Annotated in this window: 45 protein-coding genes and 2 pseudogenes (1 of these 47 running past the window's edge); 22 read left to right on the top strand and 25 right to left on the bottom strand. The window is 72.1% G+C overall.

Going from position 1 to position 57,671, the window contains the following annotated elements; translation table 11 throughout:
• The 3 genes and pseudogenes from ACIHCL_RS23660 to ACIHCL_RS23650 form a co-directional block, all read left to right on the top strand.
• Positions 1–708: the end of an HNH endonuclease gene (locus ACIHCL_RS23660; protein WP_399864534.1), read on the top strand. It extends 777 nt beyond the left edge of the window; 708 of the gene's 1,485 nt are visible here — the last part of the coding sequence; its start codon lies beyond the left edge, outside the window; it ends in the stop codon at positions 706–708.
• 446 nt (positions 709–1,154) lie between these two features.
• Positions 1,155–1,889: pseudogene (locus ACIHCL_RS23655) on the top strand (RimK family alpha-L-glutamate ligase); the annotation flags it as partial.
• 214 nt (positions 1,890–2,103) lie between these two features.
• Complete coding sequence (locus ACIHCL_RS23650; protein ID WP_399864533.1) at positions 2,104–2,955, top strand: RimK family alpha-L-glutamate ligase; 852 nt, start codon at positions 2,104–2,106, stop codon at positions 2,953–2,955.
• On the opposite strand, the pseudogene ACIHCL_RS23645 reads toward ACIHCL_RS23650, so the two are convergent.
• From ACIHCL_RS23645 to ACIHCL_RS23620, 6 genes and pseudogenes are all read right to left on the bottom strand, one after another.
• Positions 2,943–3,125: pseudogene (locus tag ACIHCL_RS23645) on the bottom strand (hypothetical protein); the annotation flags it as partial. The gene ACIHCL_RS23650 and the pseudogene ACIHCL_RS23645 sit on opposite strands and share 13 nt — an antisense overlap.
• A gap of 7 nt (positions 3,126–3,132) precedes the next feature.
• On the bottom strand, positions 3,133–5,082 hold the full coding sequence (locus tag ACIHCL_RS23640; protein ID WP_399864532.1) for a DUF262 domain-containing protein: 1,950 nt from the start codon (positions 5,080–5,082) through the stop codon (positions 3,133–3,135).
• A gap of 167 nt (positions 5,083–5,249) precedes the next feature.
• Complete coding sequence (locus tag ACIHCL_RS23635; RefSeq protein WP_399864531.1) at positions 5,250–5,897, bottom strand: class F sortase; 648 nt, start codon at positions 5,895–5,897, stop codon at positions 5,250–5,252.
• A 238-nt stretch (positions 5,898–6,135) separates the two neighbouring features.
• Positions 6,136–6,516 (bottom strand): sortase-dependent protein, encoded by a 381-nt coding sequence (locus tag ACIHCL_RS23630; RefSeq protein ID WP_399864530.1) that lies wholly within the window; start codon positions 6,514–6,516, stop codon positions 6,136–6,138.
• A 123-nt stretch (positions 6,517–6,639) separates the two neighbouring features.
• Positions 6,640–8,712 carry a sensor histidine kinase gene (locus tag ACIHCL_RS23625; RefSeq protein ID WP_399864529.1) on the bottom strand — a complete coding sequence of 691 codons (2,073 nt, stop codon included), beginning with the start codon at positions 8,710–8,712 and terminating at the stop codon, positions 6,640–6,642.
• Positions 8,699–9,412, bottom strand: coding sequence for a response regulator transcription factor (locus tag ACIHCL_RS23620; RefSeq protein ID WP_399864628.1), 714 nt, complete (start codon positions 9,410–9,412; stop codon positions 8,699–8,701). Before ACIHCL_RS23620 ends, ACIHCL_RS23625 begins: the two co-directional genes overlap by 14 nt.
• Positions 9,413–9,605: 193 nt before the next feature.
• Here ACIHCL_RS23620 and ACIHCL_RS23615 point away from each other — a divergent pair, with 193 nt between their 5' ends.
• Positions 9,606–11,759: a tetratricopeptide repeat protein gene (locus ACIHCL_RS23615; RefSeq protein ID WP_399864528.1), complete on the top strand. Its 2,154-nt coding sequence runs from the start codon at positions 9,606–9,608 to the stop codon at positions 11,757–11,759.
• A gap of 58 nt (positions 11,760–11,817) precedes the next feature.
• Positions 11,818–13,623: a hypothetical protein gene (locus ACIHCL_RS23610; RefSeq protein WP_399864626.1), complete on the top strand. Its 1,806-nt coding sequence runs from the start codon at positions 11,818–11,820 to the stop codon at positions 13,621–13,623.
• Here the strand turns inward: ACIHCL_RS23610 and sph are convergent.
• Positions 13,596–14,576 carry a sphingomyelin phosphodiesterase gene (gene sph, locus ACIHCL_RS23605; RefSeq protein ID WP_399864527.1) on the bottom strand — a complete coding sequence of 327 codons (981 nt, stop codon included), beginning with the start codon at positions 14,574–14,576 and terminating at the stop codon, positions 13,596–13,598. The genes ACIHCL_RS23610 and sph overlap by 28 nt on opposite strands.
• Positions 14,577–14,951: 375 nt before the next feature.
• On the opposite strand from sph, the gene ACIHCL_RS23600 reads away from it, so the two are divergent.
• The 3 genes from ACIHCL_RS23600 (at position 14,952) to ACIHCL_RS23590 (ending at position 18,563) form a co-directional block, all read left to right on the top strand.
• A complete protein-coding gene (locus ACIHCL_RS23600) occupies positions 14,952–15,776 on the top strand; it encodes an SAM-dependent methyltransferase (RefSeq protein WP_399864526.1) in 825 nt (274 codons plus the stop codon).
• Positions 15,777–15,981: 205 nt separating this feature from the next.
• On the top strand, positions 15,982–17,295 hold the full coding sequence (locus ACIHCL_RS23595; protein ID WP_399864525.1) for a cytochrome P450: 1,314 nt from the start codon (positions 15,982–15,984) through the stop codon (positions 17,293–17,295).
• A complete protein-coding gene (locus ACIHCL_RS23590) occupies positions 17,292–18,563 on the top strand; it encodes a cytochrome P450 (protein ID WP_399864524.1) in 1,272 nt (423 codons plus the stop codon). Before ACIHCL_RS23595 ends, ACIHCL_RS23590 begins: the two co-directional genes overlap by 4 nt.
• Before the next feature lie 168 nt (positions 18,564–18,731).
• Here the strand turns inward: ACIHCL_RS23590 and ACIHCL_RS23585 are convergent, their stop codons facing one another.
• The 8 genes from ACIHCL_RS23585 to pcaB form a co-directional block, all read right to left on the bottom strand.
• Positions 18,732–19,277 (bottom strand): DUF4232 domain-containing protein, encoded by a 546-nt coding sequence (locus ACIHCL_RS23585; protein ID WP_399864522.1) that lies wholly within the window; start codon positions 19,275–19,277, stop codon positions 18,732–18,734.
• A 221-nt stretch (positions 19,278–19,498) separates the two neighbouring features.
• Positions 19,499–20,866 carry a cytochrome P450 gene (locus ACIHCL_RS23580; RefSeq protein WP_399864520.1) on the bottom strand — a complete coding sequence of 456 codons (1,368 nt, stop codon included), beginning with the start codon at positions 20,864–20,866 and terminating at the stop codon, positions 19,499–19,501.
• A gap of 315 nt (positions 20,867–21,181) precedes the next feature.
• Positions 21,182–22,030 carry a hypothetical protein gene (locus ACIHCL_RS23575; protein ID WP_399864518.1) on the bottom strand — a complete coding sequence of 283 codons (849 nt, stop codon included), beginning with the start codon at positions 22,028–22,030 and terminating at the stop codon, positions 21,182–21,184.
• Positions 22,030–23,307 carry a VWA domain-containing protein gene (locus ACIHCL_RS23570; RefSeq protein WP_399864517.1) on the bottom strand — a complete coding sequence of 426 codons (1,278 nt, stop codon included), beginning with the start codon at positions 23,305–23,307 and terminating at the stop codon, positions 22,030–22,032. Before ACIHCL_RS23570 ends, ACIHCL_RS23575 begins: the two co-directional genes overlap by 1 nt.
• A gap of 526 nt (positions 23,308–23,833) precedes the next feature.
• Positions 23,834–24,475: a DUF305 domain-containing protein gene (locus tag ACIHCL_RS23565; RefSeq protein WP_399864516.1), complete on the bottom strand. Its 642-nt coding sequence runs from the start codon at positions 24,473–24,475 to the stop codon at positions 23,834–23,836.
• Positions 24,472–25,122, bottom strand: a complete 651-nt coding sequence (locus ACIHCL_RS23560) for a DUF3105 domain-containing protein (protein WP_399864514.1) — start codon at positions 25,120–25,122, stop codon at positions 24,472–24,474. The genes ACIHCL_RS23565 and ACIHCL_RS23560 overlap by 4 nt, the downstream gene beginning before the upstream one ends.
• Positions 25,123–25,219: 97 nt before the next feature.
• Complete coding sequence (locus tag ACIHCL_RS23555; protein WP_399864513.1) at positions 25,220–25,648, bottom strand: hypothetical protein; 429 nt, start codon at positions 25,646–25,648, stop codon at positions 25,220–25,222.
• A 90-nt stretch (positions 25,649–25,738) separates the two neighbouring features.
• Positions 25,739–27,112 (bottom strand): 3-carboxy-cis,cis-muconate cycloisomerase, encoded by a 1,374-nt coding sequence (gene pcaB / locus ACIHCL_RS23550; protein ID WP_399864512.1) that lies wholly within the window; start codon positions 27,110–27,112, stop codon positions 25,739–25,741.
• 687 nt (positions 27,113–27,799) lie between these two features.
• Between pcaB and ACIHCL_RS23545 the strand changes: the two genes are divergently transcribed.
• Positions 27,800–29,467 carry an FUSC family protein gene (locus ACIHCL_RS23545; RefSeq protein ID WP_399864625.1) on the top strand — a complete coding sequence of 556 codons (1,668 nt, stop codon included), beginning with the start codon at positions 27,800–27,802 and terminating at the stop codon, positions 29,465–29,467.
• A complete protein-coding gene (locus ACIHCL_RS23540) occupies positions 29,464–29,970 on the top strand; it encodes a MarR family winged helix-turn-helix transcriptional regulator (protein ID WP_399864510.1) in 507 nt (168 codons plus the stop codon). The genes ACIHCL_RS23545 and ACIHCL_RS23540 overlap by 4 nt, the downstream gene beginning before the upstream one ends.
• 14 nt (positions 29,971–29,984) lie before the next feature.
• Here ACIHCL_RS23540 and ACIHCL_RS23535 read toward each other — a convergent pair whose 3' ends face one another.
• Positions 29,985–30,740 (bottom strand): IclR family transcriptional regulator, encoded by a 756-nt coding sequence (locus ACIHCL_RS23535; RefSeq protein ID WP_399864509.1) that lies wholly within the window; start codon positions 30,738–30,740, stop codon positions 29,985–29,987.
• Between the two features lie 764 nt (positions 30,741–31,504).
• Here ACIHCL_RS23535 and ACIHCL_RS23530 point away from each other — a divergent pair.
• The 6 genes from ACIHCL_RS23530 to ACIHCL_RS23505 all read left to right on the top strand — a co-directional run bounded on the left by ACIHCL_RS23530 (position 31,505) and on the right by ACIHCL_RS23505 (position 37,976).
• Complete coding sequence (locus ACIHCL_RS23530; protein ID WP_399864507.1) at positions 31,505–33,142, top strand: sensor histidine kinase; 1,638 nt, start codon at positions 31,505–31,507, stop codon at positions 33,140–33,142.
• Positions 33,139–33,546, top strand: coding sequence for a roadblock/LC7 domain-containing protein (locus ACIHCL_RS23525; protein WP_399864505.1), 408 nt, complete (start codon positions 33,139–33,141; stop codon positions 33,544–33,546). The genes ACIHCL_RS23530 and ACIHCL_RS23525 overlap by 4 nt, the downstream gene beginning before the upstream one ends.
• Complete coding sequence (locus ACIHCL_RS23520; RefSeq protein ID WP_399864504.1) at positions 33,543–33,914, top strand: DUF742 domain-containing protein; 372 nt, start codon at positions 33,543–33,545, stop codon at positions 33,912–33,914. Before ACIHCL_RS23525 ends, ACIHCL_RS23520 begins: the two co-directional genes overlap by 4 nt.
• Complete coding sequence (locus ACIHCL_RS23515; RefSeq protein ID WP_399864502.1) at positions 33,895–34,509, top strand: GTP-binding protein; 615 nt, start codon at positions 33,895–33,897, stop codon at positions 34,507–34,509. Before ACIHCL_RS23520 ends, ACIHCL_RS23515 begins: the two co-directional genes overlap by 20 nt.
• A gap of 74 nt (positions 34,510–34,583) precedes the next feature.
• Positions 34,584–36,215, top strand: coding sequence for a cytochrome P450 (locus ACIHCL_RS23510; RefSeq protein WP_399864501.1), 1,632 nt, complete (start codon positions 34,584–34,586; stop codon positions 36,213–36,215).
• Positions 36,216–36,629: 414 nt separating this feature from the next.
• Positions 36,630–37,976: a 6-phospho-beta-glucosidase gene (locus tag ACIHCL_RS23505; protein ID WP_399864499.1), complete on the top strand. Its 1,347-nt coding sequence runs from the start codon at positions 36,630–36,632 to the stop codon at positions 37,974–37,976.
• A gap of 180 nt (positions 37,977–38,156) precedes the next feature.
• On the opposite strand, the gene ACIHCL_RS23500 is transcribed toward ACIHCL_RS23505, so the two are convergent.
• From ACIHCL_RS23500 to ACIHCL_RS23470, 7 genes are all read right to left on the bottom strand, one after another.
• On the bottom strand, positions 38,157–40,187 hold the full coding sequence (locus tag ACIHCL_RS23500; protein WP_399864497.1) for a hypothetical protein: 2,031 nt from the start codon (positions 40,185–40,187) through the stop codon (positions 38,157–38,159).
• The gene (locus tag ACIHCL_RS23495) at positions 40,184–41,506 is read right to left on the bottom strand and encodes a VWA domain-containing protein (RefSeq protein WP_399864496.1); all 1,323 of its coding nucleotides are present in this window, start codon (positions 41,504–41,506) and stop codon (positions 40,184–40,186) included. Before ACIHCL_RS23495 ends, ACIHCL_RS23500 begins: the two co-directional genes overlap by 4 nt.
• Positions 41,503–43,935 carry a DUF5682 family protein gene (locus tag ACIHCL_RS23490; RefSeq protein ID WP_399864495.1) on the bottom strand — a complete coding sequence of 811 codons (2,433 nt, stop codon included), beginning with the start codon at positions 43,933–43,935 and terminating at the stop codon, positions 41,503–41,505. The genes ACIHCL_RS23495 and ACIHCL_RS23490 overlap by 4 nt, the downstream gene beginning before the upstream one ends.
• Positions 43,935–45,074, bottom strand: coding sequence for an AAA family ATPase (locus tag ACIHCL_RS23485; RefSeq protein ID WP_399864494.1), 1,140 nt, complete (start codon positions 45,072–45,074; stop codon positions 43,935–43,937). Before ACIHCL_RS23485 ends, ACIHCL_RS23490 begins: the two co-directional genes overlap by 1 nt.
• Positions 45,071–48,676 carry a DUF4132 domain-containing protein gene (locus ACIHCL_RS23480; RefSeq protein WP_399864493.1) on the bottom strand — a complete coding sequence of 1,202 codons (3,606 nt, stop codon included), beginning with the start codon at positions 48,674–48,676 and terminating at the stop codon, positions 45,071–45,073. Before ACIHCL_RS23480 ends, ACIHCL_RS23485 begins: the two co-directional genes overlap by 4 nt.
• A gap of 212 nt (positions 48,677–48,888) precedes the next feature.
• On the bottom strand, positions 48,889–49,329 hold the full coding sequence (locus ACIHCL_RS23475) for a hypothetical protein (RefSeq protein WP_399864492.1): 441 nt from the start codon (positions 49,327–49,329) through the stop codon (positions 48,889–48,891).
• Complete coding sequence (locus ACIHCL_RS23470; RefSeq protein ID WP_399864491.1) at positions 49,323–49,781, bottom strand: ATP-binding protein; 459 nt, start codon at positions 49,779–49,781, stop codon at positions 49,323–49,325. The genes ACIHCL_RS23475 and ACIHCL_RS23470 overlap by 7 nt, the downstream gene beginning before the upstream one ends.
• A gap of 205 nt (positions 49,782–49,986) precedes the next feature.
• On the opposite strand from ACIHCL_RS23470, the gene ACIHCL_RS23465 reads away from it, so the two are divergent.
• The 4 genes from ACIHCL_RS23465 (at position 49,987) to ACIHCL_RS23450 (ending at position 52,609) form a co-directional block, all read left to right on the top strand.
• Entirely contained in the window at positions 49,987–50,847 is an 861-nt protein-coding gene (locus ACIHCL_RS23465; protein WP_399864489.1) for a helix-turn-helix domain-containing protein, read from the top strand.
• The gene (locus ACIHCL_RS23460; protein ID WP_399864488.1) at positions 50,847–51,083 is read left to right on the top strand and encodes a DUF397 domain-containing protein; all 237 of its coding nucleotides are present in this window, start codon (positions 50,847–50,849) and stop codon (positions 51,081–51,083) included. The genes ACIHCL_RS23465 and ACIHCL_RS23460 overlap by 1 nt, the downstream gene beginning before the upstream one ends.
• Positions 51,084–51,206: 123 nt before the next feature.
• Positions 51,207–52,016, top strand: a complete 810-nt coding sequence (locus ACIHCL_RS23455) for an SAM-dependent methyltransferase (protein ID WP_399864487.1) — start codon at positions 51,207–51,209, stop codon at positions 52,014–52,016.
• A gap of 143 nt (positions 52,017–52,159) precedes the next feature.
• On the top strand, positions 52,160–52,609 hold the full coding sequence (locus ACIHCL_RS23450) for a YchJ family protein (protein ID WP_399864486.1): 450 nt from the start codon (positions 52,160–52,162) through the stop codon (positions 52,607–52,609).
• 58 nt (positions 52,610–52,667) lie between these two features.
• On the opposite strand, the gene ACIHCL_RS23445 is transcribed toward ACIHCL_RS23450, so the two are convergent.
• Entirely contained in the window at positions 52,668–52,931 is a 264-nt protein-coding gene (locus tag ACIHCL_RS23445) for a hypothetical protein (protein ID WP_399864485.1), read from the bottom strand.
• A gap of 141 nt (positions 52,932–53,072) precedes the next feature.
• On the bottom strand, positions 53,073–54,368 hold the full coding sequence (locus ACIHCL_RS23440) for a helix-turn-helix domain-containing protein (RefSeq protein ID WP_399864484.1): 1,296 nt from the start codon (positions 54,366–54,368) through the stop codon (positions 53,073–53,075).
• An 876-nt stretch (positions 54,369–55,244) separates the two neighbouring features.
• Between ACIHCL_RS23440 and ACIHCL_RS23435 the strand changes: the two genes are divergently transcribed.
• Both ACIHCL_RS23435 and ACIHCL_RS23430 read left to right on the top strand, forming a co-directional pair.
• Positions 55,245–55,853 carry a hypothetical protein gene (locus ACIHCL_RS23435; protein ID WP_399864482.1) on the top strand — a complete coding sequence of 203 codons (609 nt, stop codon included), beginning with the start codon at positions 55,245–55,247 and terminating at the stop codon, positions 55,851–55,853.
• Positions 55,854–56,064: 211 nt separating this feature from the next.
• Positions 56,065–57,612, top strand: a complete 1,548-nt coding sequence (locus ACIHCL_RS23430; protein WP_399864481.1) for a DUF6801 domain-containing protein — start codon at positions 56,065–56,067, stop codon at positions 57,610–57,612.
• Positions 57,613–57,671 lie beyond the last annotated feature (59 nt).

Below are 57,671 nucleotides of genomic sequence, written 5' to 3'. Positions count from 1 at the left end.
CTCCGCATCGACACGCACGGACCCGTGCGGAAGAGCCTTCACCATTTCGGTCGAGTCCGTGACGAACTCGTGCGTCACTACGGCTGGTGCCCGGAGGACTTCGCCGGCGGCGACCAGTGGGGCGCGCTGATGGAGGAGTTCCACACGGTGATGGATGCAGCGACCAGTACACACTTCAATGTCGCCAAGAAGGCATCCACCGAGGCTTGGGCCTTCGAAGTGGCTCGTAGACGCCTGCGAGATGGGGTGGCGGAGCCTGAGGCCGGCGAGAGCCGGTCATCGGTGTCGAGCCATCCGTCGGTTCAATTGGCCGAGCGGACGGTGCGCAAATCACCTGAGAGCGGTTCTGCGCAGAGCCTTGTCGATGCCGCACGCCGAGCTGACATCGCCACCGAAGCGGCGGTACTTGTGCGCGACATCATCGCCTCGGCGGGGGTTTCCAGCGCCGAGGATGTGCTGCGGGGCATCACAGAAGAGGTCGCAGACCGCACCGTGCAGTTCGAGCGACTGGCTGATGAGTTGATGGGGTACACAGTGTGCCGACACTGCGGCCACGCAATAGCCCGCATCGGGGACGCTCCCTGGCGCCATAGTGCCGCGGCGTCCATGTCCCGTGGCTGCCGGGCCGCCAGCTTCGACCGGGACGGAACTTGGGACGATTCCCTCGACCGAGCGTGGAAGGCAAGCCCACCACGGACACATCGGTGAGCTGGCCGAAGATACTGGTAGGGCCGCGACGGCATGTTGTCGAAACCGTTGGACAATTCGACTCCTACCGAGACGGACGTGCTCCCAGTTCTTTGTTGTCGCCGGCATGATCGGGGGCGTGGTCCTGTTGGGCCTCGTCACGGTGGCATTCTTCCTGATCCCCGAGTCGGTGGCGGCGAAAGACGGATCCTGACGGCTGCGGCTGCGGCTGCCCTGGCACTGTCGATGCCCCGGGCAGTGCGGCGGTCTCGGTCGGTGCAAGGCCGTCCATACCGTGGTCGCGCCCGATAGAGACCTGTTTGGATGAAGTGACGTGCCATCAGTAATGCCCGGTGGCAGTTGCCTTGGGCTGAGCGTGACGTAGCGTTGCCCCCCTGGTGGTGTTCGGAAGAGCACTGCAAGGCATCGTCGTGCCCTCATCTCATGGGGCACCGAGGGGTATTGGGATGAAGCTCTGCTTCCTCGTCGAAGAGCTGTACCGGCATGACAGCATGCCGCTTGACGTGGTCCGACGACTGACGTCGTGGGGACACCAGGTGGACGTGGTGTGCCCCGGCAGCTCACTACTGCGGATCTCGGAAGAGGTGCGGGCGGGGACCCATGACGCCTGGGTGCTCAAGACCGTGTCCGGCGGCCCCGGGCTCCCCCTGCTGGAGGCCGCGGCGGCTGTGGGGCTGACCACAGTGAACGATGCGCGGTCGATCCGCGCAGTGCGCGACAAGGTCCTCACATCGGTCATCGCGCGACAGCACGGGCTACCGGTTCCGGTGACCCATTCGGCACCGAGGGCCACGCTGTTCGCAGCTGTTCCCGACGAGCTCTTCCCACTGGTGGTCAAGCCCGCCGACGGGAGCTCGGGGCGCGGGGTGCGGCTCGTGTCGGCCCCCGGGCGGCTGGCGGAGGCGGAGCAGGCGGGGGAGGGCCAACTCATCGCACAGCCCTATGTGTTCAACTCCGGATCCGACCTGAAGGTCTACTGTCTCGCGGGCGAATTCCACGCGACCTTGCGCCGCTCCCCGCTCCACCCGGACGGGCCGCTCGACGAGGGAGCCGTCCCCCTGCCCGCGGAGGTGGCCGCAGCGGTGGCGAAGGTGGGGGCGGTCTTCGGCCTCGATCTGTACGGCGTGGACGTGGTGCTCGGCCCCGACGGCCCCGTGATCGTCGACATCAACGACTTCCCGAGCTTCCGCCAGGTACCCGACGCCGTATCCCGGTTGGCCGGAGCCGTCCTCGACCTGGCCAGGACGGGCGGCGCTGCCAGGTCGGGCGTGCTCGCCGGCGCTCCGCGCATTCCCGCGCAGCCGCAGATCCCCCACGAACTGCCTCATCCGCATCCGCACCCGGCCCCGGCCCCGGAGCGGACATGCTGGCAGCCGTGCCGGGAGCCGTGCAGATATGAGGGTGTGTCTGCTGACGGACAAGCCGGATCATCCGCTGTTCGCCGCAGCCGCTTCCGCACTGATCGAGGCGGAGCACCGGGTGACGTTCCTGAACCCGGACACCGGAACCGGAACCGGAACCGGAACCCCGTCGGAACTGGTGACCCCGGACGATCTCGCCGACGTCTACCTCCTCAAGGCTCATACCCCCCGGGCACTCGTGCTGGCCCGATTCCTCGAGGCACACGGTGCCCGGGTGGTGAACTCCGCCGCCGCGACGGAACTGTGCCAGGACAGGAGCCGGACCGCCGCGGTGGCGGAAGGCGCCGGCCTGCCGATGCCCAGGACGAGGACCCTGGACGCGCTGCCCGAAGCCCTCCACGGAGCGGAGCGGCCGGAGAGCGGCTATCCGCTCATGGTCAAGAGCCGCCACAGCCGGCGCGCGGACCTGGTCGCCCGCGTGGACGGGCCGGCCGAACTCCGGGATCTTGCCGCCACGTGGCCCGACGAGCCCGTCGTCCTCCAGGAGTTCGTCGCGAACAGCGGCTGGGACCACAAGCTGTGGGTGATCGCGGGAGAGGTGTTCGCGGGGGTGCGCCCCGCACCCGTGGGTGCCCCGCCGGACGGTGCACGGTCCACGCCACTGGTCCGTGACCTGCCGCAGTCCTGGACCCGACTCGCCCTCCACACGGGAGAGGTCTTCGGCCTGGACGTCTACGGCGTCGACGTGCTGGACCGCGAGGGGGCGCCCGTCGCCGTCGACATCAACGCCTTCCCGGGCATCCGCGGGCCGAAGGGTGCCCCTGCGGCGCTGGCAGCCCTGGCACTGCGGCGCTCCCGGCCCGGTCCTCCCGCCTACGAGGCCTGACACACCCCGGCCTCCACCAGGAACTCGCTGGGGGTGCCCGACCACGACACATGCAGCCCGTCCCGGGCCCGCGTGCAAGCGACGAACAGCAGGCAGCGTTCCGCCAGCAGGTCCGACTCGTACTGGAGCCGGTCGATGTCGGCCGGGGTCACCGCACGCGGGTACGGCAGTGTCCGTTCAGACCGCCACCTGTTCCGCGCGCGCGTTGTCGATGAAGCGACGCAGGGCGTCCGTGCTGTGGAACACACGGTAGTCGCCGGCTTCCAGCGCAGCCTGCTCCTGGGACGTGGTGTCAGGGGCGAGGACCACGGGGACGCCGACCTCTCCATGGAGGCCCTGGGGCCAGTAGGCGGCGGCGACGGTGATGGCGGCTCCCGTGCGGGGGTCGCTCACCTCGCTGTCCAGCTCCGGTGCCGCCAGGTCCGCCGCCGCGAGTTCCGACAGCAGAGCGGCCAGGCCCGGGATGTCCTCGTCATCGTCCGAGCCGGCCACCGACACGGCCGTTCGTGTGGTGGAGAGAGCGGTCGGCCCCTGGAGCTCCACCGGCGAGGGGCCGTCGTGGAGGCCCTGGAGGAAATGGTTGGCGGCATCGGCCAGCAGCGCGCGGCGGGCGGCCTGGAAGTCCGGATAGTTCTCGATCCGCCAGAGTGCCCGATCCATGGGGATCCATTGCGTCGCCAGGGCGCCCGGCATGCGGGTCTCGATCTCTTCCAGGTATTCCGCCGGATTCTTCGCCCCGATCCGCAGATTCGTGTCCTGGGTCAGGAAACAGAAGTTGGCCACGGCGTTCACTTCGGCGCGGCTGTATCCGTGCTCGTACAAGCGGGCCTTGGGGAAGATGTGGTGCACCTGGAGAGAGCTGAGGCGGCCCAGCATGCCGTCCCGCAGGGGCACACCGCTGACGAAGTCCTGGGCCCCGTACACCCGCGTCAGCAGGTAGAGAAGGGGATAGAAGCGGGAACCCATGCTGGAGCCGACGAAGTCGTCGGGACGGACCGTGAGCAGACCACCCCGGCTGCGGCGCAGTACGTCGATCAGCCGATCGACGCCACCGTCGTCGAGTGCCTGCAGATCCTGGTTGAGAGTGGTCTCGGTGGCTCCGGTGTGACGGCCCCACAGGAAGCTGTGGATGTACCAGTGGAAGAGACGGTCACGGGTCATGGCATCCGGGAACCGGCCGCCGTGATGATGGAGCAGACGGCTCATGACGGGAAACGCGGCCCGGCCGTTCAGGACCCGTCCGTGATCGAGCCCGAGACGTCCGCCGAGCGCGTTCAGAAGGTACGAGACCGAGTCGACGGTTTCTTTCAGGCCGGTGCGGAACAGCGCCACGTCGACATCCGCGAGCTTCGAGAACTGTGCCTCGCCCGTGAGGACGGCGTTGACATTGCGCAGCAGCCAGTCGAGCTTGAAATCGAAACCGGCGCCTGACCAGTTGTCCAACGCCTCGTTCATGGTGGGCCGCGCGGCCGGCCAGGTGGCGCAGATGGCGGCCAGTGCCAAATCTCCCTTGGAGAGCTTGGTCCCACCCGAGTTCACACGGTTGAAGATGTCCACGACGACGTCGATGGTCTTGTCCGCACCGGTGACCTCGTCCACATGGACGGTGCGATCCTTGATCTGTGTGATCCGGTTGAGCCGCTCGATGAAGGTCCCCTGCAATGCCGCGTCCTGGTCCGCGAGCTGAGTAACGGCGAGCAACTGGCTGCCCAGGCCGCCCTGAAACAGTGCCGAGACATCGACCCAGACAGGGTTGCCCTTCATCTTCCCTGGCGCGTAGAACTCGAAGGACTCCGTCTGTAGATTGAAGTGCAGCCCGGTCAGCGCCGAGGAGTTGCCTTCGAAGAAGCGGGGCGGCCGACCGCGGGTCACGCCGTACAGGGTCGTCACCCGCTGCTGGCCGTCCAGAAGCAGCTGAATGGTGCCGTCCTTGCCGGTTGTTCCGCCGCGTGTGTCGGCCGTCTCGGCCTTGGTGCTCCAGGTGAGGAAGCCGCCGATCGGGTAGCCGCGGTACAACGACTGGAAGAAGCCGCGTACTTGTTCGCGGGTCCACACATAGCCGCGCTGGAACTCCGGCAGAGCGATGTCGCCCGCGTCGACCTTGTCCAGGATCTGGGAGATCTGCATATCCGTAGCCCGCCTTCCGAACCCGGCGGATTCCCCCCACCGAGAACCGCACCTGATCTTCGGTAAAACTAGCAGTCGGTGTGCTTGCGCGGGCCTGCTCCGGGTGTCCTGGGGGACGCCCTGTGCCAATGTGAAGTCATCGCCAGTACGGTCCCTCGACGCCTTCGTCAGCTGCGGGTGGCGTACACGATGAGGTTGTCCACGGGGTGGCCCTCGGCGTCGAAGGCGCCGTCGCAGGTGATGAGGCGCAGCGCGCGTTCGTTGGTGGCGCCGTAGACCTTCTCCGTCGGAAACGCCTGCTTGTCGACCGTCTCGGTTCCGGTGACCCGGAAGTGGAGTTCGGCGCCGCGATCGGTGCGTATCGCGATGTCCGCACCCTTGGCGATCTTCTTCAGGTCGTGGAAGACGGCCTTCCCGAAGCGGGTGTCGTTGTGGCCGATGAGAACGGCGGCGCCGCGCTCGCCGGGAGCGGGGTTGCCGGTGTACCAGCCGACGGTCATGCCCTTCTCCGCGGGCGGTACTTCCACGGTGCCGTCCGGGTTCAGGCCGAGCCGCATCACGGCGCTGTCCACCCCGATCGAGGGGATGCTCAGTCGGATGGGGCGCGCCGCGACGGCCGGCGTTCCGGAGGCTTTCGCTTCTCCGGAGGCCGTGTCGAGGGGGGAGCCGCCCGGCTCGACGGCGGTGTACGGAGCCTCGGCGCCCTGCCGGGCGGCTGACGGGGCGTCCGCGCCGGCCGAGGAGCAGCCGGTGAGGACGAGGCAGACGAGCACCGGAAGCGCGGCGCGCCGGAACGGCGCGGGGAGACGGGACATGAAGGCTCCAGGGCGGTCGACGGGAGGAGACGAGAGGTGGCGGAAGGAGGCTGCGGGCGGCGAGTGGCGGGGGAGAAGGGGATGGCGCCGCCCCGCGAGGGACGGCGCCATCGAACGCGTGGGCCCGGGCGGGCCGCCGGCGCGTCGGCCGTGATGGATGCTCACCCGTCCGATGGGGCGGTGGTCCGTATGGTCGGCCGATGTGCCGTCAGGCGTCGGGGACGGCCCGCCGGGTGGTTCAGTGGCCCGGCTGCGCGGTGGTGCGGCGGCGCAGTACGAGCGTGCCCGCCCCCGCCACCAGAAGGGCGGCCGCGGCCGACCCGGCGAGGACGGCGGTGTTGCCGTCGGAGGCGGCGACCGGCCGCTCACCCGCCGCGACTCCGCCACGGGGGGCGACACCCCGGGGTGCCGTCGAGGACTCCCCGAGCTTGATGTCGCCGATGGGCTTGGAGGCGTCCTTGATGAGGACGGGATTCTCCGGCGTGCCCTGCTCGGCGCGGTCGGCGGGCGAAGCAGTCGGCGCCGGCGTGTCGGCGAAGGCCGCCGCGGACGGGGCGAGTACCGCACCGGCCGCGACGGCGGCGAGGACGGCGGTACGCAGGATCGAGCGTTGACGCATACAGATGACTCCGTTCCAGGTCGGCCCCGGTGGCCCCCGGCGCGGGCCGCACCGGGCAGCGGGGCATGACGACAGGCTGGCGCGGAGTTGTGAAGAAGCTGTCAGACCGGTGTGGTCACCGCATCAGGTCCGGCGCCGAGCGCTCCGCAGGCCGTGTCCTCGGACCAGTGCAGTCCCGCTCGGCGGCGCCCCCGGCCGCAGTGCCGGGCCCGCGGCATCGTCCGTCCCGCTCCCCGTGCCCGTGTCGGCGACCGTGTCCGCGGCATCGACGGGCAGCCGCAGTGTGAACACCGATCCGCGCCCCTCGACGCTCGCCGCGTCCACCGATCCGCCGTGCGCCTCGACGAGCTTCCGTACGATCGCCAGGCCCAGTCCGCTGCCCCCGGTGCGGCGGTTGCGGGACTTCTCGGCGCGCCAGAAGCGGTCGAAGACATGGGGAATATCACCGGCCGCGATGCCGCTGCCCGTGTCGACGACGTCCACCACCACCCGCTCCCCGGAGTCGGACACGTAGGCGTGCAGGGTGACCCGTCCGCCCTCCGGGGTGTGACGCACCGCGTTGGAGACCAGGTTGCCGATGGCCTGCCGCAGCCGCACCGGGTCGGCCGTCAGACCGGGGACGGGGATGTCCGGGGTCCCGGCGCGGACCGTCAGCGCGATCCCGGCAGTCTCGGCCCGGCCCTGGTGGGCCGCGGCGACCTGGTCCAGGACGTCCTCGACGCGAACCGTTTCGGGGTGCAGCCGCAGCACACCCGCGTCGGCAGCGGCCAGGTCCTGGAGGTCGTCGATGATGTGCTGCAACTGCACTGCCTCCGTGTGGAGCGAGGCGATGAACGCCGGGTCGGGCTCCGCCAGACCGTCCTGCGCCGCCTCCAGCCAGCCGCGGATGTTGCTCAACGGAGTGCGCAGCTCATGGGCGACGTCGCTGACCATGTCCTTGCGCTGCTCCTCCAGCCGGGCGCGGTGGGCGGACATGTCGTTGAAGGCAGCGGTGAGCCGCCCGATCTCGTTGTCGTCGGTGACCAGCACGGGTACGGACTCCTCCCCGTCCCGCATCCGCTGCGCGGCGCCGGTGAGGGCCCGCAGCGGACGTACCAGCCGGGCCCCCGCGAGCACCGTGGCACCGACCGTGAGCGCCAGGACGAGGGCGGCGGCCCCCGCGATCTCGGCGGTGTGCGCCGGGGAGAGGTCGAAGCCGGGCACGGTCGTGTCGTTCTCGTCGCCGATGAACAACATCGCGGGCGAGGCGACATGGGAACTGAGCTGCTCCCGGCGGGCCGTGCCCACACACGAGGCCGTGGCGCGGTCGTCCGCACCGGTGCGGGCGACCGGCACGGGGGCGGCCGTCGACCCCTCGCCCTCGACGATCAGCACCGCGGAGGGCTGTGCCCACGTCAGGTCCAGGTTGAGCCGCACGCCCTCACGGCCCTGGCGTTCCAGGCAGGCGTTGGCGAGCCGGTTGAGCGCCGCCAGCGCCTTCCGTTCGGTCGCGGTCGGCCGGTCCAGTTCCTCGGGCGCGCACTGCGTGCGGCGGTCCTCCGCAGAGCCGTTGCCGACCACCTCCACGCGCGGACGTCCGCTCGGCCCCCGGACCACGTCCGCCGCGACCCCGAGCCGGCTCAGACAGGCCGTGCTGCGCTCGGCGGCGCGTTGCAGCGCGGCGCGTTCGGACGCGGGCAGCCGGAACGGGCCCACCGCGCGCGGATCGACCCGGTCGGCCGCGCTGCCCGCCTCTCCCACCGGCTGGGACAGGGCCGTGTCCACGGACAGCGGGTCGACCACCGCCGACGCCTGGGGCGGCAGCGCGGGCCGGGACGGCAGAGTCGCGGAATCGGCGAGGAGTCCGCGCTGCTCCGTGGTGAGCGCGATCCGGCGGCCGGAGCGCCGTGCCAGGTCGCGCACGGTGTCCTCGACACCGTCCCAGGTGGGATGGGTGGCCGCGTACCCGAGCAGGGTGTTGTAGATCCGCGCGTCGGCGGTGAGGTTGCGCCCCTGCTCCTGCTTGATGGCGCCGGAGGTGGTCTGTGCGGCGAGCCACGCGGTCGCGGCCACCGAACAGGCTGCCACCAGCGCCGACACGGCCAGCAGGCGGGCGAGCAGGCTCTTGCGGAGCGGCAGCCGGTCCGGCCGCGCACGAGGGGGGACCGCCTCCGCGGGGCGGGCGGCCCTTCCGCGCCCGCGGCTACGACGGCGCACGCGCAGCGCCCCTCGCCGGGTCGGTCAGCTTGTAGCCCACCCCGAAGACGGTCAGCAGCCGGGTGGGCCGGCGCGGTACGTCCTCGATCTTCTTCCGCAGGTTCATGATGTGCACGTCGACGGTCCGGAAGCTGATGTACCGGTCGAATCCGTGCAGTTCCTCCAGCAGCCGCTGCCGGGAGAAGACCCGCTCAGGTTCGGCCGCCATCGCGGCGAGGATCCGGAACTCGCCACGCGTGCACTCCACGGGCCGGCCCTCGACCGACACCTCGTGCCGCACCGGATCCACCGTCAGCGCACCGACCCTCAGTGCCTGGTCCGGGGGCGCGTCGACCGCGGTCGTCCCCCGGCGGCTGCGCCGCAGCAGCGTCCGCACCCGCGCCATCAGTTCGCGCGGACTGTACGGCTTCGTCATGTAGTCGTCCGCGCCGAGGTCCAGTCCCAGCAGCAGATCGTCCTCGGTGCTGCGGGCCGTCAGCATCAGCACCGGCAGTTCCCGGTGCTCGGCGCGCAGCACACGCACCACGTCCAGGCCGTCCGCCCGCGGCATCATCACGTCGAGCACCAGCAGATCGGGCTCCCGGTGCCGGACCTCGGCGAGGACGGCGAGCCCGTCCCCGACGACCCTGACCGAGTGCCCCTCGTGTTCGAGGTAGCGGCGTATGAGCTCCGCCTGCTTCTCGTCGTCCTCGCCGACCATGACGTTTGCGCACACGCGGACGATCGTAGACGAGCGCCGTGAGCCGCCCCGGGGCTCGTGCCCCCGTACGGTCCCGGGCGGCCGTCGCGGACCGGGAGGGCCGCCCCGGCCACGAACTCCGGTTCGGCCGGGTTCCGCGATCACCGGCCCTTAGGCTGGACCCGCGGACACCGGAGCGGGGAGGGAGCACGGCGTGAGCAGTCACGGTGCGAGGGACGAGGGGGCCGTGCGCAACATGGTCTCGGGGAACGCGGTGGTGGCCGGGCCGCTGGTCATGGCCGGGAACATCGGGCAGCTCGCGCTGCCGCCGGAACCTCCCCGTGTGCCACCGAGCCAGGTGCCGCCGCCCAGTGCCTGCTTCGTCAATCGCGCCGCCGAGTTCGCCATCCTCCGCGCGATCGCGGCGGGGTACTCGGCGGAGCGCGCGCCCCGCGTCGTCGTGGTGACCGGGCTGGGCGGCGTGGGCAAGACCCAGTTGGTGGCGCAGTGGGTCGGTGACGACGTCAGGGAGCGTTGTCCGGACGGTCAGTTGTACGTCGATCTCGACGACCACCGCAGGGACGGGGCCGTCGACACGGCCGGAGTGCTGGCCGGGTTCCTGCGGGCGCTGGGCGTGCGCGACGAGTACGTGCCCCCGGGACTCGGCGAGCGGACAGGGCTGTTCAGGAGCCTCACGGCGGGCCGCGCCCTGCTGGTCGTCGCCGACAACGCCCACCACGCCCCGGAGGTCCGGCCGTTGATGCCGCCCGCCGGTCTCCTCGTCGTCACCAGCCGCAGACGACTGCCCTCGCTGGAGATGGACGGGGCGGTGACGGTCGTCGTGGACCCCCTCGACATCGGCGCGGGCGTGCAACTGGTGCGCCGCTGGCACGTCACGGCCGCCGAGGACACCGCCGCCGAACTGGTGCGGCTGTGCGGGGGACTGCCCCTCGCGCTGCGCGCCGTGGGGGAGTGGCTGGCCGGGCGTCCCCAGCTCCACCTCGACGATGTGGTGCGTGAACTCGCCGTAGAAAGCGATCGGATGGCAGCGCATCAGGATGGGGCCGCGGGCGCGGCCGGGACTCGGGTGGGCAGGGTGGCGATGACGAACGACACGGGTCCGGGAAGCGTCGGGGCGGCGCTCGACACGGTGGCCGACCGGCTGGACGCCCCCACGCGGCACCTCTACCGGCTGCTCGGGATCCTGCCGCTGAGGACCGTGACCGGCGCCGTGCTCCGTGCCGCCGGAGCCGTAAGCGTCGACGACTCCCTCGGCGAACTGCTCACCGCACACCTGGCCGTCGTCGTGGAGACCGGCGGCGGTGGGCCCCGCTACCGGTTGCACGACATCGTCCGCACGCACGCCCGCACCCGGGCCGGGACCGTACCCCCTCAGGAGCGCCGTGCCGTGCTGCGCGCGCTCGTCGACTTCTACGCCGACGCCGCGGCACACGGGGACGCACTGATCCTCGGCCGCCGTATGCGGTTGCAGGCCCCTCCCTCCCGCTCGATGACCGAACTAGCCCCTGACACCCCCCTGTTCACCCGGCGGGACGAGGCCCTCGACTGGCTGGACGCCGAGCGCGCCAATCTCCTCGCCGTGCTGCGCCTGGCCGCCGAGGAGCGGTGGCACGACGCCGTGTGGCGGCTGTGCGAATCGCTGTGGGCGCTCTACCACAGCCGCAAGCATCACGCCGACTGGATCGAGGCGCACCGCCTCGGCATCGAGGCCGCCCAGCACGAGGCCCGGCCGGACGTCGAGGTCCGGATGCGCAACCAACTGGCTCGCGCCCAGTACGAACTGGGTGAGTTCGAACGCGCCGGGAGCGAACTGTCGGCAGCCGCGGACCTGCTCGGTGTGGTCGAAGACCCCCGGCTCGGCGGAGTGGTGTGGGAGTCCCAGGGGCTGATCGCGATGGCGCTCGGCCGCCCGGACGAAGCCCGACGGCTCTTCGAGCGGGCCCTCGACGCCAACACCGCGCGCGAGGACCAGCACGGCATCGTGGTGCAGAGCTACAACATCGGCCAGGCCCTGGTCGCGGGAGGCCGCTGGCAGGAGGCCCTCGATGTGCTCGACGGTGCCGCGGCCACCGCCCGGGACACCGGGGACGACGCCATGCAGCCACGCATCGGCCTGGTCAGGGCCCGCGCCCTGATCGGCCAGGAGCGTTGGGAGCAGGCCGTCTCGGCCGTCTTCGCGGCGGCCGACCAGGCGGCGCGGCTCAAGCAGTACGCCAAGCTCGACCAGGCCCTGTCCCTTCTGACCGAACTGGCGGAACGGACCGCCGACGCGCCGCTCCGCGAGGCGTGCGACGACCGGTTGCGGGAACTGCGCCGCCGGGTGGGCATGCCGCCGCCGACCGGATGACCGCCGCCCCCGACCGCCACCACCCATCCACCTCACCGTCCCGGAGCCACTGTTGACCCTGGTGCCGTCGAAGCTGCGCCGCCGGGCCGCCCGGCCCGGCCGGTCCCGCTGGAACACCTGGGAGCCACCCAAGGCGACGGTCCTCGGTGTGGCCCGCACCCTCACGTCCGCGACCCGGGTGCTCGACGTCATGCGGCTGCTGCGGGCCGAGGACGGCATCGAGAAGTACTACACGGTCAACCCGGGCTCGGCGTTCGGCGACGGGCTCGGGGAGTACCTTTCCGCCCTGGGGGTGCGGGTGCTCACCTGGGAGGAGGCCGTGCGGCGCCCGTTCGACCTCGCCGTGTCCTGCTCGGTCCACCCCACGATGCGGCGGCTGGACGCCCCGCTGATGGTCCTGCCGCACGGCGCCGGATACAACCGGCTGGTGACGGAGTCCACCGGGGACGCAGCCTCACCGGCCGGGCTGTCCCGACGCGAACTGATGTGGCGCGGCCGGGTGGTGCCGGCGGCGATCGGGGTCTCGCACCCGGACCAGATCGACCGGCTCGCGCGGATCTGCCCGGAAGCGGTTCCGCACGCCGTCGCCGTGGGCGACTGGTGCTTCCAGCGCATCCGCGCCAGCGCGCCCCGCCGCGACCACTACCGCGCCTGTCTCGGCGCCGTCGACGGGCGCCGGCTGGTGGTCGTCCACTCCACCTGGAGCAGCCACTCCCTGCTCGGCCGCCACCCCGACCTGCCGCTGCGCCTGGTCACGTCCTTGCCCGTCGACGAGTTCGCGGTCGCGGCCGTCCTCCACCCCAACGTATGGGCCCGCCACACCCCCGCCGGTGTGTTCGACCGGCTCGGCGAGGCGATGGACGCCGGGCTCGTGATCATCCCACCGCAGGAGGGCTGGCGCGCGGCCGTGGTGGCCGCCGACTGGGTGGTGGGCGACCACGGCTCCACATCGTTCTACTCGGCCGCCGCCGACCGGGTCACCCTGCTCGCCGCGACCGGGCTCGACGAACTGGACCCGGCGTCCCCGGCCGCCGCGTTCGCCCGGCGTGCGCCGCGGCTCGATCCCGACGGAGACGTGTACGCCCAACTCCTGGACGCGGCGGGCCGCTACGACCCCCAGGACCTGGCACCGGTCATCGACCGGCAACTCGGTGCGATCGATGCCTCGGGCACGGTGACCCGGGACCGCATGTACGCGTTCCTGGAACCGCGCGGCGTACGCGTTCCCCAAAACCCGCCGCACCCTGAACCGGTGCCGGCCCCCGAACCGGCACGCCGGCCCGCGCCCACCGCCTACGACGTCACCGGCGGCCACGACGGTGCCGGAACCGTCGAGGTGCGCCGCAGGCCCCTGGTGCCCGGCTACCACAGCGAGGCCGAGGGGTTCTACGCCGTCACCGACGAGACCGGCCACCTGCTGTGGCGGCAGACCGCCGAGGTCGTGGCGCGCACCGGTGTCCAGGCCGACCTGCCCGCCGCCCGGTGGACCGACCGCGAGAGCAGGCGCTCCGAGCACGCCAACGTCCTGGTCGCGGCCATCGACACGACCCGTTGCCTGGTCCGGCTGCGGGACGGGCGCGAACTGGAGGCGCGCACCGAGCGGACCTGGGGCGAGCGGCGGCCACCGCTCGACGCCGTGGTGCTGGGCGCGGCCGTGAACCTCTGGCTCACCGACCCGGCGCGGGACGGCGACCGGGATCTGACGGACGGGCTGGGGATCCGGACCGGGGACCGGCGGATCCGGGTGGGGTTCACGGCCCGGCGCGACGGCCATGGGAGCCCTGCCCACGGCGCCGCCGGGCTCCGGGGCCCCCACCCGGAAGGTCCGGCGACAGGTCACCCCGCGGACGCGACCACGGGGTAGTGATCCGAGAGGTTCGTGTACGTGTAGCTCTTGCCCCAACTGGTCACCGTCCAGGGCACGCTCTGTTCCTTGACCACGTTGTTCGCCCACCCGGACGGCTTGGCGTGCCCGGCGCGGTGCAGTACGTGGTCGAGGTCCTCCCGAGGGTCGTCGGGGTAGCGTTCGGCGGCGATGGAGTTGTCCCGGGTGTCGAACGAGTACGGATGGCCGGTACGGGAATCGGCACCGGTCAGCCCCGCGTCGGCGAGCATGGACGCGTACTCGGGGGAGTACGAGTCGACATTGAAGTCCCCGGCCACGATGACCTGTTGGGAAGCCGGGATGTTCTTGGCGTCGAGGAAGGCGTCGATCTGCTTGAATTGAAGGCTGCGCTTGGCTGCGGCCTCGCCCGCCCCGCAACCGGGGTCGGTCGACTGGGTGTGTGTCCCCACCACATGCACCGGGGTGCCGTTGACGTTCAACTCGACGTAGGCGAAGCCCTTGTTGGACCACCAGTCGCTGCCGCAGGCGTCCTTGTAGACGTACTGCTCCTTGCGGACGATGGGCCACTTGCTCAGCACGGTGACACCGCCGTCCTCCGGAGTGGCGGCCGAGTACGCCCCGCCGGTCGCGCCCCAGCCGCTCTTGCTCCGCCCCACCACGGGGGTCTGGTACGGGTACCGGGCGGAGGCGTTGCGCAGCAGGGCGTCGGAGGCCGAGTTGTCGAACGCCTCCTGGAGCACCACCACGTCATTGCCCTGGAAGAAGGGGGCCTTCGGGATCTCCGCGGCGCGGTGGTCCTGCCCCCAGTTGGGGTAGAGCGTCTTGCTGAAGATGAACGAGTTGTACGTGAGGACGCGCAGTGACGGAGTGCTCGCCGCCGACGCCTGCGGGGCGTTCACGGCGAGTGCGACCGCGGCGAGCGCGGTGGCCAGGGCTGCGCCGGAGGTGCGGCGGATCGCGGAGTGCGGCACGGGTTCTCCCGGAGCGGAATGAGGGGCGGGGGTCGCCACCGTCCATCAAAGCAGGGGGAGTTACTCATGGGTAGACAGTGGATGCCGGGAGTCTTGCCGGGGTGCCACGAATGGACGACGGGGCAAACGTCGGCGATCACGGCACGCGGCCGCCGGCTCATCCGCGCCGGCCCGTGCATCCGATGGGCCGCGACGGTCGACGGGCGCGCACGGTCCGGCGTTCTGCCGACGGACGGCCGCGCCGCCGTCTCGCGGGCTGTGCGCCGGTGACCTGTTCGTGCCGTAACTGCTCTGAGGGACAGGTATGTTGAGGTCGGCGGTTGATCGTTTCCGTTTTGCTTTTGAATTCGTTTGGCGTCGCGTTCGGAGGTCCCCATGAGCGAGCAGCGTCCGTCCGGCACCCCTCCCGCCCGGACGTTGTCGGAACGGATCGACACCACGAGGCCCCATTCCGCCCGCTTCTGGAACTACTTCGTCGGCGGCAAGGACAACTACGAGGTCGATCGCCGGACCGGTGACCAGATCAAGGCCCTCTTCCCCGGGCTCGTCGATGTGGCGGTGGCCGGACGTCAGTTCCTGGGCCGCTCGGTCACGCATCTGGTGCGGGAACGCGGCGTGCGGCAGTTCCTGGACATCGGGACGGGGCTGCCCAGCGCGGACAACACCCATCAGGTGGCCCAGCGCATCGCACCCGGGTCGCGCATCGTGTACGTGGACAACGACCCGCTCGTGCTGGCGCACGCTCGTGCGCTGCTGACCAGCTCCCCCGAGGGGGCCACCGACTACATCGACGCCGACCTCTACGAGCCGGAGACCGTGCTGGCCCGGGCGGCGAGGACGCTCGACCTCGACCGGCCGGTCGCCCTGATGCTGCTCGGGGTACTCGGTCACGCGGCCGACTTCACGAAGGCCCGCGAGGTGGTGGAGCGTCTGATGGCCGGCCTGCCGGCCGGGAGCCATCTGGTGGTGTACGACGGGACGCGCACCAGCGAGGGCATGATCGCCGCCGAGCGGGCGTACATCGAGAGCGGCGCCGTCCCGTACTACGTGCGCGAGCCCGGCGAGATCGTCACGCTCTTCGACGGGCTGCGCATTCTCGAACCCGGCTTCGTGCGGCTCAGCGAGTGGCGGCCCGACGCCGGCAGCGCGACCGTCGCGGCGGACGTCGACGCCTTCGGAGGCATCGGCGTCAAGGAGTGACGGCTGCCGCCCGCTGTGGCTACGCACGGCCCATCGATCACTTTTCGGTCATTCATGCGCCAATATCGGTCTCCAGTAACTGGCTATGCGGTGACAACAGTCGTGATTGGCACCGAAAGGATCACTGAATCTCCTTATAGTGAGGCCGCGTTGATCAGCCGACCACCGCAACGAGCGAAGCCCTCGTCACAGGAGACCCCGTACGATGACGACGCCCGCGTCAGCCGCGCCCGACCGCGCGACCGAGTCCCCGACAACACCAGGCAGCGGCTGTCCGGCACGGGCCGGGGCAGCGGCCGTCCCGCTCGGAGGGCCTGAGTTCCACACCGACCCCCGGAAGCTCTACCGCGCCATGCGCAGCGAGCACGGTCCGGTGGTTCCCGTCGAACTGCCCGGAGGATTCCCCGCCTGGCTGGTCATCGGATACCGGGAACTCCACCAGGTCACCAGCGACGGCGAGTTGTTCCCGAGGGACGTCGGCCTGTGGAACCAATGGGAGCACGTTCCGGAGGACTGGCCGCTGCTGCCCATGGTCGGGCGGCCCATGCCGTCCATCTACTTCACGGCCGGGGCCGAGCACCGGCGCCACGCGGCCATGGTGGGACAAGCCCTGGAAGAGGTCGAGCAGTTCCGGCTCCGCGCCGACTGCGAGGAGTTGGCCGACCGGATCATCGACGGGTTCTGCCACCGCGGAGCGGCTGACCTGATCAGCGACTTCGCCGTGCCGCTGCCCGTGCTCGTCCTCGCCCGCCTGGTCGGTTTCCCCGACGCCGACGGCCCGCGGATCGCCGAAGTGCTCCAGGAACTCGCGGACGGCGGCCCCGGTGCCCAGGAGGCCCATCTGCGGTTCGGCGAGCACATGCGCCGACTGCTGGAGAGGCGGCGGGCCGTGCCCGGACACGACGTGACGTCCCGGATGCTGGCGTACGACGGTGACTTCACCGACGAGGAGTATGTGCTCGACCTCATGGCCGTCACCGCCGCCGGGCACCTCACCACCGCCGACTGGATCGGCAACTCGCTGCGCCTGACGCTCACCGACGGCCAGTTCGCCGACGCGCTCGCCCGGGGACGGCACAGCATCGCCGAAGCCATGAACGAAGTGCTGTGGGAGGAGTGCCCGACCCAGATCCTCGCGGGCCGCTGGGCGGCGCGCGACACCTCGCTGGGCGGACGGAACATCCGTGCCGGCGACATGGTGCTCCTCGGGCTGGGTGCCGCCAACGCCGATCCGCACATCCGGCAGCATCTGCCGACCGCGGCCGGGCCGTCGGGCCGACGCGGCAACAGCGCGCATCTGGCGTTCAGCCACGGCGAGTACCGCTGCCCCTTCCCCGCCCAGGAGATCGCGGAGACCATCGCCCGCACCGGAATCGAGGTACTGCTCGACCGGCTGCCCGACCTGGCGCTGTCCGTTCCGGAACGGGAACTCATCCGGCGGCGCTCCGCCTTCCTGCGCGGCATGACCGCGCTGCCCGTCCGGTTCACCCCCGTACGTCCGACAGGAGCCCCCTCTTGAGCTGTCCGTACGCCGCACCCGGAGCCGTTTCACACGACGGGGCCGTCAGCATCGACCCGTTGGTCCAGGACCTCGACGGCGAGACGGCGCGGCTGCGCGCCGCGGGGCCGCTCGCCCGCGTCGAACTGCTCGGAGTGCCGGCCCGGGCCGTCACCCGGCACGCCCTGGCGCGGCAACTGCTCGTCGATCCGCGCCTGGTGAAGGACATCGACGCCTGGGAACTCTGGCGCAGCGGCTCGGTCACCCGCGACTGGCCGCTGATCGGCATGATCGATGCCGGACGTTCCATGTTCACCGTGGACGGCGCAGAACACCGGCGACTGCGCAACAAGACCTCCCAGGCGCTCACCCCGCGCCGCCTGGAGGAGATACGCCCGACGATCGAGAGGTTCACCGAGGAACTGCTCGACTCCCTCGCCGAGCACGCCGCGCGCAGCGCGGACGGCGTCGTGGACCTCAAGGCCGTGTACGCGCAGCCGTTGCCGATGCGGGTGGTCGGCATGCTGATGGGGGTGGACGAGTCCGAGCACCCCATGCTGCTCCAGCGGTACAAGGCGTTCTTCTCCATGCTCACACCACACGAGGAACGCCTTGCCCTCCTGGCCGAGCTGGACGAGTTCTACGCCGCCCTCGTACGGGAGCGGACCGCCCGGCCCACCGACGACCTCACCAGCGCGCTCATCCTCGCCGACGAGGACGGGGAGCCGGTCACCGAGGAGGAGGTGATCGGCAATCTCAAGGCGATGGTGGCCGCCGGGCACGAGACCACCATCGGGCTGGTCCTGAACTCCGTGCGGGCCCTGCTCACCCACCCCGACCAGCTGCGGAAGGTCCTCGACGGCGAGGTCGCGTGGGAGGCGGTGATCGAGGAGACGCTGCGCTGGGACACCCCCACGACCCACCTGCTGATGCGGTTCGCCACCGAGGACATCCCGGTGGGCGACGAGGTGATCGCGAAGGGCGAGGGCGTGGTCGTCTCGTACCGCGCCATCGGCCGCGACACCGAGCAGCACGGGCCGGACGCCGACGCCTTCGACATCACCCGGTCCGCCCCGATTCGCCACATGGCCTTCGGCCACGGCCCGCACATCTGTCCCGGGGCCGCGCTCTCCCGGGTGGAGGCGGGCATCGCGTTGCCGGCGCTGTTCGCGCGCTTCCCCGGGCTCCGGGCCGCCGTACCGGACCACGAGATCCGCCCATTGCCGGTGATGACGCAGAACGACATGGAGGCGTTCCCGGTCCTGCTGCACGGGGGAGACGGGGCTTGAGCAGCGGCCGGCGGCGGGCGGGGAGCGACCGGGCGGGAGGCGGGGCCGACGCGGTCGGCGAGATGTGGTCGGGCCGCCCGGCAGGCGCCGCTCACCCGGGCGAGGGAGCGCGGACCACCCGCAGCGCGCGCCCACCCGTCGCCGCCCCTGGGCGCCGCGGCCGACCCGTCAGCGCGTCGCGTCCGCCAGGGCACGGTCGGCCGCGGCGCTCGACCGCTGCCACAGCGTGGTGAGCGGCTCCCACACATGGACCCCGCCGGGCATGCCGACCGCGGACCGGGGGAACGTGACGCCCACGTGCGAGGGGTCGGCCGCCACCGAAAGGCTCCGGACGACGTGCCCCTCGGCGGTCTTCGGGTCGGCCGTGCGCACCGCGGCATACGCCCGCTCGCCCCGTGCGAGGGTGTAGGGGCCGCTCTTTGAGGGCGGCACGGGCTGGGCGGATCCGTCCAGGCCCCGGAAGGTGACCGTGGGGATCCGGTCCACGACGCAGGTCTTCGTGCCGTGGTGGGTGACGCTGAGCCGGGCGACGTTCGTCCGGCCACCGGGCGCGGCCCGCACTTCGAGGTCCTTCTCCGGACAGACACCGGGGCGGCTCGCGGCGCGGTCCGGTGCCACGGGGGCCGCCGACGGCGCCGCGGTGGCCGTCGACGCCAGAGCGGCCCCCACCGCACCGGCGGTGAGGGCGGAGACGAGAGCGGAGCGGAGACGCATGGGTTTCTCCCGTGGGATCGGCGGCCCGCGGACGCGGCCGGGCGGTCCGGCGGCCGGCGCGGCCGCCACGGCCAGTGTGACCGGTGCCACCCGGCCTTCGCGACAGAACGGCGATATCGCCACGGGCACGTCCGTGTCGGCGTCTTTGTGACGGGGTGGGCCGACGCACCTGCACCGAGGGCGCGGCGCCGCCGCCGTGGCGGGGTGGGCCGGGGCGGCTCTCAGCGCGCGCGGACCGTGGCCATCACCTCGCGGTCCGGCTGCAGCGTCAGCGACGGTACGGGGTTGATCACGCCGGGGTCCACCTCCAGGGCGAAGCGGCGGGCCAGCACGGCCAGGACCAGCACCGCCTCGACCATCGCGAACCGTGTGCCCAGGCAGACCCTCGGGCCCCCGCCGAACGGGAACCAGGCGTACTCCGCGATGTCGTCGCCGTGCTCGGCGTCCCAGCGCTCGGGGCGGAACTCCTCCGGGTCGGGGAACCAGCGCGGATCGCGGTGCGTGGCCCACTGGCTGGTCCACACCCGGGTGCCCTCCGGCATCGTTACGCCTCCGATCGTCGCACCCGCCTTGGCGACGCCGGTGACCAGCCAGATCGTCGGGTAGAGGCGCAGGGTCTCCTTGACCACCGCCTGGGTGTACGCCAGCCGGGCGTAGTCGTCGAATCCCGGTTCCCGGTCGCCGAGCACCCGGTCCAGCTCCCCGGCCAGTGCCTCACGCACCCGCGGGTTGCGGGACAGCAGGTACCAGGCCCAGATCAGGGTCGAGCTGGTGGTCTCGTGCCCCCCGATGTAGAGCGTGACCGTCTCGTCGCGTATCTCCTGGTCCGTGAGGTGTGCTCCCGTCTCGTCGACCGCCGTCAGCAGCCGGCTGAGCAGGTCGGGCCGGTCCTCTCCGCCGTCGCGGTGGCGGGCGACGACCCGGGCCACCTCGGCGTCGATGACCGCGGCGGCCCGCTTGATCCTCGCCCGGCCCGGTGTCGGCACCCAGTCGGGCAGCAGCGCGCCGATCCCGGCGAACTCCTTGCCGATCTCCCGCTGGGCCACGTCCATCGCCCGGCCCATCGCGTCGACGTCGGCCGGGGTGTCGACGCCGAAGATCGTACGGACCGCGATCCGCTGGGTCAGCGCCGCCATCGCGCGCTTGACGTCGACTCGTTCACCGTCCGACCAGGTGCCCGCCAGTTCCACCGCGCTGTCCGTCATCGTCGCCGCGTACGAACGCACCTGGCGGGGGCGTACGGAGGGCTGGACCAGCGACCGTTTGCGCCGCCAGTCGGCACCGCGGGCGACCACCACCCCGTTGCCCATCACGGTGCGGAACGCGATGCCGAGTGCGGGCTGGTCGAAGGTGCGTTCCGTTTCCGTGAGCAGGTCGCCGATGTACCGCGGATCGGCGACATACACACTGGGGTTGGGGCCGAACCGCCAGGCGACCATGTCTCCGTGGCCGCGCAGCCGCTCGAAGAAGGCGAGCGGGTCCTTGCCGAACTGCGGAAGGTTCCCGAGGAGCGGCAGCCCCTTCGGCCCCGGCGCGATCGGGTGGCCCCGCAGTTCGGCGCCGGCGGCCAGGCCGGTCTCCGTGGACATGAAAGTCTCCGCTCCCTCGTGACGCGCCCCAACCGGTGCGCGCCGACCTGACATCAGGACTCAACGCACGACGCTTGCGCCATCATCTTCCGTGCGCGGCAGGCGAGTTGTCGAGGACGAGGGCGCAGAGCAGGGGCGGCGGGGCCGGAGGCGGTGGTGTGCCGGGGCGCCGGGCGGGACCGGCGTCCGGTCCCGCCCGGCGGCGCGGTCCGGCAGACCCGCGGGTCCGGTCCGTCCGGGGCCGCGGCACGGCCGGTGGTGCGGCCGGACCGCGGCCCCGCGACCCGGGCGGGACTCCGCTGGGACGGCGTCTCGTCAGACGCCCGGCGGAACCCGGGACGGACGGCCGGTGCCGCGGGTGAGGGAGTAGCCGAAGACCGCGGCGAGCGCTCCCAGGACACCGCCGCCGACGGTCCACAGCCAGCGGTTGGTCCACCAGCCGGAGGCCCAGCCGTCCTCCGGCTCGCTGCCGAGCGAGACCCTGGCCGGTTTCGTGTCGTCGCCGCTCGCGGCCGAGGAGTCCGGCGCCTGCTCGACGGAGGAGGCGCCGGGGACCAGCGGCTCGGACAGCGTGCCGTCCACGTCCGCCGCGCTGCCCTGGTCGACCGAGACGGCCTCGACCTCGGTACGGACCGGAAGGCCGAGGTCCGCCGAGGGCAGGTCGACGACCGTGAGGCGTACGTAGTAGCTGCCCGGCAGCGGGTCGTTGGCCCATGGCTCGGACCAGGCGCGGACGGTCCGCAGCACGCAGGTGAGTTCGACCGACGACGCGTCCGGCGCCGCCTTCCCGGTCTGGCGTCCGTACATGCACGCCTGGCGGCGCCGCAGTCCGTCGTACACGTCCACCTGCCAGGTCGACGCGCCGTTCCGGGCGGTGCTCTGCGGCAGGGTGATCTTCGCCTTGACGGTGGCCCGCTGCCCGGCGTCGGCGGGGAACACCCAGTACAGGTAGTCACCCGTGGACGCCTCGGCGGTGGCGCGCTGGTTCTGCTGGATCGCCGTCGCCGTGCGGAAGGTGGTCCCGGCCTCCGTGGGGCCCGGTGCGCCCTCCGCGCTCGGGCTCGGGTCCGCCGACGGGTCGTCGGCCGTGGCGGGCCCCGCCGAGGTGAACAGGGCGAGTCCGCTCAGCAGCGCACCCGCGAGTGCGCGAGTCGTACGCCTCATCAGTTGGTCCTCCAGATGGCGATGCGCCAGCGCGAGAGCCAGCCCGTCAGCAGCCCGGCCACCAGTCCGGTGAGCACCAGGGCCCCCAGCAGCCACCAGCCGCGACCGAGACCGAAGGCGGCGACGTCGGCCGCGTCGTCGGGGGCGCCCACCAGGTCCACGGTCAGCTCGACCGGCATGCCCGGTTCGGTCTTTACCGACGCCGGGAGCGAGAAGGAGTTGCCGACCTGGAGGCACACGGTCTCGGCGGGAGGCTCGGTGCCGTCGTCCGCGGCGTCCTGTTCGGGCTTCGGGTAGCGCAGCCCGGAAGAGATCGCGTCGGTGCGGCCGGTGCCCGATTCCGAGCCCCGGACGATCTCCCGTCCGTGCACGGTCACCGCCCGCAGCAGCACGCCGTAGTCGTTGTTCACGGCGCGGTCCGCGAAGACGCTGACGGAGGCGCGCAGCTCCTGGCCGGGCCGCACGTCCACCCGGTACCAGCGGTGCTCGCCGATCTTCTGCCGGTCGGTGTACAGACCCGCCTTGAGCTCAGGTGCCCTGGCGCAGCTGCCCGCGCCCTCGGTCACCACCGGAGTGACGACGGGCTCGGCCGCCCGGTCGACCAACTGCTTGACACGGCCTGAGAGTTCGTCGGCGTGCTGGACGGCGGTGTACGTGCCGCCGGTGGCCTCGGCGATGCAGGTCAGCTGGTCGCGGATCTTCGCGTTCGGCACCAGGCCCAGCGTGTCGATGACCAGGTGGATGCCGCGGGCGGCGATGTCACGCGCCACCTCGCACGGGTCCAGCGGACCGCAGGTGTCCTCGCCGTCCGTGATCAGCACGATCCGCCGGGTGGTGTCCCCGCCCTTGAGATCGTCGACGGCGCCGAGCAGGGCCGGGCCGATCGGCGTCCAGCCGGTGGGGGCCAGGGTGGCCACGGCGGTCTTCGCCTCGGTGCGGTCCAGCGGGCCGACCGGGTAGAGCTGCCTGGTGTCCTTGCAGCCGACCTGTCGGTCGTCGCCCGGATAGTCGGCCCCGAGTGTCCGGATGCCGAGCTCGACCTGCTCGGGCACCGCGTCCAGGACCTCGTTGAACGCCTGCTTCGCCGCTGCCATACGGGACTGGCCGTCGATGTCGCGGGTCCGCATCGAACCACTGACGTCGAGCACCAGCTCGACCTTGGGGGGAGCCTTGGCGGGGGCCTCGTCGGCCGCGGCGGGAAGTGCCGAACCGAGCCCGGCGGTCAGGGTGGCGAGCATAATGCCCACCCCGGCCGTCAGCCTTCTTCTTATGATCATCGCCGGATACTATTGAAGATCGCTTCGCTTCCCCAAACCGGTGCGGAGCCCGCGACCGCTCCCTTCTCCCGTCTGCCGCGGCGCGGGTGACGCGCGGTCAGCACACCGCCGAGACGCGGACGGTGGAGTGCGGCCGACGGGCGTGGGGCGTGGCCTTCGAGGCGCTGGACCGGTCGGCGACGGGCCACCTGCCCCGTGTCCGCCGAGCGCGTCCGGGGGCGTGCGCCGGGGAGCCGGCGTCGCGGGCGCGGACGGCGGAGGCGACCTTGCCGGACCCATGCCGCGTCCGGCGCGGGCCGGACGGCGCACGCCGGGAGGTTCGGGCCGCGCGTGCGCCCGCAGGGTGGCCACCGGCCCGGCGTCCGCCCGCCCTCTGCCACCACCGTCTCCGCATGACCGCGCCCGCACCGGTCGTCTGCGGGGCCGCGTACGCCGACGCGCAGCGCGGCCCGGCGCCTTCCGCGCGCACCGGACGCGCGCCCGCGGGATCGGGCGGGCGGCGGCCGGTGCGCGCGGTCCTGGGCGATCAGGCCGTCGCGCCACGCTCCTTGAGCATGTCCGCCATGAGCCCGATCTCCGACTGCTGGCCCCGGACCATGCCCGCCGCCAGGTTCTCGATCTCCCCGGTGCCGGCCACGTCGGCCGCTGCCTGAGCCATGTCCGCACCCGCGCGGTGGTGTTCCGTCATCAGCTTCAGGTACAGCACTTCGGCGTCCCGGTCCTTCGTCTTGCGCAGCGCGTCCAACTCGGCGTCGGTGGCCATGCCCGGCATCAGCGAACCGTCGCCCCTGGGAATGACGGTGTGTCCCATCCACGCCATGGGAGGAGCACTGGACGACTTCGGCCGGCCCCATGCCTCCAGCCAGCCGAGCATCATGCCCCGCTGGTTGGCCTGGGTGTTGATGATGTCGTACGCCAGCCGGCGCACCTCCTCGTCGGACGTGCGGTCCCGCACGATGAACGACATCTCGACCGCCTGCTGGTGGTGGACGGACATGTCGCGGGCGAAACCGACGTCGGCCGACTTCTCGACGGGCGCGGCCGGTGCCGCGGCGGAGTTCCCGGAGGGGCGCCCGGCGAGCATCAGCGCGAAGAGTCCCAGCGCCACCAGCAGTACCGTGCCGCCCGCCACCGCCAGGGTGCGCGGAGAACGCGAGGGGGCCGTCATCGGGAGACCCCGCCGGTGCACGCCGCGCCCGGCTCCGGGGTCTGCGGCCCCTGCACGTACTTGGTGAAGAACTGCTCCACCCGCGCGTCATCGGCGCTCGTCACGGTCACCTGCTTGCCCCAGGCGCTGAGGATGAGCGGGGCGGCCTGGTCCTCGACGGGGCTCATCAGGGAATAGGGCGTCGACTTGACGCGCTCGGTGAGCTTCTCGACGTCGGCCGGGTCCGCCTTCTTCGTGTACGTCACCCAGACCGCGCCGTGCTCCAGGGAGTGGACGGCGTTCTCCTTCGGGATCGGTTCGGTGTAGACGTCCGCCTCGCAGTTCATCCACACCGGGTTGTGGTCGCCGCCGACCGGCGGGTTCATCGAATAGTCGACCTTGGTGCCGACGTGCTCCTGGGAGAGCTTGTCCCAGGTCCGCTCGCCCTTCACGGGCGCGGCCTCGACCTCTGCCCGGGCCTTCTCCTTGTCGTCGGCGGCGGACATCAGATACCCGGTGCCCGCGACGAGCGCGCCGAGCACGGCGACGGCCGCGGTGATGGTGATGACGCGGACGCGCCGTTCGCGGGCCCGCTCCTTGCGGCGGGCCTCCTCCAGCTTGGCGCGGCGTGCCGCGGCTGCGGTGTCCTGATTCTTGGCGGAAGCCATGGGGGATCCTTCGGTTCTGCGGACGGATGGAGTGCGGGGCGATGCCTTCGGGCATGCCGGAGAGCGCCCTCGGTGTCCCGAGGAACGGGCCCTGCTTCTAGATCCGTTGAACCTGCAGCCGGAGGTGGTCGACTTCGCGTACGGCGTCGTTGGACGGGCCGCGGATCGCGGCGGCGCCGGTGAGCGGGGCGACGGGGATCGCCGGGACCGCGCCGGGCAGCGCCACGGGGGTGCTCTGGCCGGGCAGCACGACGGGTGACGTGTGCTCGGACGTGCCCTGGCAGGTGCTTCCCGCGCCGCGCCCCTCCGGGGCGAAGGCCGCCGCGGACTCCGCGGCCACCGGATGCATCGCCACGGCGGCCGGCGCGGCGACCGCGGTGAGGGCGGCGCCGTGGTGCCCGCCCGCTCCCGCGACCGGGGCCGAGCAGCACGAGACCAGGGCGCACAGAGCGAACAGCCAGCCCAGGGCCACCGACACGGGGGCGCTGGGCCCTCGTCGGCGCATCGGTCGGCTCGGTCTGTTCATCCTTGTCATCGTACGGGTGTGTGAATGTTCAAGGACGGGTGGGGCGTGGGTTCCGGGAGCGTGATGCCCGGGCGTCGGCGGCCGGGGCGGTCACCCGCGGTCCAGTGCCCGATCGGTGAGCGGGCCCGCGTATCCGGTGTAGCGTGCGGGCTCGGTCAGCTCGCCCAGGTCGAGGCCGGCGAGCTCCGGCTCCTCGTCCAGGACGTCGGTGAGGACATCGGCCAGATCGGTGGTCTCCGCACGGGCCCGGACGGCGGCGTTCACCAGCACCTCCCTGGCCCGCTCCCGGCCGATCCGGGCGGCGAACACGGCGGCCAGCCGCTCCGAGACGATCAACCCGTCGGTGAGCTGGAGGTTCTCCCGCATCGCGTACGGGACGACGCGCAGGCCACCGGCGAGTTCGGCCGCCTCGTGCGCGGCCCCACCGACGAGCCCCAGCAGTTCGCGCAGCGGCTCCCACTCGGCGTGCCAGGCCCCCGCCGGCCGCTCGTCCCCGGCGGCCAGCGAACCGTACAGGGTCGCCGCGAGGCCGGGCGCGCGCCGGGCGGCCGCCGCGATCAGCGTCGCCCGCACCGGGTTCGCCTTGTGCGGCATCGTGGACGAGTCGCCGCCGTGCCCCTCGGTCACCTCGCCGATCTCGGTGCGGGACAGGATGAGCACATCGGCGGCCGGCTTGCCGAGAGCGCCCGCCGTGAAGGCGAGCGCGCCCGCCAGATCGGCGACGGGGGTGCGCAGGCTGTGCCACGGCAGCAGCGGCTCGGCCAGGCCGAGTTCACTCGCGAATGCCTGCACCAGCGCCATGCCGGGGCCGTGGCGGTCCGGGGCCGTGTCATCGTCCTCCCGCGGCGCGAGGGCGTCGAACGCGGCCAGCGTCCCCGCCGCTCCGCCGAGTTGCACGGGCAGCGATTCCCGTACGGCCGAGAGCCGATCGCGGGCGTCCAGGATCAGTGCGCGCCATCCCGCGGCCTTCAACCCGAAGGTGATCGGTACGGCGTGCTGGGTGAGGGTGCGGCCGGCCATCGGGGTGTTGCGGTGGGCGAGGGCGAGCCGTGCCACCGCGTCCGCGGCCCGCGCCAGATCGTCGAGCAGCTCCGCCAGGGCCCGCGCCGAGACGAGCATGGCGGCCGTGTCCAGGACGTCCTGGCTGCCGGCGCCCCGGTGCACGTACGGCCGGGCGTCCGGTTCGACCGCCGCGACGAGATCGGTGACCAGCGGGACGACCGGATTTCCTGCCGCGCGGGCGCGCAGGGCCAGATCCCGTACGTCGAAACGGCTCGCGTCGGCCGCGGCCGTCACCGCGCGCCCGGCCGCGGCGGGAGCGAGCCCGCAGGCGACCTGGGCACGGGTGAGGGCCGCCTCGGCGTCGAGCATCGCCTGGAGGAAGGCGGCGTCGCCGGTGGCCGCCTCGGCGGGGGAGCCGGCCCGCCCCGGGGCGAGCAGCCCGGCATCGTTCTCGTACGTCAACTGAACTCCAGGATGACCGTTCGCCGCCCGGGAAGAACCGGCGCGCGCCGACGGGAGACCCGCCGGACACCGGCGGCGAACCCATCTGACACCGACGGAGGCGTCGGCGCGCGCCGACCGAGGGGCTTCGGACGGGAAGGCCGCGGCACGTGCCGCGGCGGCCTCAGCCCTCGTCGCCCGGCCGGCGCGCGCCGAACACCGCGCCCTGCGGGTCCCGGACCACCGCGATCCGTGGCCCCTGGGGAACGCTGGTGGGCGACATCGGCAGTTCGCCCCCGCGCGCTGCGCGGTGGCCGCCGCCATGTCGACCTCCGCCGCCCCGAGGTACGGAAGCCAACCGGGCGGCGTCTCGTCGGCGAACGTGCCGTCCATGACCACCAGACCACCGCAGTCCTCACCTGCCAGGCTCCACTGCCGGTACTTCTCCGAAGCGGTGTTCACCGTCCACCCGAAGACCTCGGGGCAGAAAGCGAGCGCCGGTTCGGCCGCAGGGGTGATGAGCTCGACCCAGCCAGCGCTGCGGGGGCGTTCACCCGCTCGACGCCCGTGAAGGCACGCGCCTGCCACAGCGAGAAGACCGCGCCGGACGGGTCCGAGACCACCGGAGAGATAATTTACGGGTGTAATACCTGCTAAAGTGTTTGAGTGAGCAACGCGACCGTCCGATCCAGCCAGCCGTCCGTCCGCATGTTCCCGCTGGTGGCGCCGCTGCGCCTCAACCGTCCCTCGGACATGTGGTTCAAACCGGCGACGAGTGTGGTCGTCGCCTCGGCCGTACCGAATCTGACGCTGTTCGCCCTCGACCGGCTGGACCTCGTGATGTACACGATGGCCGGTTCGCTCTGCGCGCTGTACGGGCACAATCTGCCGTACGCCCGCCGTGCCCGCGCCGTCGCGGGCGTCGTGTTCTCGATGGTCGTCGGCATGGCGATAGCCCTGGTCACCGCCTCGCTCACCGGGTCGACCGCCGTACTGATCGCGGTCGGCGCACTGCTGGCGGCCGCGCAGAAGGTCCTCTGCGACGCCACCCGCATCGGTCCGCCCGGACCGGTGATCTTCACGTTCGTCACCTCGGCCGCGCTCTTCGGCCCGCAGCGCCTCAGCCAGGTCCCCGGCCACCTCGCGCTGGTGCTGGCCGCGGGAGCGGTCTCCTGGGCGGTGACGTTGGCTCCCGCGGTGTTCCGCAGGGAGGGCCCCGAGCGCCGGGCGACCGCCCGAGCCCTCGATGCCGCCGCCGCGTACGCCGAGCGTCCCGGCCACCGCACACGGCACGCCGCCGTCGCCGCCGTGCACGCGGCCTGGCAGTCCCTCTTCGCCTCCGGCCGCCCCACAACCACCCGCCGCGCACTCGAACGCCTCGTCGTCCAGGCCGAGGCCGCCCTGGCCGGAGGGGAACCGGGCGGGGGCCCGGCTGCCTCCGGCACCCCCGGCCCCGGCCGTCTGCGGGACTGGGCGCGGCGGACGCGGGGCCGAGGCCCCGTACCCGCGCCGCCCCCGGCACCCGGCACGTCCGAGGAGCTGTTCGGGATCGACGCCGAACGGGCCGCCCGCCATGCCGGAGGGCGCCGCGAGGCCCGCCGCGCACTGCTGCGCGGCCTCGCCCCGGGATCTCCGCTGCTGCCCATCGGCGCCCGCGCGCTCATCGGCTGCGCCCTGGCCGGATACGTCTCCCAGGCGGCCGGGGTCGGCCGCCCGTACTGGGCGATCGTCACCGCTGCCTCCCTCTACCAGGCCAATGTGTCGCTGACCTGGAACCGGGCCCTCCAGCGCACCCTCGGCAATCTGCTGGGAGTCCTCGTCTTCGCCGCCGTCCTGCCGCTCAGCCGGGTCTCGCCCCTCGCGCTCATCGGCTGCTGCCTGTTCTTCAACTTCGCGGCGGAGGCCCTGATCACCCGCAATTACTGGCTGGGCTCCGTCGCCGTCACTCCGATGGCGCTGCTGGTCCTGGAGTTCGGCGGAGCGTATCCGGCCGGTGAACTGATCGCCGACCGGGCCCTGGACACCGCGATCGGCGCCGCGGCGGGCCTGCTCGCCGCCCTGCTCGTGACCAACCGCCGGGCCAGCGGACGCCTGGAGAAGGCCCTGGCGGACACCGACCGGGCCCGCGTCCGTGCCGTCCGCCTGCTCGCCGCCCCGCAGCCCGCCCCCGCCGCTCTCGACGCCGCCCGCCGCCGGCTCACCGGATCGCTCGTCGAACTGCGCGAGGCCGACGACGCGGCGGCGGGCGAATGGTGGCAGCGCGCTCTGCCCCAGGAGCAGGTCCTCGCGGCGGAGCGGGCCGGACATCGTACGCTCGCGGCGACAGCGACACGGCAGGGGCTGCTCGCCCCGGCCCAGGAGAACGGAGCGGTGTGACCGACGACATCGTCGCCTCGGTGGTACGGCAGTGGCAGGCCGTCAACCCGGAGCTGGACACCGGACCCATGGAACTCATCGGCCGCATCAACCGCTGCGCGGCCCTGCTCCAACAGGCGGAGGACGCCCCGCTGCGCGCCGCCGGGCTGACCCGCCCCGAGTTCGACGTGCTCGGTGCCCTGCGCCGCACGGACCGCGAGCTCACCCCCGGTGAGCTGGCCCGGGAGACGTTCTCCTCCGGTGCCGCCGTCACCAAGCGACTGCGCGCCCTTCAGGAACGGGGACTGGTCGTCCGGCGGGGCGACGAACGCGACCGCCGCGTCGCCCACGTCCGTCTCACCTCGGAGGGCTGCGAACTCGTCGACCGGCTGCTGCCCCGGCAGTTGGCGTACGAGAGCTCGGTGCTGTCGGGCCTCGACGAGCAGTCCCGCGCCCGGCTCAGCGCCCAGCTCAGCGAGTTGCTGGTGCAGTTGGAGGGACGCATCGGCGCCGGCCGGCGCTGAACCGGGGGCCGGCGTCAGCTCGCGTCCAGTAGCGCGACGGACCGGCGCAGCTCACCGGCGCGGCGCAGCAGCGCCGCGTCCTCGCCCCGGTCGGCGGGTGCCGACGCCACGAGGGCGAGCCGGTCCCGCCGGCTCGACCCGGCCAGCGGAACGGCCACGGTGTGCAGACCGGGGACCGACTCCCCGCGGCCGACGGCGTATCCGCGGGAACGGACGAGCACGAGATCCGCGAGCAGTGCGGACCGCGTGGTGAGCGTCGTGGGCGTGAGCGCCGGCAACTCCTCCTCCGGGTAGAGGGTGCGCACCTGTTCCTCCGTCAGCGACGAGAGCAACAGCTTGCCGCCCGCGGTGGCATGGGCGGGATGCGTTCGGCCCGGCTCCAGCATCACCCGCACCGGATGCGACGACTCGCGGCCGTCCGTGACGATGATCTGGTCCCCGATCAGTGCCGCGCTCTGCACGGTCTCACCGGTGCGCCGCGCGGCGTCGTCCAGCACGGCCCCGAGCCGCCGGCGGGCCGCCGCGCCGAAACCGGCCGGGAGGCCGAGCCGTACCAGCTCGGGCCCGGCCGCGTAGCCGCGCCCCGAGGAGTCCCGCACCGCGAAGCCGCGGCCCTCCAGGGTGCTGAGCACCCGATGGGCGGTCGAGCGGCCGACGGAGAGAAGTGAGGCCGTCTCGGTGACGGTCAGCCTGTCGTGGACGAGGAACAGCTGTATGAGCCGGAGCCCGGTGTCCAGTGACTCGATGGTGTAGCGACGCGTCTGCCCCATGGCGTATCCGTTCTGTCGTCGTGCCGTTCTGATGTTGTGCGCTCCGCTCCGTCCGGGGCCGGGGGCCGCTCCGGTCCGAGCACGGGGCCGGACCGCCATGCCGCGTACGGCCTCCGCCTGTCAGGGAGCCGGGCGGAGCCGACTGGCCCGTAGGGGTGAAGTTCGTGCCTCGGCCCGGAGCGGAGCCACCGGACCGCGCCCCGGTCGGGGCCGCCGTCGGTGGTGACGACCGCGGCGGCCTGCGCGATGTGGGTGGGCGGTCCTGCGAGGCGATACCGGACGGCTGCCTCATGAGAGCGCGGCGGCCACTGCCGCACCCCGCGGATCGATCAGGAATGTGCACCTTTCGGTCTACTTCAATCACATGTGTTCTCGTCCCTCGGGGAAGGACACCAGTAGGCGTTCGCGGCCGAGCACTTGGGTGGCCATCGTGCCACTTTCCCCGTCAATCAGGGCTGTTCCCGCGGGATCTCGTCGTTCGTGAAGCATGGGTTCGTCCTGCCTGGCGGGACATGGACATCAGATGTGCGTCCATTTCGGCGGTCAATTACCCAGTGTGTGCGGATAGAGGCGCAGTGTAGGCAAACTCGCGAGTGTATTACCGCGCGAGCGTTCGCGCAGGGGGTTGGGTGAATGTGCCGAGGCGCTGATTCGATCTGACTAAGCTCACGCGCAGCGCAGCCGAGTTGAGATGAATTCGAGTGCTTGTTCTCAACTGTCCAGCACGCGCTTGTATCTCCCGAATCAACCGCCCGAGGTTCTAGATGGTCCGTGTCGAATCACCACCGACCGAACGGCAAGCACCTGTCGTCCGAGCCGTGCTGCCGCCCGTGGTCCTGTGCGGTGGAGCGACCGCCGCCGCGGTCGCGCTGGTTTCCGAGGCCGCGCGGATACCAGTCGTCTGGTGCGGCGCGCTCGCCACCGTCGTGATCGCCGTGCTCACTGTCCGGCTCGCCCGACGCGCACGCGCCATGCGCGTCCAGCGCGCCGCGTACGAACGGCGCTTCGCCGACCTGGAACGGCGCATCGCCGCCCATGACGACGAGACCGTGAGGATCGGCAAGGAACTCCTGCCCGCCGCCATCCACCGGCTGCGCGTGGGAAATTCGCCCGAAGAGGTGCTCCGGGACGTTGTCGACGCGGACGAGCGCTACCGCGATCTGCCCGAGGCGCAGCGCGCCTTGGTCTACAAGGTGCTGAACATCATCGACAACGAGGAGGCGCTGCGCGACTCGGCACAGCGCGCCTTCGTCAACGTCGCCCGCCGCGTCCAGGCGATCGTCCACCGCCAGGCGAGCGAACTGCGTGAGATGGAGGAACACCACGGACGCGACCCCGACGTCTTCGACGACCTGCTCCGCATCGACCACGGCACCGCGCTGATCGGCCGTCTCGCGGACTCCATCGCCGTACTCGGCGGCGCCCGCCCCAGCCGTCAATGGCCCAAGCCCGTACCGCTGTTCAGCGTGCTGCGCGGCGCCATGTCGCGGATCCTGGAATACCCGCGGGTCGATCTGCACTCGATCGCGAAGGTCGCCATCATCGGCACCGCCGTCGAACCGCTCATCCACGCCTGTGCCGAACTCCTCGACAACGCCACCCGTTACTCGCCTCCGCAGACCCGGGTCCACGTCACCGCCGTCGAGGTGCAGACCGGCATCGCCATCGAGATCGAGGACGGCGGTGTCTCGCTCAGCGAAGAAGCCCGCGCGCGGGCCGAGAACATGCTCGCCAGGGCCCAGGCCGGCTCCAGCATGAACGACCTCGGCGAGTCCCCGCGTCTCGGTATGGCCGTCGTCGGCCGGCTCGCCAGGATGTACGACCTCCAGATCTCGCTGCGGCAGTCCGCGTACGGCGGCGTCCGGGCGGTCCTCATCGTGCCCCGCGCCATGATCACCACCGGCCCGGCCCCCGGAATCGCGCACGGCATCGGCGCCACCTCGCGGCCCACCAGCGACATCGACCACGAGGCGATGAAGCACGTCGTACCGGCCCGGCGCAAGCCCCGTCCCGTCGCGCAGCGGCCCGCCACCGGCCCGGTCCAGTCCGCCACCCGCCCGGTCGCCCCCGCGGCGGCCGTGGAGGACGACCTCCCCGTGGTCACCGAGTGGACCGCCGGCGGCCTCCCGCAGCGCCGCAGCCGCGTCCGCGCACCGCTGGGCTCGCACAACGTCCCCGCACAGTCCGCCGACCCGGCCACGGTTCAGCGCAACGGCCACGTCAACGGTCACGGGCAGGGCCACGGACACGGTCACGGTCACGGACAGGGCGGCGAGAACGGCCGGGACCAGCCTCCCGGGCTCTGGCTGGAGGCGTTCACCAACGCCGTCAACGGCGTGCCGCAGGAGCCGAAGACCGACGAAGACTCTGACGACGCCCGGGACAAGGGAGACCTGAAGTGATCCAGCAGCGGGGAAACATGGACTGGATGCTCAAGGAGCTGGCCGACGACGTGCCGGACATCCACCAGATCGTGGTGCTGTCCGCCGACGGTCTGCGCATCGCCCAGCACGGCGGCGACCCCGACGTCGCCGACCGCCTCGCGGCCGCCTGCGCCGGACTGCAGAGCCTGGCCGCCGCGGTCGCCACCGAAATCCCCTACAGCGACGGCGTCATGCGCCTGGTCGTCATCGAGGTCACCGGCGGCTTCTTCTACATGATGGCGGCCGGAACCGGCGCGTACCTCGCGGTCCTGGCCGGCGAGACCGTCGACGCCGGACTCGTCGGGGCGCGGATGCGTGACATGGTCGTCAGGATCGGCGCCCATCTGACGAGTCCCCCTCGTCATGACAGGCAGGGCGGATGACCCCGCCCCGACGAGAACGCAGAGCGGCCGATCCGGTGCTGAGCGACCCGGAACGGCTGTACGTGCTCACCGGCGATCCCGACGGAAGCGAGCGCGCAGCGCTCGACCTGGTGACGATGATCGTCGCGAAGGCCCAGCCGACACCGACGGTCCAGCCGGAACAGGCCGTGATCCTGCGGCTCTGCCAAGCCCCGTTATCCGTCGCCGAACTCTCGGCGTACCTGGCTCTGCCGTTCAGCGTGGTGACGTCGCTCCTCACGGAACTCCTGGCGGCCGAACTCATCGAATCGCGCGCACCCATCGTCCGCGCCACCCTCCCGGACAGGTCCCTTCTCGAAGCGGTGATGCATGGACTTCAGAAGCTCTGACACGATTACCGGCCCCCGGCGCGAGGACGTCCTGCCCACCACGGCCACGGCCGCGGTGAAGGTCGTGATCGTCGGCGGGTTCGGCGTCGGCAAGACGACCATGGTCGGATCCGTCAGTGAGATCCGGCCGCTGACCACCGAAGAGACCATGACCCAGGCCGGTGTCGGCGTGGACGACAACTACGGGGTGGAGAGCAAGACCGCCACCACGGTCGCCATGGACTTCGGGCGGATCTCCATCAGTGAGGAGCTGGTCCTCTATCTGTTCGGAACCCCCGGCCAGGAGCGGTTCTGGTTCCTGTGGAACGGCCTGTTCGAAGGCGCCCTCGGCGCCGTGGTCCTCATCGACACCCGCCGTCTCGAGGTCAGCTTCGACGTCATCGGCCGACTGGAGGAACGCGGAGTGCCGTTCGTCGTCGCCATCAACACCTTCCCCGATGCCCCGAAGCACCCCGTCGAGGTGTTGCGCAGCGCCCTGGACCTGCCAGACGAGGTCCCGATGATCGACTGCGACGCCCGGCTGCGCGGCTCCAGCCGCGACGTGCTGATGACCCTGATGCGTTACCTGCACAGTCTGGCCCTCCCGCTCGCCTGACCGCAGAACACACCCCCCGCGCGTCCCATCCGTCCGGATTCCCGTTCTCGGGGATCCTGATCCCTGGAGCGATCGTGACAACCCCCTTCCACTACGAGCCCGGAGCGGCCCGGGGACCGGTTCCGCCCCCCGAGTGCCCGGCCCACGGCCTCGGCGGAATCCACCGGTTCTACGGCCCGGAGGCCGAGCGGGACCCGCATGGGCTGTACGACAGGCTGCGTGCCGAACACGGCAGTGTGGCGCCCGTTCTGCTGCACGAGGACGTACCCGCCTGGCTGGTTCTCGGGCACAGCGAGAACCTGCACGTGACCCGTACGCCCTCGCAGTTCTCGCGCGACTCGCGGCGCTGGCGGGCCCTGCAGGAGGGCACTGTCGGCCCGGACCACCCCCTGGCTCCCATCTTCACCTGGCAGCCGGTCTGCGTGTTCGCCGACGGCGCCACCCATGAACGCCAGCGCGGCGCGGTCACCGACAGCATGGACCGCATCGACACCCGCGGGGTGCGCCGCCACATCAACCGCTTCAGCAACCGGCTCGTCAACGAGTTCTGCCAGGAAGGCCAGGTCGACCTGGTCGGCCAGTTCGCCGAGCGGCTGCCGATGATGGTGATGTGCGCGGTCCTCGGCATGCCCGAGGAGTACAACGACCGGATGGTCCAGGCGGCCCGCGACATGACCCGCGGCACCGAGACCGCCATCGCGAGCAACGCCTACGTCCTGGACGTGCTGACCCGGCTGGTCAAGCGCCGCAGGCGCGAGCCCGCGGACGACTTCGCGAGCTGGCTCATCGAGCACCCCGCCGGGCTGAACGACCAGGAGGTCAGCGAGCACCTCCGGCTGATCCTCATCGCCTCCTACGAGGCGACCGCCAATCTGATCGCCAACGTCCTGCGCATGGTGCTCACCGATCCCCGCTTCCGGGCCAGGCTGAGCGGCGGCCACATGACGGTGCCCGAGGCGGTCGAGCAGACTCTGTGGGACGAGCCGCCGTTCACCGCGGTCTTCGGTCGGTGGGCGGTCGGTGACACCGAACTGGGCGGCAAGCAGATCAGGGCGGGCGACGCCCTGATCGTCGGCATCGCGCCCGCCAACACCGATCCCGTGGTGCGACCGGACCTCGGTGCCGACATGGTGGGCAACCGCGCCCATCTGGCCTTCAGCGGTGGCCCCCACGAATGCCCCGGGCAGGACATCGGCCGTGCCATCGCCGACGCCGGTGTCGACGCGCTGCTGATGAGGCTTCCCGACCTCGAACTCGCCGTCGACGAGAGCGAGCTGCGGTGGATCGGGAACATCATGAGCAGGCATCTGGTGGAACTCCCGGCGGACTTCGCCGCACGCCCGCCGCAGGACGACAAGGAACCGCCGTCCATGGGCAAGCCGCACCCACGGCGCGAGGACTGGGCGGTGCAGCCGCCCGCCGGGCACACCGGTCGCGCATCCGACCGAGACCCGAACCCGGCTCCCGCTCCGGTCCCCGCTTCCAGCACCGTCTCCGCTCCCGTCCGCGCGCCCGCGACGTCGGGCGAGGCGGCGGCAGCGAGCGGGCCAGGGAGTCCGATGGCCGCGGCGACGGCCGTGGAGGGGGCCCGGGACGGGGCAGCCGCCACCGATCCGGCCTTCGCCGACCGGATCCCGCGGCAGCGCGGTGAGTCCGCCCCGATGCGGTTGTGGCGGGCCGTCTCGCACTGGTGGAGCGGCAACTGACCGCACCGGATCTTCCGGGGGCGGCCGCCGCGGGGTAGCGCGGACACCGCGGCGGGGCGGGCCTGTCGTCGGGCGAGGGGTCCGCCCCACCCGCAGGTGAGCGGCTGGGGGCGAACGGCGGGGGGGGCGAACGGCCCGGAGGCATCCGGCCCCGAGGCCGAGCAGCAGCCGGTCAGAAGCGGTCCGGAGACCGATCGCATCGGGGGAGCGGCGCGCGGGGGAGCGGGGCGCGGAGGAAGGGCGCGCGGGGGAGTGGGGCGCGAAGGAACGACGTGCGGGGGAGCGGCGCGCGGGCCGGGGCCGGAAGGGCGGTCCCGGAACCACGAAGCCCCGGAACCACGAAGCCCGGGCGGGGCGGGGGCGTGAGGGCCGAACGGGCTCGTTCCCGCTCCTCCCCCCGTACCATGCGGAAGCGTGAAGCTGACAATTCTGGGCGGCGGCGGATTCCGGGTTCCCCTCGTCTACGGAGCACTCCTCGCCGATCACGCCGAGGGCCGCGTCTCGTCCGTCGCCCTCCACGACATCGACGCCGACCGGCTCACCGCCGTGGCCCGGGTCCTGTGCGAACAGGCCGCGGACGTCCCCGACGCGCCAGCCGTCACCGCCACCACCGATCTCGACGAGGCCCTCCGGGGCGCCGACTTCGTCTTCTCCGCGATCCGCGTCGGCGGACTCGCGGGCCGGGCAGCCGACGAACGCGTCGCCCTCGACGAAGGAGTCCTCGGTCAGGAGACGGTCGGGGCGGGCGGCATCGCGTACGGGCTGCGTACCGTGCCGGTCGCCGTCGATCTCGCCGAGCGCATCGCACGGCTCGCCCCGGACGCCTGGGTCATCAACTTCACCAATCCCGCCGGCCTGGTCACCGAGGCCATGGCCCGCCACCTGGGCGACCGGGTGATCGGCATCTGCGACTCCCCGGTCGGCCTCGGCCGTCGTCTGGCCCGGGTACTGGGCGCCGACCCCGACCGGGCCTGGGTCGACTACGTGGGCCTCAACCACCTGGGCTGGGTCCGGGGTCTGCGGGTCGACGGGCGCGACGAACTTCCCCGGCTGCTCGCGGATCGCGACCTCCTCGGTTCCTTCGAGGAGGGCAGGCTCTTCGGCGTCGACTGGATCCGTTCGCTGGGCGCCGTCCCCAACGAGTACCTGCACTACTACTACTTCAACCGGGAGGCCGTCCGCGCCTACCGGGCGGCCGAGCGGACCCGGGGCGCCTTCCTCCGGGAGCAGCAGGAGGGCTTCTACGCCCGGATGAGGGACCCGGACACACCCGCCCTGGCGGCGTGGGACCGCACCCGGGCCGAACGCGAAGCCACCTACATGTCGGAGAACCGGGAGGTCGCCGGGGCCGGTGACCGCGACGGCAGCGACCTCGACTCCGGCGGGTACGAGCAGGTGGCCCTCGCCCTGATGAGGGCCGTCGCCCGCGATGAACGGACCTCGCTCATCCTCAACGTCCGCAACCGGACGACGCTCTCCGTGCTCGACGCGGACGCCGTGATCGAGGTGCCCTGCCTGGTCGACGCGAACGGGGCCCGCCCCGTCGCCGTCGACCCCCTTCCGTATCACGCGGTCGGCCTGGTCACGGCGGTCAAGGCCGTCGAGCGCGCGGTGCTCGACGCGGCGGGGAGCGGCTCCCGCGCCGCCGCCGTGAAGGCGTTCGCACTCCACCCGCTGGTCGACTCGGTGACCGTCGCCGAACGGCTGCTCGACGGCTATCTCAAGGTCCACCCCGGACTCCGCTACCTCGACCGCCGCTAGGCCGTGCCTTCGAACGGGCGTCGTACGGGGTGGGGCGCACCGGGCGGGTCCCGGTGGCCACGGCCCGGCAGCCGTTTCGGCGTGAAGCCCTGCCGGGCACGGGTCCGACAACGCGCGAAGCCCTGCCGGGCACGGGGTCGTCGGCCGTCGAGGTGCACAAGCCTGCCGGGAACCGGGCCGTCAGCGCATCGGAACGGTCTCCGATTCCCGTTCCAGCGAACGGAGTTCGGTGCTGACCAGGAGATGGAGCTGTGCCTCCAGCCATGCCTCGGCGGCGGCTCCCGGCTCGCCCGCCGCCGTGTCGTCCAGCGCGTCGAGAAAGGTCCGCAGCAGCGTCGCGGCGCGGGTCAGGCCGGTGTGCGACAAGGCCTCGGCGGCGTCCTCGATGCGGAATCGCGCCGGGAGCGGCAGATGGCGCAGACCGCTGTGCGGCACCGCCGACAGCGCGGACACCGCCTCGTCCAGCGCCACCACCAGCGGATCGGAGGGGCGGCGGTCCACCGCCGCCAGGGCCGTGGAACCGTCCCCCGGCGCCAGGTCGGGCACCACGACTCCGGTTGGGGTGAGCACCGCTATCGGGTCGATCGTGATGCCCCCGGCACTACGGCGCACCGCACCGCTCACATGTGTGGCGCCGTCCCCCAGCGCCGCCGCCAGGGCGTCCAGAGCCCCGGGGCACTCCGGCCGGTAGGAGGACGTCAGCAGGGCGGACCTCCCCGAGGCGTCGCGCACGACGGCTTCGAGGCGCTGCTCCGCCGGGTCGTAGCCGACGCTCTCCACCGCCGACAGTGCGACGAGATGGACGGACTCAGCCTCGACCCGTGGGCGGATCAGCCGCGGCGGTCTTCCCTCCCAGCCCGTGGTCGGCGCGGACAGATCCCTTAGGAGCAGGGTGTCGGGGAGTTCCGCCCAGGCCGTGCCGACCGGCGTGACGGTCGAGGTGCCGAGTCTGCCGCGGCCGACGGTCAGCGCACGGCTCGCCGTGCGCCGTACGTTCTCGCTGACCAGGCTTCCGGTGGCCAGTGCGTCGAGCCGGGTGGAGAGGACACGGCGGGCGGCGAGCAGATGGCCCGTGAGCTCCTTTCCCTCGGCGGCCGTCCACGCCTTGCGGAGGACGAGGACGGCGCCCGCGCCGGGATGAGCGAAGTACACCTCGCAGACGAGGTTCTGGGACGTGCCGCGGACACGGCAGCCGAGCGAGGTGAGCCGGACCCGGCGCAGCGGGGTGTCCCCGGCCTCGCGTGTGCCCAGTACGCCGGGGAGCGCGGCGGCCCGCCGCCGGGCGTGCACCTCGGTGAGCAGGGCGGCCACCGACTCCGCGCGGTAGCGTGCGTCGCGGTCGGCGTACGCGGTGAGCTGGTCCGCCAGATCGGCGAGCGCACCGGCGGGCCAGTGCAGCGACCGGGCCGCCAGGCCGGCAGCGGCCCGTGCCAGGGCGCCGCCGTGCACCGGTCCGACATGTGCCACCCCCTCCGCCAGCACTTCATCGGCCAGTTCGGCGGCGGCGTCCAGCGCCGGTCCGGCCGCCGACGGGGCGGTCGGGAGGCCGCCGACCCGAACGGATACGGACCGTTCCCCGTTCCCCGCCGCGTCGGCCGCCCGGAACGCCCAGACCGCGAGCGCCACCATCTCGCCGCGCAGCGCGGCGGTCGCGTCCGTCAGTGCGTATGCGATCTCGCCGGACACGGGGAAGCGCACCGTGCAGGTGGGGAGCTCGACCCGCGGTTCGGGACGCTCCGGGGACGGATGGTGCACCACGGCGGCGTAGCCGCGGTCGAAGGTGCGGCGGGCCGCCGTGAGCGGACGGGCACCGACCGCCGCCGCGAGCACTTCGTCGGGGGTGTCGCCGGGCGACCAGTCGGCGACCGGGGCGGCGGTCCCCGGGCCGTCCGCGTCGGCCGTACCGGATGCGGCTTCGCGTTGGTAGGCCAGCACCAGGCCGACGAGATGGCGGCACACCCCGGGCGCGGCGCAACCGCACGTGCCGTTCTCCAGATCGGTGCCGGGTGGAAGGGCGGTGGTGGTCCCGTCGGGGAAACGTGCCCGCAGCGTGGTGTCCGCGTCGGCCGTGAGGTCCGGCGCCGTCCCCGCGTCGAGCTCCTTCGTGGCCCGCTTGACCAGGCCGCGGTTGGCGAGCTCCGCGAGCGTGTCCGGGGTGAGGGCGAGCAGATCCGGGCGTGCGGCGGCCATGCCGCTCGGTGCTTCGCTCATCGGCCCAGCCTCTCCGCGACGAACTCGGCGAGATGACCGGGTGTCATCGCCCCCACGTGCGCCCCGACCTCCGCGAGCCGCCCGGCCGTGCCGCGGTCGTAGTCGGGCTCGGCGTCCTCGTCGAGCGCGGCCAGTCCCAGGACGGTGCTGCCCTGCTCCACCAGCGACCGCACGGAGCGCACCAACCGGTAGCTGTCACCGCCCTCGTAGAAGTCGGTGACCAGCGCGACGATCGTGCGCCGGGGATTCTCCACCAGTCCCGCGGCGTAGCGGACGGCACGCGCGATGTCGGTGCCGCCGCCGAGCTGCACTCGCATCAGCAGCTCCACCGGGTCGGTCACGTCGGCGGTGAGGTCCACCACCTGGGTGTCGAAGGCGACCAGATGCGTCTTGAGTCCGGGCAGACCCCACAGGCAGGCCGCCGTCACCGCTGAGTGGATCACCGATCCGGCCATCGAACCCGACTGGTCGACCAGCAGGATCAGCTGCCACCGCGTCATATGGCGACGAGTGCGGGAGTGGAAGTGGGCGCGCTCGATGAGCAGACGACGCTCGTCCGGCTGGTAGTGGGCGAGGTTGGCCCGCACGGTCTGCCGGAAGTCGAAGTCCCGCGCCAGCGGCACGCGGCTGGGTCTGCGGGAACGGGTGCCGTGGAACGCCCGGCGGACCTCGGGCCGGAGCCTGTCCAGCAGCTGCCGCACCACCGACTCGACGATGCGCCGGGCCAGCCGCAGCACCTCCGGGTTCATCAGATGCTTGGTCCGCAGCACGGCCCGCAGCAGCGTCGGGCTCGGCTCGACCCGCTCCAGCACGGCGGGGTCGGTGACGATCTCCTGGATGCCGTACCGCTCGACGGCGTCCCGCTCCAGACGCTCGATGGTCTCCTTCGGGAACAGCCGGTGAATGCCGTCGAGCCAGTCGACCGTGGTCAGGGCGGACGGGCCGTCGCTTCCGGTGCGGTAGGTGGTGCCGGAGCGGCGGACACCGCGTTGGGCGAGGTCGGGGTCGCGTCCGTACAGCCAGTCGAGGGCGGCGTCCCGGCCGGCGTTGCCGGGCCCGAGCGGGCCGGTGTGCCGCTCGGCGGCGGAACCGAGCAGCAGCCGCCAGCGCTCCAGCCCCGCGTCGGGCGCCGTGCCCGGACCGGTAGAGTTCTCCGGCGCGGGAGCCGCGCGCGGACCGGCCGGGGCAGCGGAAGCCGCGTCGCAGCCGGCACCGGGTGCGCGCACTGGGCCGGGACCGTCCGCGTGCGCGGGCGCCGCCGCACCGGCCCTCGCTGTCGCCGCGGGCGCCGGATCGGGCGTGTGTTTGGGTGTGGTCATGGGGTGGCTCCCAGGTCGTAGCGGGCCAGCAACTGGGAAACGGACTCCTCCAAGGCGCGGGCCCGGGCGATGAGCAGTGGGTCCGCGGTGGTCCGCAGCAGGGAACGCGACGAACCGCGCACACCGCGCCGTTCCAACAGGCGACCGGCGATCCGCTCCCGTTCTCGGGGCGGGAAGAACGTGAACGCCTGACGCAGCGCGGGCAGCCCCGCCAGGAACGCGTCCTCGGGCAGCGCACAGACCAGCCCGTCCAGCACGTCGATCAGCGACTCCGCGCCGTCACCGGCCTTCTGCCCGTCCGCCGGTGGCACCGGCTGCGTCATCTCGTCGCGGGCGAGCGCGAACAGACCGGCCAGCCAGTCGCCGAGCGCGTCCGCGCCCGCCCTCGCCACCGCACCCACCGCCTCGGCCGGATCCCGCGAGGTCTCCGGGCCCGCTGCCAGGGCCCGGTGCAGTCCGAACGCGGCACCCCGCAGATCGAGCGGCGCCTCCGGATCGCCGCTGATCCGCCATGCCGTCGAGGCCACCGCCTCCGGCCGGACCGACAGCAGTCGGGGCGCGTGCCGCACCGCGTCCCGGACCGCCACCACGGCCTGCAGGCGTGGAAAGTCCACGCCTGTTCCCCCGCGCGCGCCTTCGAGGAGCCACACCAGGCGTTCTGTCGCCCGGTCGACGACCCCCGCGAGCAGCGGGCCCCGCGCCACCCCGAACACCCGGTCGTGCCGCCACAGCCCCAGGGCCGTGGAGAGGATCTCTCCGAGCGTCCCGACGTGCTTCAACTCGACCGTACGAGAGGAGATCTCACCGAGAAGCCGCTCGGAGAAGCCGTCCAACCCGCACAACACGGCGTCGAACAGGGTCCGGGCCAGACCGTCCGCCCCGGACTCGGCACCCCGGGCCCGGTCGGCGAGCGCCACCGCCGCCGCCTCGGCGAGCGTCGCCCCGTACGCCCCCGCCTCGACCAGCGCGGCCTCGCGTCCGGCGGCGGGCCGTGACTCCCAGGCTTCCGTGAACACCGGGTCGACCCCGTGCTCCGGGCCGAGGACCCGGACATGACCGGGAATCCCCAGCACCCGCAGCCGGTGCAGCACCCGGCTGCGTTCCAGATCGGTGGCGTCCGCGAGGTCGAGCCGGTACGACGCCTCGGGGCCGCTGTCGAGCGACAGCGCGGCCAGCCGCGCCGCCACGTCGTGGATCAGAGGAGGTGCCGGGGTGTCGGCGTGGAGCCGGCCGACGCGGTCGCCGCTGCACGCCGCCACCATCTCGACGACGGCGGGATGCGCCCCCGCCTCCAGCGGGCCCCGGCTCGTCCACGGAAGCGGACGGTCCAGATCGTCCGTGATCAGGGCGCCCGCCAGACCGTCGAGCACATCGATCCGGGCGGGGCACGGATGGCCGCGCAGCGTGGTGAGCCCCTGTGCCAGAGCTCGCGCGGCGATCAGATCGGCGGTGGACACGGGCACCTTGCGGGCCCGCAGCCGCTCGACGACCCCACGCATCAGCCCGTCCGCCGCGACCTGCGGGCCCGCCTCCCACACCTGCTGGTAGTAGCCGGGCGACGGCATCCCCGACTGGTACCCGGCGAAGGCGTCCAACTGCCGGAAGGAGTACGGCACGAGGAAGCTTCCAGCCAGGGCCCCGTCCGGCGGGGCGGGCACCCGCGGCCATCCGTCGGCGCCGTGCTCCCACCCGTCCGTCCCGTCCCGGCCCGTGTCCGTCCCGTCCGCATGGTTCCGGCACGCGTCCGCGTCCTGCTCCCGGCCGCCTCCTTCGCCGCCGCCGGGCAGCCCGGCCTCGGCGAGTGCCCGGAGCGCGGGCTGATGGAAACCTCCGGTCACCACCAGCACCGGCCGATCGCCTGCCGCGGCGACCGCCGCCCGCACCCATGCCGCCATATAGGACTCGCGCGCCCGGTCGCCCGCGTCGGCCTCCGCGTCCCCGCGCACCAGTGCGAAGTACGCGTCGAGCCGCTGTGCGAGACCGTCGTCCGGCTCGACCTCGAACAGCCGGTCCCACAGGGCGTCCGGCGAGTCCACCGCGAAGTGCCGGCACAGCCGGTCCGTCGCCTCCGCGTATCGGGCCTCCGCGTCGGCGTAGCGGTTGGTGCGCTCGGCGAACGCCGGATGCCAGGCCGGAAGGTCGATGAAGCGGACCTTTGCCCCGGCCGCCCGCCCCGCCCGCAGCGCGACCCACTCCGGCGAGTAGTCGCACAGCGGGGCCCAGGAGGTCGCCGCCCGGTGCCCGTCGCGGTAGTGGCTGAACACCGCGACGGGCAACTCATGCCCGAGCAGGAGTTCGTCCAGCCGCCCGTTCATCTCCGCGGGACCCTCGATGAGCACATGGGCGGGGCGGAGCTCGCCGATGGTCCGCTCGACGAGCCGTGCGCAGGCGGGCGAGTGGTGCCGCACCCCCAGGAACACCGCGGACATCAGTCGGCCAGCAGATGACGCGCGTCGTACAGGGCCTGCCACGCCGGACCGCGACGGTGCGGCACCTGCTGCTCCAGATAGCGGCGCAGCCGGGCCAGGTCCTCCGGGCTGTCCTTGGCCGCCGTCCCCGCCAGGCACGCCACCACATCGGCGGCACTGCCCGGTTCGCCGCGCAGGAACCAGCCGCGCACCCCCACGGCGTGGGCGACCGACACGGCCTCCGCCGTGCTCATCACCGCCGAGGGGCGGTCCGTACCGGCACCGGGCCCGCCCTGTCCGCCGGCCCCGGCCCGCAGCTCCCGGAACGTCGCGACCAGGACCTCCAGCACGTCCCGGTCCGGCGGCGGCTCCACCCCCGAACGCCTCAGCAGGGTCGCCACCTCCGCCTCGACGAGCGCCAGTTCGGTGTCCAGATCGGGAATCGGGAAAACCGTCTCGAAGTTGAACCGGCGCTTGAGGGCCGCGCTCATCTCGTTGACGCCCCGGTCCCGGGTGTTGGCCGTCGCGATGACGTTGAACCCCTGCCGGGCGAAGACCATGCCGTCCGGCCCGGTCAGCTCGGGGATCGCCACCACCCGCTCGGACAGCAGCGACAGCAGCGAGTCCTGCACCTCCAGCGGGCAGCGCGTGATCTCCTCGAATCGCACGATCCTGCCCTCGGCCATGCCGCGCAGCATCGGTGCCGGTACCAACGACCGTGCGGAAGGCCCCTCGGCGACCAGCAGCGCGTAGTTCCAGCCGTACTTGATCTGGTCCTCCGTGGTGGCCGCGCCGCCCTGCACCGTCAGTGTCGAGTCCCCGCTGACCGCTGCGGCGATCAGTTCGGACAGCAGCGACTTGGCGGTGCCCGGTTCCCCGACCAGCATCAGTCCGCGACTCGTCGCCAGCGTCACCAGCGCCCGGTCCACCAGCGAGGGGTTGCCGACGAACTTCCGGCTGATGCCCGCCGCCGCGTCGCCGACGACGAAGCGGCGTGCCGCGCGCAGACTCAACTCCCAGCCCGGCGGCCGTGGGTCACGGTCCTCCGCACGCAGCGTCGCGAGCTCGTCCGCGTACCGCACCTCGGCGGGGGGCCGCTGTACCTGCCCGGCCACGTCTTCCGGCGTCCCGTCGCGCCGCTGTTCGTTCCGTGCGGTCATGACGTGGCGTCCTCGGTGAGTCCGGTCAGGTCGACGAGGAGTTCCGACACGGTCACCGGGTCCAGTCCGCTGAAGCGGAGCGGGTACTCACGCGCCGGCCAGTGGTCCTGGGGACGGGTGTCGAGCCACACCGTTTCGAGTGTCTGCTCCGGGAACATGTCGACCACCCCGACCGCGATGCCGGTGTCCAGGGCGATCACCAGACAGCGGTCGTCGGCCAGCCGCTTGGAGATCCAGCGCTCCACCCCGGCGTCCTGCGGCACCCCCCGCTCCCAACCGTGCCTTTCCAGTCCGAGGACCTTTCCGGTCGGCACCTTGAGGCCCTCGAACCGGGTGAGCCGGTACCCCTCGCGCTCCTCGTCGGACAGGGCCAGCACGGTCCGGCCGAGCTGCGGGAAGGGCTGGAGGATCTCGTAGTCGGCGAACACCTCCGACCAGGCCGTCACTTCACCGTCCAGGTGCAGCGGATGGGCGAGCCGCACCGCCGCGTCCTCGGCGAGCTCGAAGACCTCGTCCGCCACGTCGGCGAACGTGCGGTCCTCCGCGACCCGGAACGCGTTTCGCGCCCCGTCGTCCGTCTCGCTCAGCCACACCAGCCGGCGCACCAGATGCCACAGCAGCGGATGGGCGACGAACAGCTCCCGGAACTCCTGCGCGGTCCAGGAACGCCCGGTCACCATCGCCGTCTCCAGTCGGCGTACCTGATCCGAGGCGATCGTCCGGACGTCCTTCTTGAGCGCCGTGAACCGCTTGCGCTCCGCCGGGGCGAGCTCCCCGTCGTCCCGGACCCCGGGCTTGGGCAGATCTTTGCGGCGCTTGCCGTCCTGGTCCAGCACGTACGGTCGCAGCTGCTCGTCGAAACCGACCGTGAACGTGCGCGTGCCGTAGTCGACGACCGTCGAACCGTCCGCGTCCAGACCCAGGTCGGGCACCAGCCGGTCGGCGAGCTGCTCCCCGGTCAGCCCGAGTCCCGCGGCGACCTCGGCGATCTTCTCCTGGGCCCGCGCCTTCAGGCCCTTGAACTTCACCCGCTGCGCGATCCCGTGCAGATGCAGCAGCGCGACGTCGCTGCCGATCGAGGCCAGCACGCCCAGGCCCTCCACGGCCCGGTGGTGCGCGCCGTCACCGGGCCAGGTCCGGAGGACGGGCGTGAGCCGGCGCACCGTGTCGTCGTCGCCCAACAGCCCCAGCGCGTGCAGCACCCACGACTCCTGCGCGGGCATGTTGGCCAGTTGCCACTGCTCGAACAGGGCCCAGGCGAACTCGGCCAGCGAGGCGGCTTCGGCCGTCTCGACGAGCGAGGCCACGCCCGGGTACACCTCGCCCGGCTTCGACAGCGCCAGCATCGTCATCGCATGGCGCACCGACCGCTCCGGCAGCGCGCCCCCGGAGCGCACCAGGACCTGGGGCAGCAGTGCGGGCTCCGCCCAGGCGGGCAGCTCGGGCATCTTGGCGGGCAGCGCCCGCTCCAGCGGATCCGCGACCAGCAGCGCGTCCACCGCGGCCAGCGCCTTCGCGCCGTACCCCCGGGCCGCCTCGCGCACCGCCTCGTCGCCGTGGAGCGAGGCGACCAGCGTCAGCGCCTGCTCGGCGACGCGCCGGGCCGGGCCGGCCTTGCCCACGGCGTCGGGCACCAGGAGCGGGGCGGCGGCCACGCCGTGCCGGGTGAACCAGGAACGCGCCGTCACCGCCACGGTCTTCAGCCGGGCCGCCCAGTCCGCCATGTGCCGGGCGACCCGTACGTCGACGAACGGGAGCAGCACCGGCGCCAGCGAGGCGGGCTGAGCGGGGGCGACACGCAGCAGGACCGGCAGCGCGGCGACGCCGAAGCGGGCCACGACCGGCTTGAAGGTGTCCTGGGCATCCCACATGTCGGACGGATCCCAGGTCGCGAGATACGGGGCGACCAGCTCCTCTGGGCCGTGGATGTAGAGCCAGGCCGAGGAGATGCCGCCTTCGCCCAGGGCGTGCCGAAGGGCGGGGTCGTCCGCGTCCCAGCCCGTCCACCGGCCGTCGGTCCGCTCGGTCGTGTACCAGGACGAGGTGGCGGCCCAGGACTCCCGTTCGCCGGGCAGCCACTCGGCCGAGGGGACGGACTCGGCGGTCAGGCCCGTCACGACGAGCGGCTTGGCCGTGGAGCGGGGGCGGGACCAGGGCGGCGTCGTCAGGACCTCCGCAAGGGTGTCCGCAGGGGCGTCGGGGACCAGGTCCACCGGGTTCATCAGCGGTTCCACGATCTCGACGACCTCGGCGTCCAGACCGGGAAGCGCGTGGGACACCACCTCACGGCTGACCGCGAGATGGACCTGGAGCAGCCGGCGGGCCCGGTCGGCCGACGTGCCCGACCCGCGCCGTGATTCGGCGGCCAGCAGACGCGTGGCCCGAACCGGGTAGCGAGGCATGGCTTCGAGGAGCGCCGCACGCACATGCTTCAGATCCGCGTGTGCCAGCAGGGCGAGGAACGCCTCGTCCGAGGGGAGCTCGACCAGGGAGTCGGCGGCGGACTTCACCGCGTCGGCGAAATACGTCCCCTCCTCGAACTGGGCGGCCAGTAGCGGAGCGAGGGCCGTTCCGATGCCTTCGGCCAGCGTCGCGACGAGCGCCGCGTTGTAGGCCAGGGGCGGCCGATGGGTGAACAGCGCCGCCTGGTGGCCGGAGTGGAGCGAGCTGAACATCGCCGTCAGCAGGCTCGGGTCGTCCTCCTCCAGCACCCGCGGGTCGGCGCAGAGCTCGTCCACCCAGGCCGTCTCGCTCGGCACGAGACAGGAGACGACGATCCTGTGCGGGAGGTCGGTGCGGCAGTCGGCCAGGGCCGCGACCGCCGCGCGGTACGTCTCCTCGTCCGCCGCGGCGAGGAGCGCGCGGACCCGGTCCATCACCGGCCGCCGGTTTTGCGACCAGTACGTGTGGTGGGGGCGGGTGAGCACCTTCAGCTGAGGCATCGTCCGCGAGCTGCGGACCTGCTGCCACGTCGCCTCGACCGAGAACAGCTCGGCGGCGGCACGCGCGGCGAACGGCAGCCCGTACCGCTCGGTCCACAGGTGCGCCCAGGCGGAGTCGGGCAGGGACAACGGGACGATCGTGGTCAGCAGGGCGGCGCCGACCGGCGTCGGGTCCCCCGCGAGATGTGCCCGCAACTGGGCGGCCAGCCCGCGGTCCGAGTCGGGGGAGTCGATGAATCGCTGGATCCAGCTCGCCTGCTCCGCGACCTCCGCGTCGATCTTCTCGAACGCTCCCGGCGCGACCCCGCTCGGCACCCGGGGGAATCCGCCGCGCCGGGGAAGGAGCATCTGCTTCCACCGGGTGGGCAGCGTGAAGGTGTCCTCGTCGGGGAGGACCGGCGGCGCCTCGGCGGGAAGAGTGTCCGGGACCGTCGGGACGGCGGGCACCTGCGAGGTGCCCACCTCGCGATACCCCTTCTTCTCCTTTTCCGCGATCGACGAGCGCATCTGCTCGGCCGCGGCCTCGGCCGACGCGTACTCCTTGGTCTGCGTGCGTCCGGTGCTCCCGCGGCGTCCGTGACGCACCGTCACCACGGAGCCCTCGGCTCCGGTCTCCCAGAACTTCGACGCGGTGCCTTCGACGTATTCCCAGCGGCGCACGAGCCCGTCCCCCTTCACACCTGGACAACCCGCACTCCGACGGGCTTTCGATCAGTGGTGCCACAGTAGAAGGGACCACTGACAACCCGGCGCGGCCGGTTTGTCCGCCGGGTGAACCCACAGGTCGACAGGGGTGCGGGAGACCGGGGGAGGCCACCGGGAGGAGCGGCGGCGCAGCGGCGACCGGACGCCGCGGAGCGCGGAGGGGCGCGTCAGGGAGCCGAGACCGGGCGCGGACCACCGGCCGGTGCCCACGACGGTGCCACGCCCATCAGCTGGCAGACCATCAGGAAGAGCGGGATGGGCGGCGTGTACGGGGTGTGGTCGTCGGACTGGTGGATCAGCCGCGGCTGTTCCGCGGGAACCTGCGCCCCCCGCACGTAGGCGATCTGCGCGGGCCAGTCCAGATCCAGGTCCGAGCCCGCGGGCACGATCCACCACCACCGGTCGGTGTCCGCGAAGACGCAGCCGGTGCGCGGCAGATGGGACAGCAGCCGGAAACCGTAGCGCGCCGGCACGCCCACGGCGTCGCAGCCCAACGTCGCCGAGAAAGCCGATGGCAAGGGCAACCGCACCGTCCCCGCCGCAGGCGGGCGCTCGGACTCGTGGGGTCGACGTGCTCTGCGTAGATGGGACATCGCGTTCCTCAGCATGCGCACTCCGGGCTGTGCGGCAGTTCGGCCCAGACGATGCGGCCCGAGCCGAACTCCGCGTAACGCGAACCCCAGGTGCTGCTCATCGCGTCGACGAGCAGCAGGCCGCGTCCGTGCTCGTCGTCCGCGGCGCGGCACAGCTTCGGGCCGCCGGCCTGGTGCCCCTGGTCCTGCACGGCTATGCGCAGCCGTCTGTCGAGACAGCGCAACTCACACACGACACGGGCGCTCATGGTGTGCACCACCGCGTTGGTGACCAGTTCCGAGACGATCAGGAGCGCCGCGTCGTACGCGTCCCCGCCCAGCCGCCACTCGTCGAGCCGGGCCCGGGCCAGCCGTCGCGCACCGGCCACGGACTTCGGGTGCGCCGGCAGCGCGAAGCAGTAACGGAGCGCTTCCGTCCCGGGGCTGAGGTCCATGAGCCGGGGGATGAGCGCACTGCCAGGTGCCACAACCATTCCTCACACGTGGGGGCTGCGTCACACTCCGCGATCGCACACGCATGACCGCGGTCGTGACTACGTGAACTGGTTCCCTTCATAACTCTCCCCCTGTCTGGAACACTTGGCAAGAGGCACTCTGAAAATTTCAGAGTGGCTGTGTCATGAGGCTCGCTCATGGCACACTGCTGCCAAACAGCGCATGGGGAGGTCTGAAGTGAGCGAACCGCGGTCCGCCCCGACCGTGGGTCAGGTCGTTCTCGGCAAGCGCCTGCAGGATCTGCGGGAGCGCGTCGGAATGAGCCGTGACCAGGCTGCCAAGGTGCTGCGGGTCGCATCCGCGACGGTGCGCAGGATGGAGACCGCTGAGGTCGCTCTGAAGATCCCTTATGTCCAGATGCTGCTGAAGGCGTACGGTATCTCCGACGAGGAGACCGACGCCTTCGTGGAACTTGTCGAGGAGGCCAACAAACCCGGCTGGTGGCAGCGCTACCATGACGTGCTGCCCGACTGGTTCAGCATGTATGTCAGCCTGGAGGGCGCCGCGAGCCTTCTGCGCATGTACGAGCCGCATTTCGTCCCCGGTCTGCTCCAGACCGAGGACTACGCGCGTTCGGTGCTGCGCACCGGGGCCGTCGGCCAGACCAGGCCGGAGGACATCGAACGCCACGTCGCGCTGCGGATGCGGCGTCAGTCCCTGCTCCAGGGACCGGACGCCCCCAGGCTGTGGGTGGTGATGGACGAGACGGTGCTGCGCCGCCCGGTCGGCAGCGTCGGCGCGATGCGCGGACAGATCGACCGGCTGCTCGAAGCGACCGAGATGCCGCATGTGACACTGCAGATCGCGGAATTCTCGACCGGCCACCACCCGGGCACCTACGGCCCCTTCGTCATCTTCCGCTTCGGGATGCCCGAACTCCCGGACATGGTTTACAGCGAGTACCTGACCGGCGCCGTCTACTTCGACGCGCGCCCCGAGGTGGCCTCCTACCTCGAAGCCATGGACCGCATGGCGGCTCAGGCCGCGACTGCACAACGCACGAAGGAAGTCCTCCGGGGTTTCCGCAAGGAGCTGTGATGGATCCCATATACAACGGCATGCCCGCCGCCGAACTCGGCACCGAGGGCTGGCACAAGCCGTGGAGCGGTGGGAACGGAGGCAACTGCGTCGAGGCCATGAAACTGTCCGACGGCAGGGTCGCCGTCCGTCAGTCCGCGGATCCCGACGGCCCAGCCCTGATCTACTCGCACCACGAGATAGCCGCCTTCATCCAGGGGGCCAAGTCGGGCCGGGCGGACTTCCTCCTGACCTGAGCGACAGATCCCGCCGCCGGACCGGCGGTCCCTCTCAGGGCCGCCAGCGCCGGAAAACCGTCCACGTCCCGCACCGCCGTCCGCCGTCCCGCCCGCCGACCTATGGACCCCATGGAGCGCTCTATGACCGGGTACGACCCCCGAGCCACGGAGATCGACACCAGCCGTCCGCATCCCGCGCGGATGTACGACTGGTTTCTCGGTGGCAAGGACAACTACCCGGTCGACGAGCAGATGGCCCGGGAGCTGCTGACGCTCCAGCCCCGGGGGCGGGACATGGCGCGGGTCAACCGGGCCTTCATGCACCGGGCCACCGGGTGGCTGGCGGAGAACGGCGTCCGGCAGTTCCTCGACATCGGCGCGGGCATCCCCACCGAACCCAATCTCCATCAGATAGCCCAGCGGACCGCCCCGGACGCGCGCGTCGTCTACTGCGACAACGACCCGATCGTCCTGGCGCACGCGGCCGCCCTGCTGCGGTCCACCCCCGAGGGCGTCACCGAGTACATCCAGGCCGACGTCCGCGAACCGGACATCATCCTCGAACAGGCCGAGGGGATTCTCGACTTCGACCGGCCGATCGCGTTGTCGATGCTGGCCCTGCTGCACTTCCTGGACGACGAGGACGGCGCGGCCGAGATCGTCGACCGCCTGGTCGGACGGCTTCCGTCGGGCAGTTTCCTGGTGCTCTCGCAGATCACGGGGGACTACGACCCCGAGGGCGCGGCGACGGCGTCCGCCGTGTACAAGGCGCGCGGGATGACGCTGCGGCTGCGGTCGCGTGCCGAGTTCTCCGCGTTCTTCGACGGGCTCGAACTCATCGAGCCGGGCGTCTCGCTCTCCGCGGACTGGCACCCGGAACTCGGCCAGGTGGTCGAGGTCGCCGGGGACGAACCGATCCCGGGCTACGCGGGGGTCGCCCGCAAGCCCTGACCGCACCCCCGCCCCCGACCTGCTCCCGCACCGGGCCCGGAGACCGCCGGTCCGCTCCGGTCGATCGACCCCGGTCGGGCCGTGCCCGCCGACCCGCATGTCCGCCCCGTGGGGCCGCCCGGGCCGCAGGACACAATGGGGGCATGTCACGACGCACCACACGACCGAAACGGTCCACCGCATCCCCGGGGCGGCCTTCCGCGATCAACGGCCAGTCGCCGTGCCCGTGCGGGCTGCCCGCCACCTACGCGGAATGCTGCGGCCGTTTCCACGCGGGCACCGCCGCCGCGCCGAACTGCGAGGCGCTGATGCGATCCCGGTACACGGCGTTCGCCGTGCGGGACGAGGCGTATCTCCTCCGCACCTGGCATCCCCGCACCCGGCCGCCCGCCGTCGACTTCGACCCGGGGATGCGGTGGGTGCGCCTGGAGGTTCTGGAGACCACCGACGGCAGCGCCTTCCACACCACGGGCACGGTCACCTTCCGCGCACACTGCACCGCCGCCGGGCAGCCGGACTCGCTGTACGAGAAGAGCCGGTTCATACGGTTCGAGGGCGCCTGGGTCTACGAGGAGGCGGTCTTCGCCGAGTAACGTCCCGGCCGACGCGCCGCACCGGGCGTCGCGCGTCGGTGACCCTCCGGCCACAGCGTCATGAGGCGCTGTCGGGGCGTACGGGCAGTCGTGGATGGTGGGCGGCGAGGATCTTGTTGGCACGGGCCAGCTCCGAGAGCGCCTGTTCGCGGTCGGCCCGGTCCTCGGCGCAGAGCAGCGGACCGCGGAACCGCCGTACCTCCCGCACGGCACACGCGGCGTCGAGTCCCGCCCGCACGACGTGCGGGGGGATGCGGGAGCCGATCAGCGCGGCGACCCGGTCCGGGATCGGCACGGGGACGAGGAGGTGGGAGGCGGTCATGGGGTTTCCCTCTCGGATGGTTGGCCAGGAGGCGATGCCGGGGGCCGCCGGGTGAGCGGCCCTCTCTCCATGTCTACGGGACACAGTTCCGGGTTTCTCTTCGAGAACGTCTCCATGTGGCAACCGTTTGGAGCTGACCGGCTATTTCGTCTTACCGCTGGGTAAGTTGACCCGTCGCGCCACACGTGATCCGCTTCCGGCCCGGTCGCCGCGCGGATCGCGGGTGGCCTCGTCACTCCCGGTGGGCGGTTGCAGCCGGAGCGCGCGCAACACCGCCTCGGTCGAGAACCGCGCCTCGGGGTCGACGAGTTGCCTGCCGAAGATGGATTCCAGATTGCGCATCCGGTAGCGCACCGTCTGCGGGTGCACGTCCAGCAGTTCGCCCATCTGGGCGGCGGTGCCCCGGGTGTCGAGCCAGATCCGCAGGGTCTCGGTCAGCCGCTCGCGCCGGTTCGCGCTGATTCCGGCGAGCGGGGCGAGTTCACGCCGCGCCAGTTGGCCGAGGAGGGCCGGGTCGGACAGCAGCCAGAGGGTGGTCAGATGGTCCTCGCAGAGGATGACCGGCGCGTCCTCGACGACGCCCGCGTCGACGAGTTCGAGTACGCGGCGGGCCCAGCGGATCGAGTCCGATGCCATGGCCGTGGGAACGGTCAGGCCGACCGCGGCGTGGTGCCCCGGGAGCGTCCGGTCGAGCATGCGTCTTCGCACGCCGTCGAACGCCCCCGGGATCAGTAAGTGCGGCTGGGGATCGGTGAAGTCGGCCAGGACGTCCCGGTCGGTGCCGGGACCGGCCGGATCCGCCCCGGGGCGCACCGCCACCAGCGTCACCTCGTCGGGCATCGTCCAGCCGGTCTGCTCGCAGAGTTCGACGATGGCCGTACGGGGCGCGGGGCGCCCGGCGAGCAGCAGATGCAGCAGCCGTCGTCTGAGGGTGCCCGTGTGGTCGGCCGAGGCCGCGCGGACCTCCAGGTAGCCCTCGCGGGAGAGCGCTTCGAGTTCGTCGACGTAGGTGAACAGGGCGTCGGCGAAGGCGAGCATGACCGTGGGGGAGAGGTTGTAGCGCCGGCCGATCTTCTTGGCCCGGCGGAGCGCGACCCGCGCTCCGAGCCGGTAGGCGCCGTGCAACTGGTCCAGGCTGCGGCCCTCGTACGCCTCGAAGCGGCCGAATCTCCGGCACATCTCGTCCCGCAGGGTGGAAGGGGCGGTCGGTTCGGCGACCTGGTCCACGAAGACGGAGATGGTCTGCTCCACGCCCACCCGGATGCCCTGTCCGTACGGGCCGTCGAGCAGGCGTGCGTACACGGGGTAGGCGCGGGTGACCTCCAATCCGATTTCCTTGATCAGGCCGGGTATCTCGGGGCGCACGATCGCAGCGAACTCCTGCGGCAGCGGTCCGAGTGGTTCCCCGAGTTCCGATGGTTGCGCAACTCCCGGCATTCCTCTGTCCCTTGCTCTCCGGCGCCCGATGGGGTTGGGCCGTGGGAGGAGCGCTCCCAAGCCGTCAGGTGCGTGCCAACACGGGCTGCTGAAGATAGTCCACGCGCGCGCGTGTGGACACAGGCACGACAGGGCGAGATGCAGGGGGCAGGGGGCAGGGGGCACGTACTGCCGTCACGGGTCCAGCGGGCCGTGACGGCGGATCCGCGGATTCCGGTTCGTCCGGGGCGGAGGGAGTGGTGGACCGGCATTCCACGGCGGGAATTACCGGGTTCCCGGGACGATGCGCGTGCCCTTTCGTGTGGGGAATGCGATATGCGTGAGGAAATGCTCCGCAGCGACCGTCGGGCGGAAATCCGACGACGTTCGTCGCCGTGAAGCAGAGGGGATGAGGCACGACGGGATCGTGTGTCCGGAAAACGATCCGGCTGAATCCCCTGTTGCGTCGCCGGCTCATGAACGGATTCTCCGGTGCCGCCGCGGGTGCGGGATCCCCCGTACGCGAGGGGGGGTATGACGTCGACTCGGATCACGCGGACACCCGCCGGGCCGATGAACAGGGGGAGAGCGGGGGCGGCAGCGCGGTCCGGGACCGGGCACCGGCCGCCGCGACTGCTCACTTCTGGACAAGATTTGATGGACCGACACTCGTGGCGCGATAAAACGCGGGCCCTGATTCGCGCTTCGGGAGATTCTTCGTCACTACTGTTGCGGAGCCACGTTACCCGACCGTAGCGTTTTCGCCGAAAGCAAGTGGTCGCGCAGTCGGTCAGGCCGGACTGCCACTTCTCTGTCCTGTGCCCTCATCGGAGTTCCGGCCATTCCGGCGGGACGGGTTCTCCGCGTGGGTCACGCCTTCTGAAGGGAAATGGAATCGTGAACACCCTTGCACGCAGAGCCGCATTCGTCACCGCAGCACTCGGCGCGGCCATCGGGATGACGGTGTCCTCGGCCTCGGCCACCACCGCGTCGCATTCCTGGACGGTCAGCCCGGGCGGCGCCTTCACCGCAGTCGCCACCCTGCCCACGCTGGACGTCCCGCTCGTCCAACTCGTCTGCGACTCCTCCACCGTGACGTCCGGGACGCTCAAGACGACCAGCCCCGACGGGGTCGGGATCGGCAACATCGACAACATCACGTTCACCGGCTGCGACGTCGGCGGCATCTCCTTCAAGGTCACCATGAAGGCGACTCCCTGGAAGATCAACGTTATCCAGCCCAACGCCACGCACGCGGACTGGGTCGACGGAACCGTCAGCGACATCTCCGCGAAGATCTCCGGCGTCGGCTGCAACGCGGACTTCACGGGCAAGGTGTACGGGCACTACGACAACACCAAGGGATCCCTCGTCATCGACGGCACGGGCAGCGACCTGAAGGCGTCCAACGCCAGCTGCCTCGGCCTCATCAGCAACGGCGACGTGGCCAGCTTCAACGCCGAGTACGTGGTGAGCCCGAAGCAGAAGATCACCGCCACGTCGTGACGCGGCGGACCCGGGCGGGGAGCGGCCCGGTCCACATCCGGCTCGGGGTGGTGGCGGACAACGGTTCGCCGCCACCCCGAGCGGCCGTTCACGGCCCGCCCGCGGGCCTCTGGCACCGGGAGTCGAGCCAGGGGCCCGCGTGGCGACCAGGCCCCGCCGCCGGAGCCGGGGCCGTATCCCATCACCCCGCATCAGGGAGGACAGCGCCAGTATGAACGTGAAGACAACGGTGATCGGCGGCAGGCGATCGGCGCGCCTGGCATCGGTCGCGGCCGTCGCGCTCCTCGCGGGGCTGCTGTCCGGATCCGGATCCGCCGCAAAGGAGGGCGGCGCGGCGGTCACCCTCGCCTACGACTGCGCCCTGCCGGGCGGTACCGGTCGCGTCACCGTCGGGGTCACCACGGCGTTCCCGGCTTCCGGCACCGCCGGAACACCGCTGGAGAGCGGCCCGGTGACGGTCGACGTACGGCTTCCCGGGGCGGATCTGGCGGCCCTGCTGCCGGCCGGCACCGAGGCGGTGGCGAGCACCGCGACGCTCTTCGTGGAGATCAGGCAGAAGGACCGGTCGGCCGAGGCGCGGTGGCTGGACCTGCCGGCGCCGGGCACCGAGGTCCCCGCCGAGGGGGAGGCGAGCCTCGTCCACACCGGGGCCGTCCCGTCGGTGACGCTGCCGACCGCGGGCGACGCCACCTTCACCGCGGGCCGCCTCACGCTCCGAGTGCGGCCCGTCGACGACAGCGCCCCACGGACCGGGCAGGAGACCGGACCGGCCGACATCCCGTCACTCACCTGCGAACCCGCCGGGGGCGGTCGGGCGTTACTGGCGACGGTCCCGGTGTCGGGGGACACCCCGGTCCCCTGGCCGTCGAGGACCTCGGGGGACGACGGGGCCGACGGCGCGGGTGGCACGGACGGCGCGGGTGCGGACCCCGGCGACGGCATCGCGGTGGAGCCTCGGACGGCGGCGGCCGGGAACGAGGAGCCGTGCCCCGTCGATCCGCCCACCGGCGCGGCGGACTGGAGCGAAGCGCCGAAGCCGCCGGCGGGCGCCGAGGTCATGGAGGTCGACATCCCCGGCGGTGGAACCTTCGGCTGCGCCTACGCCGTCGGCATGGCCACCGTGCACAAGCTGAACGGGGCGATGATCATCAATGATCCCGCCAAGAAACCCGGGCTGATCAGCGTTTTGGCGAACGTGCACCGGGGGCAGCGGGCGGCCAACGCCGAGGGCGGCTACTACCTGCGGCTCGACTCGCTCGGCAACCTGAAGCTGCCCGACGCCGATTCCACCTTCCTGACGTTCGGGTTCCAGCCCGTGTCCGCGAAGGTGGAGTTCGAGAACGGACCGCTCACGATCTCGACCGGCAACATCGGCATGGGCAGCGGCAAGACCTACTTCGCCACGGCCTCCTTCAAGCAGTCGCTGCGGCTGCACGACGTGAAGGTCAATGGAACCCCGCTGGACGTGGGACCGGAGTGCCGGACCTCGAAACCCTTCAAGGTGGTCCTGAACGGTGACTTCCCGAAGTACGTCAACGTCTTCGGCGGAGGGCCCATGAACGGAGAGGTCGAGATCCCCCCGTTCTCCGGATGCGGGACCGGTGGTGAGGATCTGGACAACCTGTTCACGGCGGCCATCTCGGGGCCCGGCAACGTCGTCGCGATGAACCAGGGCATGACCTGCGTCCCCTCGGACAGCAGCACCTTCTGCCCGCCGACGATGCCGACGCTGCCGGGCCGGGAGGAGCCCACCGGCTGACCTCCGCGCGGTCTCTCCCGCCGCCCGGCCGACCCGCGCACGCGACGCGCGGTGCCGGC

It is taken from the genome of Streptomyces sp. NPDC052042 (genome assembly GCF_044548345.1).
GTDB lineage: Bacteria > Actinomycetota > Actinomycetes > Streptomycetales > Streptomycetaceae > Streptomyces.
Note: the sequence above shows the minus strand (reverse complement) of the source record. Positions and strands in the feature narration are given on the sequence as shown.

Bases quoted from the DNA above. Each gene is read 5' to 3' on its own strand.
- ACIHCL_RS23575 (WP_399864518.1), bottom strand. From the start codon at position 22,030: ATGAGGCGTACGACTCGCGCACTCGCGGGTGCGCTGCTGAGCGGACTC.
- ACIHCL_RS23430 (WP_399864481.1), top strand. From the start codon at position 56,065: ATGAACGTGAAGACAACGGTGATCGGCGGCAGGCGATCGGCGCGCCTG.
- ACIHCL_RS23495 (WP_399864496.1), bottom strand. From the start codon at position 41,506: ATGACCACACCCAAACACACGCCCGATCCGGCGCCCGCGGCGACAGCG.
- ACIHCL_RS23445 (WP_399864485.1), bottom strand. From the start codon at position 52,931: ATGACCGCCTCCCACCTCCTCGTCCCCGTGCCGATCCCGGACCGGGTC.
- ACIHCL_RS23490 (WP_399864495.1), bottom strand. From the start codon at position 43,935: ATGTCCGCGGTGTTCCTGGGGGTGCGGCACCACTCGCCCGCCTGCGCA.
- ACIHCL_RS23570 (WP_399864517.1), bottom strand. From the start codon at position 23,307: ATGATCATAAGAAGAAGGCTGACGGCCGGGGTGGGCATTATGCTCGCC.
- ACIHCL_RS23600 (WP_399864526.1), top strand. From the start codon at position 14,952: ATGAGCGAGCAGCGTCCGTCCGGCACCCCTCCCGCCCGGACGTTGTCG.
- ACIHCL_RS23520 (WP_399864504.1), top strand. From the start codon at position 33,543: ATGACCCCGCCCCGACGAGAACGCAGAGCGGCCGATCCGGTGCTGAGC.
- ACIHCL_RS23560 (WP_399864514.1), bottom strand. From the start codon at position 25,122: ATGGCTTCCGCCAAGAATCAGGACACCGCAGCCGCGGCACGCCGCGCC.
- ACIHCL_RS23565 (WP_399864516.1), bottom strand. From the start codon at position 24,475: ATGACGGCCCCCTCGCGTTCTCCGCGCACCCTGGCGGTGGCGGGCGGC.
- ACIHCL_RS23650 (WP_399864533.1), top strand. From the start codon at position 2,104: ATGAGGGTGTGTCTGCTGACGGACAAGCCGGATCATCCGCTGTTCGCC.
- ACIHCL_RS23595 (WP_399864525.1), top strand. From the start codon at position 15,982: ATGACGACGCCCGCGTCAGCCGCGCCCGACCGCGCGACCGAGTCCCCG.
- ACIHCL_RS23545 (WP_399864625.1), top strand. From the start codon at position 27,800: ATGTTCCCGCTGGTGGCGCCGCTGCGCCTCAACCGTCCCTCGGACATG.
- ACIHCL_RS23460 (WP_399864488.1), top strand. From the start codon at position 50,847: ATGGATCCCATATACAACGGCATGCCCGCCGCCGAACTCGGCACCGAG.
- ACIHCL_RS23500 (WP_399864497.1), bottom strand. From the start codon at position 40,187: ATGAGCGAAGCACCGAGCGGCATGGCCGCCGCACGCCCGGATCTGCTC.
- ACIHCL_RS23485 (WP_399864494.1), bottom strand. From the start codon at position 45,074: ATGACCGCACGGAACGAACAGCGGCGCGACGGGACGCCGGAAGACGTG.
- ACIHCL_RS23535 (WP_399864509.1), bottom strand. From the start codon at position 30,740: ATGGGGCAGACGCGTCGCTACACCATCGAGTCACTGGACACCGGGCTC.
- ACIHCL_RS23455 (WP_399864487.1), top strand. From the start codon at position 51,207: ATGACCGGGTACGACCCCCGAGCCACGGAGATCGACACCAGCCGTCCG.
- ACIHCL_RS23635 (WP_399864531.1), bottom strand. From the start codon at position 5,897: ATGTCCCGTCTCCCCGCGCCGTTCCGGCGCGCCGCGCTTCCGGTGCTC.
- ACIHCL_RS23640 (WP_399864532.1), bottom strand. From the start codon at position 5,082: ATGCAGATCTCCCAGATCCTGGACAAGGTCGACGCGGGCGACATCGCT.
- ACIHCL_RS23475 (WP_399864492.1), bottom strand. From the start codon at position 49,329: ATGCTGAGGAACGCGATGTCCCATCTACGCAGAGCACGTCGACCCCAC.
- ACIHCL_RS23530 (WP_399864507.1), top strand. From the start codon at position 31,505: ATGGTCCGTGTCGAATCACCACCGACCGAACGGCAAGCACCTGTCGTC.
- ACIHCL_RS23620 (WP_399864628.1), bottom strand. From the start codon at position 9,412: ATGGTCGGCGAGGACGACGAGAAGCAGGCGGAGCTCATACGCCGCTAC.
- ACIHCL_RS23580 (WP_399864520.1), bottom strand. From the start codon at position 20,866: ATGTCCACGGAGACCGGCCTGGCCGCCGGCGCCGAACTGCGGGGCCAC.
- ACIHCL_RS23515 (WP_399864502.1), top strand. From the start codon at position 33,895: ATGGACTTCAGAAGCTCTGACACGATTACCGGCCCCCGGCGCGAGGAC.
- ACIHCL_RS23585 (WP_399864522.1), bottom strand. From the start codon at position 19,277: ATGCGTCTCCGCTCCGCTCTCGTCTCCGCCCTCACCGCCGGTGCGGTG.
- ACIHCL_RS23555 (WP_399864513.1), bottom strand. From the start codon at position 25,648: ATGAACAGACCGAGCCGACCGATGCGCCGACGAGGGCCCAGCGCCCCC.
- ACIHCL_RS23450 (WP_399864486.1), top strand. From the start codon at position 52,160: ATGTCACGACGCACCACACGACCGAAACGGTCCACCGCATCCCCGGGG.
- ACIHCL_RS23630 (WP_399864530.1), bottom strand. From the start codon at position 6,516: ATGCGTCAACGCTCGATCCTGCGTACCGCCGTCCTCGCCGCCGTCGCG.
- ACIHCL_RS23440 (WP_399864484.1), bottom strand. From the start codon at position 54,368: ATGCCGGGAGTTGCGCAACCATCGGAACTCGGGGAACCACTCGGACCG.